The sequence below is a fragment of the Streptomyces sp. NPDC028419 genome (genome assembly GCF_055565515.1).
This window is the reverse complement of record NZ_JBVHUE010000033.1, coordinates 1-55,017: the sequence shown is the minus strand read 5'-3', so window position 1 is coordinate 55,017 and position 55,017 is coordinate 1. Positions and strand designations below refer to the sequence as shown.

54 protein-coding genes, 1 pseudogene and 1 riboswitch (1 of these 56 only partly in view) are annotated in these 55,017 nt (G+C 73.5%); of the genes and pseudogenes, 29 read left to right on the top strand and 26 right to left on the bottom strand.

What is annotated here, in order from left to right; all coding sequences use genetic code 11:
- Positions 1-445, bottom strand: partial view of a CapA family protein gene (locus ACZ4UB_RS31205; RefSeq protein WP_468075327.1) — the 5' end (the start) only. The gene continues 776 nt to the left of window position 1, outside the view; the window shows 445 of its 1,221 coding nt (coding positions 1-445); it begins with the start codon at positions 443-445; its stop codon lies beyond the left edge, outside the window.
- A 132-nt stretch (positions 446-577) separates the two neighbouring features.
- The gene (gene cobC, locus ACZ4UB_RS31200) at positions 578-2,038 is read right to left on the bottom strand and encodes an Rv2231c family pyridoxal phosphate-dependent protein CobC (RefSeq protein ID WP_468075325.1); all 1,461 of its coding nucleotides are present in this window, start codon (positions 2,036-2,038) and stop codon (positions 578-580) included.
- Positions 2,039-2,118: 80 nt separating this feature from the next.
- On the opposite strand from cobC, the gene ACZ4UB_RS31195 reads away from it, so the two are divergent.
- Positions 2,119-2,877, top strand: coding sequence for a ZIP family metal transporter (locus ACZ4UB_RS31195; protein WP_468075323.1), 759 nt, complete (start codon positions 2,119-2,121; stop codon positions 2,875-2,877).
- A 2-nt stretch (positions 2,878-2,879) separates the two neighbouring features.
- On the opposite strand, the gene ACZ4UB_RS31190 is transcribed toward ACZ4UB_RS31195, so the two are convergent.
- From ACZ4UB_RS31190 to ACZ4UB_RS31160, 7 genes and pseudogenes are all read right to left on the bottom strand, one after another.
- Positions 2,880-4,289, bottom strand: a complete 1,410-nt coding sequence (locus tag ACZ4UB_RS31190; protein WP_354382242.1) for a cobyrinate a,c-diamide synthase — start codon at positions 4,287-4,289, stop codon at positions 2,880-2,882.
- The gene (gene cobO, locus ACZ4UB_RS31185; RefSeq protein ID WP_468075321.1) at positions 4,289-4,888 is read right to left on the bottom strand and encodes a cob(I)yrinic acid a,c-diamide adenosyltransferase; all 600 of its coding nucleotides are present in this window, start codon (positions 4,886-4,888) and stop codon (positions 4,289-4,291) included. Before cobO ends, ACZ4UB_RS31190 begins: the two co-directional genes overlap by 1 nt.
- Positions 4,888-7,071 (bottom strand): putative cobaltochelatase, encoded by a 2,184-nt coding sequence (locus ACZ4UB_RS31180; protein WP_468075319.1) that lies wholly within the window; start codon positions 7,069-7,071, stop codon positions 4,888-4,890. Before ACZ4UB_RS31180 ends, cobO begins: the two co-directional genes overlap by 1 nt.
- Before the next feature lie 126 nt (positions 7,072-7,197).
- Positions 7,198-8,797, bottom strand: a pseudogene (locus tag ACZ4UB_RS31175) (cobyric acid synthase).
- Positions 8,794-9,786 carry a cobalamin biosynthesis protein gene (locus tag ACZ4UB_RS31170; protein ID WP_354382246.1) on the bottom strand — a complete coding sequence of 331 codons (993 nt, stop codon included), beginning with the start codon at positions 9,784-9,786 and terminating at the stop codon, positions 8,794-8,796. The pseudogene ACZ4UB_RS31175 and the gene ACZ4UB_RS31170 overlap by 4 nt, the downstream one beginning before the upstream one ends.
- A gap of 36 nt (positions 9,787-9,822) precedes the next feature.
- A riboswitch (cobalamin riboswitch) is annotated at positions 9,823-9,967 on the bottom strand.
- A 104-nt stretch (positions 9,968-10,071) separates the two neighbouring features.
- Positions 10,072-10,293, bottom strand: a complete 222-nt coding sequence (locus ACZ4UB_RS31165; RefSeq protein WP_468075316.1) for a hypothetical protein — start codon at positions 10,291-10,293, stop codon at positions 10,072-10,074.
- A 20-nt stretch (positions 10,294-10,313) separates the two neighbouring features.
- Positions 10,314-11,594: an inorganic phosphate transporter gene (locus ACZ4UB_RS31160; protein ID WP_468075314.1), complete on the bottom strand. Its 1,281-nt coding sequence runs from the start codon at positions 11,592-11,594 to the stop codon at positions 10,314-10,316.
- A gap of 354 nt (positions 11,595-11,948) precedes the next feature.
- Here ACZ4UB_RS31160 and ACZ4UB_RS31155 point away from each other — a divergent pair, with 354 nt between their 5' ends.
- Both ACZ4UB_RS31155 and ACZ4UB_RS31150 read left to right on the top strand, forming a co-directional pair.
- Positions 11,949-13,100, top strand: a complete 1,152-nt coding sequence (locus tag ACZ4UB_RS31155) for an alpha/beta hydrolase (protein ID WP_468075312.1) — start codon at positions 11,949-11,951, stop codon at positions 13,098-13,100.
- A gap of 124 nt (positions 13,101-13,224) precedes the next feature.
- Positions 13,225-14,640 carry a hypothetical protein gene (locus ACZ4UB_RS31150; RefSeq protein WP_468075310.1) on the top strand — a complete coding sequence of 472 codons (1,416 nt, stop codon included), beginning with the start codon at positions 13,225-13,227 and terminating at the stop codon, positions 14,638-14,640.
- 26 nt (positions 14,641-14,666) lie between these two features.
- Here ACZ4UB_RS31150 and ACZ4UB_RS31145 read toward each other — a convergent pair whose 3' ends face one another.
- A complete protein-coding gene (locus tag ACZ4UB_RS31145) occupies positions 14,667-15,062 on the bottom strand; it encodes a VOC family protein (RefSeq protein WP_468075308.1) in 396 nt (131 codons plus the stop codon).
- Between the two features lie 61 nt (positions 15,063-15,123).
- Positions 15,124-16,014 (bottom strand): KPN_02809 family neutral zinc metallopeptidase, encoded by an 891-nt coding sequence (ypfJ, locus tag ACZ4UB_RS31140; protein WP_354382251.1) that lies wholly within the window; start codon positions 16,012-16,014, stop codon positions 15,124-15,126.
- Between the two features lie 278 nt (positions 16,015-16,292).
- Between ypfJ and ACZ4UB_RS31135 the strand changes: the two genes are divergently transcribed.
- From ACZ4UB_RS31135 to ACZ4UB_RS31125, 3 genes are all read left to right on the top strand, one after another.
- Entirely contained in the window at positions 16,293-17,891 is a 1,599-nt protein-coding gene (locus tag ACZ4UB_RS31135; RefSeq protein WP_468075305.1) for an ABC-F family ATP-binding cassette domain-containing protein, read from the top strand.
- Between the two features lie 356 nt (positions 17,892-18,247).
- On the top strand, positions 18,248-18,472 hold the full coding sequence (locus ACZ4UB_RS31130) for a helix-turn-helix domain-containing protein (protein WP_354382253.1): 225 nt from the start codon (positions 18,248-18,250) through the stop codon (positions 18,470-18,472).
- Positions 18,473-18,609: 137 nt separating this feature from the next.
- Positions 18,610-19,389: an enoyl-CoA hydratase/isomerase family protein gene (locus tag ACZ4UB_RS31125; protein WP_468075303.1), complete on the top strand. Its 780-nt coding sequence runs from the start codon at positions 18,610-18,612 to the stop codon at positions 19,387-19,389.
- A 437-nt stretch (positions 19,390-19,826) separates the two neighbouring features.
- Here ACZ4UB_RS31125 and ACZ4UB_RS31120 read toward each other — a convergent pair whose 3' ends face one another.
- Positions 19,827-20,780 carry a zinc-binding dehydrogenase gene (locus ACZ4UB_RS31120; RefSeq protein WP_468075301.1) on the bottom strand — a complete coding sequence of 318 codons (954 nt, stop codon included), beginning with the start codon at positions 20,778-20,780 and terminating at the stop codon, positions 19,827-19,829.
- A gap of 172 nt (positions 20,781-20,952) precedes the next feature.
- Here ACZ4UB_RS31120 and ACZ4UB_RS31115 point away from each other — a divergent pair, with 172 nt between their 5' ends.
- Genes ACZ4UB_RS31115 through amaP form a run of 5 tightly spaced genes read left to right on the top strand, consistent with a single transcriptional unit; the run spans position 20,953 to position 23,209 of the window.
- Positions 20,953-21,408 (top strand): Asp23/Gls24 family envelope stress response protein, encoded by a 456-nt coding sequence (locus tag ACZ4UB_RS31115; RefSeq protein WP_468075299.1) that lies wholly within the window; start codon positions 20,953-20,955, stop codon positions 21,406-21,408.
- A gap of 17 nt (positions 21,409-21,425) precedes the next feature.
- A complete protein-coding gene (locus ACZ4UB_RS31110) occupies positions 21,426-21,656 on the top strand; it encodes a hypothetical protein (RefSeq protein WP_354382257.1) in 231 nt (76 codons plus the stop codon).
- 7 nt (positions 21,657-21,663) lie between these two features.
- Positions 21,664-22,074: a hypothetical protein gene (locus ACZ4UB_RS31105; protein WP_468075297.1), complete on the top strand. Its 411-nt coding sequence runs from the start codon at positions 21,664-21,666 to the stop codon at positions 22,072-22,074.
- Complete coding sequence (locus tag ACZ4UB_RS31100) at positions 21,981-22,646, top strand: DUF6286 domain-containing protein (protein ID WP_468075401.1); 666 nt, start codon at positions 21,981-21,983, stop codon at positions 22,644-22,646. The genes ACZ4UB_RS31105 and ACZ4UB_RS31100 overlap by 94 nt, the downstream gene beginning before the upstream one ends.
- A gap of 8 nt (positions 22,647-22,654) precedes the next feature.
- Positions 22,655-23,209: an alkaline shock response membrane anchor protein AmaP gene (amaP, locus tag ACZ4UB_RS31095; RefSeq protein WP_468075399.1), complete on the top strand. Its 555-nt coding sequence runs from the start codon at positions 22,655-22,657 to the stop codon at positions 23,207-23,209.
- A gap of 40 nt (positions 23,210-23,249) precedes the next feature.
- On the opposite strand, the gene ACZ4UB_RS31090 is transcribed toward amaP, so the two are convergent.
- From ACZ4UB_RS31090 to ACZ4UB_RS31065, 6 genes are all read right to left on the bottom strand, one after another.
- A complete protein-coding gene (locus ACZ4UB_RS31090) occupies positions 23,250-24,005 on the bottom strand; it encodes an SDR family oxidoreductase (RefSeq protein ID WP_468075295.1) in 756 nt (251 codons plus the stop codon).
- Positions 24,006-24,014: 9 nt separating this feature from the next.
- Positions 24,015-24,815, bottom strand: a complete 801-nt coding sequence (locus ACZ4UB_RS31085; protein WP_468075293.1) for an SURF1 family cytochrome oxidase biogenesis protein — start codon at positions 24,813-24,815, stop codon at positions 24,015-24,017.
- Between the two features lie 84 nt (positions 24,816-24,899).
- The gene (locus ACZ4UB_RS31080) at positions 24,900-25,133 is read right to left on the bottom strand and encodes a hypothetical protein (RefSeq protein WP_385776540.1); all 234 of its coding nucleotides are present in this window, start codon (positions 25,131-25,133) and stop codon (positions 24,900-24,902) included.
- A gap of 64 nt (positions 25,134-25,197) precedes the next feature.
- Entirely contained in the window at positions 25,198-26,178 is a 981-nt protein-coding gene (locus ACZ4UB_RS31075) for a DEDDh family exonuclease (protein WP_354382263.1), read from the bottom strand.
- 47 nt (positions 26,179-26,225) lie between these two features.
- Positions 26,226-28,850 (bottom strand): MXAN_6230/SCO0854 family RING domain-containing protein, encoded by a 2,625-nt coding sequence (locus ACZ4UB_RS31070; protein ID WP_468075397.1) that lies wholly within the window; start codon positions 28,848-28,850, stop codon positions 26,226-26,228.
- A 141-nt stretch (positions 28,851-28,991) separates the two neighbouring features.
- Positions 28,992-29,645, bottom strand: coding sequence for a TetR/AcrR family transcriptional regulator (locus ACZ4UB_RS31065; RefSeq protein ID WP_468075291.1), 654 nt, complete (start codon positions 29,643-29,645; stop codon positions 28,992-28,994).
- 159 nt (positions 29,646-29,804) lie between these two features.
- On the opposite strand from ACZ4UB_RS31065, the gene ACZ4UB_RS31060 reads away from it, so the two are divergent.
- The 4 genes from ACZ4UB_RS31060 to ACZ4UB_RS31045 are packed head-to-tail and all read left to right on the top strand — an operon-like array spanning position 29,805 to position 34,018.
- Positions 29,805-30,602, top strand: coding sequence for an acetoacetate decarboxylase family protein (locus tag ACZ4UB_RS31060; RefSeq protein ID WP_468075289.1), 798 nt, complete (start codon positions 29,805-29,807; stop codon positions 30,600-30,602).
- Between the two features lies 1 nt (position 30,603).
- Positions 30,604-31,488 (top strand): SDR family NAD(P)-dependent oxidoreductase, encoded by an 885-nt coding sequence (locus ACZ4UB_RS31055; protein ID WP_468075287.1) that lies wholly within the window; start codon positions 30,604-30,606, stop codon positions 31,486-31,488.
- Positions 31,489-31,499: 11 nt separating this feature from the next.
- The gene (locus tag ACZ4UB_RS31050; RefSeq protein ID WP_354382267.1) at positions 31,500-32,786 is read left to right on the top strand and encodes an amidohydrolase family protein; all 1,287 of its coding nucleotides are present in this window, start codon (positions 31,500-31,502) and stop codon (positions 32,784-32,786) included.
- A complete protein-coding gene (locus ACZ4UB_RS31045; RefSeq protein WP_468075284.1) occupies positions 32,783-34,018 on the top strand; it encodes an amidohydrolase family protein in 1,236 nt (411 codons plus the stop codon). The genes ACZ4UB_RS31050 and ACZ4UB_RS31045 overlap by 4 nt, the downstream gene beginning before the upstream one ends.
- Before the next feature lie 31 nt (positions 34,019-34,049).
- On the opposite strand, the gene ACZ4UB_RS31040 is transcribed toward ACZ4UB_RS31045, so the two are convergent.
- The gene (locus ACZ4UB_RS31040; protein ID WP_468075282.1) at positions 34,050-34,955 is read right to left on the bottom strand and encodes a hypothetical protein; all 906 of its coding nucleotides are present in this window, start codon (positions 34,953-34,955) and stop codon (positions 34,050-34,052) included.
- 833 nt (positions 34,956-35,788) lie between these two features.
- On the opposite strand from ACZ4UB_RS31040, the gene ACZ4UB_RS31035 reads away from it, so the two are divergent.
- The 3 genes from ACZ4UB_RS31035 to ACZ4UB_RS31025 are packed head-to-tail and all read left to right on the top strand — an operon-like array spanning position 35,789 to position 38,485.
- Positions 35,789-36,694: a sterol desaturase family protein gene (locus ACZ4UB_RS31035; RefSeq protein ID WP_468075280.1), complete on the top strand. Its 906-nt coding sequence runs from the start codon at positions 35,789-35,791 to the stop codon at positions 36,692-36,694.
- On the top strand, positions 36,691-37,395 hold the full coding sequence (locus ACZ4UB_RS31030) for a lysoplasmalogenase (RefSeq protein WP_468075278.1): 705 nt from the start codon (positions 36,691-36,693) through the stop codon (positions 37,393-37,395). Before ACZ4UB_RS31035 ends, ACZ4UB_RS31030 begins: the two co-directional genes overlap by 4 nt.
- A 46-nt stretch (positions 37,396-37,441) precedes the next feature.
- On the top strand, positions 37,442-38,485 hold the full coding sequence (locus ACZ4UB_RS31025) for a zinc-dependent alcohol dehydrogenase family protein (RefSeq protein WP_354382272.1): 1,044 nt from the start codon (positions 37,442-37,444) through the stop codon (positions 38,483-38,485).
- Positions 38,486-38,560: 75 nt separating this feature from the next.
- On the opposite strand, the gene ACZ4UB_RS31020 is transcribed toward ACZ4UB_RS31025, so the two are convergent.
- Complete coding sequence (locus ACZ4UB_RS31020; protein WP_468075276.1) at positions 38,561-40,096, bottom strand: S8 family peptidase; 1,536 nt, start codon at positions 40,094-40,096, stop codon at positions 38,561-38,563.
- Positions 40,097-40,383: 287 nt separating this feature from the next.
- Between ACZ4UB_RS31020 and ACZ4UB_RS31015 the strand changes: the two genes are divergently transcribed.
- From ACZ4UB_RS31015 to moaA, 3 genes are all read left to right on the top strand, one after another.
- A complete protein-coding gene (locus ACZ4UB_RS31015) occupies positions 40,384-40,755 on the top strand; it encodes a DUF485 domain-containing protein (protein WP_354382274.1) in 372 nt (123 codons plus the stop codon).
- On the top strand, positions 40,752-42,380 hold the full coding sequence (locus ACZ4UB_RS31010; protein WP_468075274.1) for a solute symporter family protein: 1,629 nt from the start codon (positions 40,752-40,754) through the stop codon (positions 42,378-42,380). Before ACZ4UB_RS31015 ends, ACZ4UB_RS31010 begins: the two co-directional genes overlap by 4 nt.
- Before the next feature lie 164 nt (positions 42,381-42,544).
- A complete protein-coding gene (gene moaA, locus ACZ4UB_RS31005) occupies positions 42,545-43,534 on the top strand; it encodes a GTP 3',8-cyclase MoaA (RefSeq protein WP_468075272.1) in 990 nt (329 codons plus the stop codon).
- A gap of 51 nt (positions 43,535-43,585) precedes the next feature.
- Here moaA and ACZ4UB_RS31000 read toward each other — a convergent pair whose 3' ends face one another.
- Positions 43,586-43,828: a hypothetical protein gene (locus ACZ4UB_RS31000; protein WP_468075270.1), complete on the bottom strand. Its 243-nt coding sequence runs from the start codon at positions 43,826-43,828 to the stop codon at positions 43,586-43,588.
- Between the two features lie 147 nt (positions 43,829-43,975).
- A complete protein-coding gene (locus ACZ4UB_RS30995; protein ID WP_354382278.1) occupies positions 43,976-44,308 on the bottom strand; it encodes a DUF3099 domain-containing protein in 333 nt (110 codons plus the stop codon).
- 177 nt (positions 44,309-44,485) lie between these two features.
- Between ACZ4UB_RS30995 and ACZ4UB_RS30990 the strand changes: the two genes are divergently transcribed.
- Positions 44,486-44,764 (top strand): GlsB/YeaQ/YmgE family stress response membrane protein, encoded by a 279-nt coding sequence (locus tag ACZ4UB_RS30990; protein WP_354382279.1) that lies wholly within the window; start codon positions 44,486-44,488, stop codon positions 44,762-44,764.
- 99 nt (positions 44,765-44,863) lie between these two features.
- Here ACZ4UB_RS30990 and tyrS read toward each other — a convergent pair whose 3' ends face one another.
- The 3 genes from tyrS to ACZ4UB_RS30975 are packed head-to-tail and all read right to left on the bottom strand — an operon-like array spanning position 44,864 to position 49,146.
- Complete coding sequence (tyrS, locus tag ACZ4UB_RS30985; protein ID WP_468075268.1) at positions 44,864-46,129, bottom strand: tyrosine--tRNA ligase; 1,266 nt, start codon at positions 46,127-46,129, stop codon at positions 44,864-44,866.
- 51 nt (positions 46,130-46,180) lie between these two features.
- A complete protein-coding gene (locus tag ACZ4UB_RS30980) occupies positions 46,181-47,584 on the bottom strand; it encodes a metallopeptidase TldD-related protein (RefSeq protein WP_354382281.1) in 1,404 nt (467 codons plus the stop codon).
- A complete protein-coding gene (locus tag ACZ4UB_RS30975) occupies positions 47,584-49,146 on the bottom strand; it encodes a TldD/PmbA family protein (RefSeq protein WP_468075265.1) in 1,563 nt (520 codons plus the stop codon). Before ACZ4UB_RS30975 ends, ACZ4UB_RS30980 begins: the two co-directional genes overlap by 1 nt.
- Before the next feature lie 146 nt (positions 49,147-49,292).
- Here ACZ4UB_RS30975 and fabG point away from each other — a divergent pair, with 146 nt between their 5' ends.
- From fabG to ACZ4UB_RS30960, 3 genes are all read left to right on the top strand, one after another.
- Positions 49,293-50,012 carry a 3-oxoacyl-[acyl-carrier-protein] reductase gene (fabG, locus tag ACZ4UB_RS30970; protein WP_354382283.1) on the top strand — a complete coding sequence of 240 codons (720 nt, stop codon included), beginning with the start codon at positions 49,293-49,295 and terminating at the stop codon, positions 50,010-50,012.
- A gap of 5 nt (positions 50,013-50,017) precedes the next feature.
- Positions 50,018-50,797, top strand: a complete 780-nt coding sequence (fabI, locus tag ACZ4UB_RS30965) for an enoyl-ACP reductase FabI (protein ID WP_354382284.1) — start codon at positions 50,018-50,020, stop codon at positions 50,795-50,797.
- A gap of 236 nt (positions 50,798-51,033) precedes the next feature.
- Positions 51,034-51,612: a hypothetical protein gene (locus ACZ4UB_RS30960; RefSeq protein ID WP_468075262.1), complete on the top strand. Its 579-nt coding sequence runs from the start codon at positions 51,034-51,036 to the stop codon at positions 51,610-51,612.
- A 38-nt stretch (positions 51,613-51,650) separates the two neighbouring features.
- On the opposite strand, the gene ACZ4UB_RS30955 is transcribed toward ACZ4UB_RS30960, so the two are convergent.
- Positions 51,651-52,322 carry a FadR/GntR family transcriptional regulator gene (locus ACZ4UB_RS30955; protein WP_467960916.1) on the bottom strand — a complete coding sequence of 224 codons (672 nt, stop codon included), beginning with the start codon at positions 52,320-52,322 and terminating at the stop codon, positions 51,651-51,653.
- Between the two features lie 98 nt (positions 52,323-52,420).
- Between ACZ4UB_RS30955 and ACZ4UB_RS30950 the strand changes: the two genes are divergently transcribed.
- The 4 genes from ACZ4UB_RS30950 (at position 52,421) to ACZ4UB_RS30935 (ending at position 54,901) form a co-directional block, all read left to right on the top strand.
- A complete protein-coding gene (locus ACZ4UB_RS30950) occupies positions 52,421-53,743 on the top strand; it encodes a CynX/NimT family MFS transporter (protein WP_468075260.1) in 1,323 nt (440 codons plus the stop codon).
- A gap of 5 nt (positions 53,744-53,748) precedes the next feature.
- On the top strand, positions 53,749-53,865 hold the full coding sequence (locus ACZ4UB_RS30945) for an SGM_5486 family transporter-associated protein (protein ID WP_283451924.1): 117 nt from the start codon (positions 53,749-53,751) through the stop codon (positions 53,863-53,865).
- Between the two features lie 174 nt (positions 53,866-54,039).
- Complete coding sequence (locus tag ACZ4UB_RS30940; protein ID WP_354382288.1) at positions 54,040-54,258, top strand: hypothetical protein; 219 nt, start codon at positions 54,040-54,042, stop codon at positions 54,256-54,258.
- 121 nt (positions 54,259-54,379) lie between these two features.
- Positions 54,380-54,901, top strand: coding sequence for a SixA phosphatase family protein (locus ACZ4UB_RS30935; RefSeq protein ID WP_468075257.1), 522 nt, complete (start codon positions 54,380-54,382; stop codon positions 54,899-54,901).
- The last annotated feature ends 116 nt before the right edge of the window (positions 54,902-55,017 follow it).

Sequence of the window (55,017 nt, the reverse complement as noted above, 5' to 3'; positions counted from 1 at the left end):
CCGTCGAGCAGCTGTCGTACCCGGTGTCCTTGAGGGCGTCGGCCAGCTCGTGCGGGGCCTTGAAGGTCGGGTAGCCGGTGAAGGGGCCGCCGGGCTCGCCGTACGGTATCTCGTGGTGGCACACCGCCATGTCCGCGGCGCTCACGACGGCCTTGACGCCCCCGAGTATCTTGCGGAAGTCGTGCCCGTCGCCGCCCGCGTCCAGGGCCGAGCGCTCGATGATCGACGGGTACGGGATGATGTCGCCCGTGGCGACGAGCGTGAAGGGCCGGGCCCCGGGCGGCGTGGTCGCGCCGCTCCCGCCGGGCTCGGGCGCGCGGCCGCCCAGCCGCTGCGCGGCCGCCGGGCCACCGCCGTCGTCGAGCAGCCGCGGCACGGCGTAGACGCCCCCGGCGACGAGCGCCAGTCCCGCCACCCCCGTCGTGATCCTCGCGGACGTCCTCATCGTGGTCTTCCCCCGAAACCTCCGGGCCGGCCGGATCCGGCCACCGTGCGTGTCGGCACACTCTCGCACGGTCGTTCGTGCCCGGCGAGGTGGGGCGGGGCCGGCCCGGGGCGCGCGTGCCCCGGGACCGGGTCAGGGCGACGTGAGCGTCAGCGCGTGGTCCAGCGCCTGGAGCAGCCGGCCCGTCGTCGCCCGGTCGCGCACCGCCAGCCGCAGCCAGGACCGGTCCAACCCGGGGAAGGTGTCCCCGCGCCGGACGGCGAAGCCGAGGGCCCGCAGCCGGGCCCGCACCTCCTGCGCCCGCTCCACCCGGATCAGTACGAAGGGCCCGGCCGCCACCCCGGCCACCGTGACCTCGTCGAACTCGGCCAGCCCGGCCAACAGGTGGGCCCGGTCCACCTCGATCTGCCGCGCGGCGGCCTCCGCCTCGGCCAGCGCCGCCGGGGCCACGCACGCCTCGGCCGCCGCGAGCGCCGGGCTGGACACCGGCCACAGCGGCTGCGCCGCCGACAGCGCGGCGATCACGGCGGGCTCGGCCAGCACGTAGCCGATCCGCAGCCCCGCCAGCCCCCACGTCTTGGTCAGGCTCCGCAGCACCACCAGCCCGGGCACGTCCGTCCGCCCGGCCAGCGCCTCGCGTTCGCCCGGCACCGCGTCCATGAACGCCTCGTCGACCACCAGGATCCGCCCCGGCCGGGCCAGCGCGGCCAACCCCGCCGCCGGGTGCAGCACCGAGGTCGGATTGGTCGGATTGCCGATGACCACGAGGTCCGCGTCCTCGGGTATCGCCGCCGGGTCCAGCCGGAAACCGTCCTGCGGCCGCAGCAGCACCCGCTCCACCCGGTGTCCGGCGTCCCGCAGGGCCGCCTCCGGCTCGGTGAACTGCGGGTGCACCACCACCGGCCGTACGGCGCCCAGCGCCCGCGCGATCAGCACGAAGGCCTCCGCCGCCCCGGCCGTCAGCAGCACCCGCTCCACCGGCAGCCCGTGGCGCGCGGCCACCGCGGCCCGCGCCACCCGCCCGTCCGGATAGGCCGAAAGGGTGTCCAGCGAGGCGGCGATCCGCTCCTTGAGCCACGCCGGGGGAGTGTCCGACCGGACGTTGACGGCCAGGTCGACCAGCCGCCCCGGCGCGTCCACCAGCTCCGCGTCCCCGTGGTGGCGCAGGTCGTGCGCCTCCGCCCGGGCCACGGCGCAGGTGGCCGCCGCCGACTTCCGCTTGGGCACGAGCAGCTCACCACCGCCCGCCAGCGCCGCCGCCTCGGCCACCGAGGGGGTCGCCGCCGCCGCCCGGACGGCCTCGCTCGGATGCGGGACCGCGATCCGCTCCAGCTCCTGGGGCCCGTACGTCAGCAGCGGTACGCCGAAGCGTTCCGCCGCGCCGGAGATCCCCGCCTCGGCGGCCTTCGACTCGACCGTGGCCAGCGCGCTCATCGCGGCCACCGCCAGCCCGGCGTCCCGCAGGGTCGCCTCGACCAGGGAGCAGACCTCCTCGGCCGTGACCCCCGAGCGCCCGCCGACTCCGACGACCACCCGTTCGTATCCGCTGTAACCGCCCTGCTCGCCCACCCGGGGTCCTCGCTCCCTCGACATCGTCAGCCGTCAACAACGCATCGTCCGCCACCCCGCGCGTGAAGGTGCGCGCGGGCCCGGCAGTCGGTATTCAGGGGCCTATGGCCGTGATCGTGGCGTTGGGCGCGTTCCTGATGACGCTGGCGGGCGGGTGGACGGCGCAACGCGTCACCGACCGCCGCCACCTCGTGCTGGGCCTCGCCGGGGGACTGATGCTCGGCGTGGTGGGCCTGGACCTGCTGCCCGAGGCGATGCGGGCGGCCGGGCACGAGGTGTTCGGCGTCCCGCTGGCCCTGCTGCTCTTCGTGGCCGGGTTCCTCGTCGCGCACGTGGTGGAGCGGGTCCTGGCGGTCCGCCAGGCCGCGCACGGCGGCGAGAACGGCTCCGGACACGGCTCCGGCCACGGGGAACGGAGCGCCCGGGTCCCCCAGGTCGGCCTGACGGCCGCGGGCGCCATGGTCGGCCACAGCCTCGCCGACGGGGTGGCGCTGGGGGCGGCCTTCCAGGTCGGCGGCGGGATGGGGGTGGCCGTCGCGCTGGCCGTGATCACCCACGACTTCGCCGACGGGTTCAACACCTACACCCTGACGAGCCTGTACGGGAACGCCCGCCGCAAGGCCCTGATGATGCTCTTCGCGGACGCCGTGGCCCCGGTCGTCGGCGCCGCCTCCACCCTGCTGTTCACCCTTCCGGAGGAACCGCTCGGGGGATACCTCGGCTTCTTCGCCGGCATCCTGCTCTACCTCGCGTCGGCCGAGATCCTGCCCGAGGCGCACCACCGCCACCCCGCCCTGTCGACACTGATGTGCACGGTGGGCGGCGTGGCGGGCATCTGGCTGGTCGTCGGCCTCGCGGACTGATCTCACGGGGCGTCCGTCGCCCCGGCGTCCGCCGCGCGCGCGGCGGCCACGAAGCGCCACGCCACCGACGGCTGGGCGGCCCAGTGCGTGTGCAGGTAACTGGCGTGCACACCGCCCCGGACGAAGCCCTCGACCCGGCGCTCGGGGTGGGTGAACCCCCACGCGGGCGCGGCCCCCGCGCCCGGCTCGATCACCGTGCGGTGGAACTCGTGCCCGCGCAGCCGGGTCCCGGCCGGCGCCAGCGGGCTGTCCGAGATCGCGACCGCCTCGCGGTAGCCGAGGGTCAGCCGGTCCGACATCCGGGCGTCGGCGTCCAGCACCCCGCACATCGGCTTCCCGTCCAGCGAACCGGCCAGGTAGAGCAGCCCGGCGCACTCGGCGGCCACCGGGGCCCCCGACGCGGCGAACGCGGCCACCGCGGCGCGCAGCGGCGCGTTGGCCGACAGCTCCGGCGCGTACATCTCGGGGAATCCGCCGCCGATGACCAGCCCGGCCGTGCCCGCCGGCAGGGCCTCGTCCCGCAGCGGGTCGAAGGTGACGACCCGCGCACCGGCCGCGGTCAGCAGCTCCGTGTGCTCGGCGTAGGAGAAGGTGAAGGCGGGGCCGCCCGCGACGGCGACCACCGGGCGCCTCCCGGCGTCGTCCGCGGCGGGGACGTGCCACGCCTCGCCGCCGGGCACCCGTGCGGGGTCCCACGCCTCGCAGTCCAGCGGCGGCGCGGTCCGCGCCAGCGCCATCAGGGCCTCCAGGTCGCACCCCGCCCGCACCTGCTCGGCCAACGCGGCCACCGAGGCCAGCGCGTCCGCCCGGCGCTCGGCGACCGGCACCAGACCCAGGTGCCGCGAGGGCGCCGCGACCTGCGGCACCCGGCGCAGCACGCCGAGCACCGGCATCCCGGCCTCCTCCAGCGCCTCCCGCAGCATCACCTCGTGCCGGTCGGAGCCGACCTTGTTGAGGATCACGCCCCCGATCCGCACCTGCGGGTCGAAGGACGCGAAGCCGTGCGCGAGGGCCGCCACCGAGCGGGACTGCGAGGACGCGTCCACCACGAGCACCACCGGCGCCCGCAGCAGCTTGGCGACCTGCGCGGTCGAGGCCAACTCACCGCGCCCGGCCGCCCCGTCGTAGAGGCCCATCACCCCTTCGACCACGGCGAGGTCGCACCCCGCCGAGCCGTGCGCGAACAGCGGAGCGATCAGCTCCGGCCCGGACATGAAGGAGTCCAGGTTGCGGCCCGGGCGGCCGGTGGCCAGCGCGTGGTAGCCCGGGTCTATGTAGTCGGGCCCGGCCTTGTGCGGGGACACGGCGAGGCCGCGCTCCGTGAAGGCCGCCATCAGGCCCGTCGCGACGGTGGTCTTGCCGCTGCCGGACGACGGAGCCGCGATCACCAGGCGCGGGACGGTCACGGACATCACCACTCGATGCCTCTCTGGCCCTTCTGGCCGGTGTCCATGGGGTGCTTGACCTTGGTCATCTCGGTGACCAGGTCGGCGAACTCCACGAGCTTCTCGGGGGCGTTGCGGCCGGTGATGACCACGTGCTGGGTTCCGGGACGATCCCGCAGCACCTCGATCACCTCGTCCACGTCGATCCATCCCCAGTGCAGCGCGTACGTGAACTCGTCCAGGACGTACAGGGAGTGCGTCTCGGCGGCCAGGTCGCGCTTGACCTGCTCCCAACCCTCCTTGGCCGCCTGCTCGTTGTCGAGCTGCGCGTCGCGCTGGACCCAGGACCAGCCCTCGCCCATCTTGTGCCAGACGACCGGGCCGCCCTTGCCCGTCTCGCCGAGTGCCTTGAGCGCGTTCTCCTCGCCGACCTTCCACTTCGCCGACTTGACGAACTGGAACACCCCGACGGGCCAGCCCTGGTTCCAGGCGCGCAGCGCCAGGCCGAAGGCGGCCGTCGACTTCCCCTTGCCGGGGCCGGTGTGGACGAAGACCAGCGGGCGGTTGCGGCGCTGACGCGTGGTGAGTCCGTCGTCGGGGACGACGGTGGGCTGTCCCTGGGGCATTAGGCGGCCTTCCTCTGGGTGCGGTTCCGGGTCTGGTGCGCGTGCTGGTTGTGCTTCTGGTTCTGGTGCTGCGCCGACGCGGCCGTGCGCACGTCCTTCACGAGCCCGGCCAGCGAATCGGCCCGCAGCCCGTCGAGGGTCACGGCGGGACCGCCCAGATCGGCGGCCAGTACCCCGGCCAGACCGAGCCGGACCGGGCCCGACTCGCAGTCCACGACCACCGAGGCGACGTGCTGGCCCTGGAGCAGCAGCGCCGCCCGGCGCGCGAGCGCCCGGGCGTCACCGCCCGCCGCTCCCGCCGAGGTGGCGCGGCCGTCGGTGACGACGACCAGCAGCGGGCGGCGCGAGGGATCGCGGAGCCGCTCGACGCGCAGCACCTCGTGGGCCTTGAGGAGACCCGCCGCCAGCGGGGTGCGCCCGCCGGTCGGCAGCTGCTCCAGCCGGGCCGCCGCCGCGTCCACCGACGAGGTGGGCGGCAGCGCCAGCTCGGCGCCGGTCCCGCGGAAGGTGATCAGGCCGACCTTGTCGCGCCGCTGGTAGGCGTCCAGCAGCAGGGACAGGACCGCGCCCTTGACCGCGCCCATCCGCTTGCGGGCCGCCATGGATCCCGAGGCGTCGACGACGAAGAGGACGAGGTTGCCCTCGCGTCCCTCCCGGGTCGCCTGGCGCAGGTCGTCCTTGCGGACGACCAGGCCGCGCCCGCTGCGCCCGCGGGCGAGCTGGTGCGGGGCGGCCGCCTGGACGGTCGCCGCGAGGTGCAGCTTGGTCAGCTGGCCCCGGGGGCGCTGGGCGCCGGTGGTGCGCCCGTGCGCGGTACGGGCCCGCGAGCGCCGTCCGGACGCGCCCTCGCCGAGCCCCGGGACGCTGAGCATCTTGGTCCGGAAGGGCTCCGCGGCCCCCACGGCGGCCTGGGTGGGGCCGTCGGCCGCGTCGGCGCGGGCCGGAGCGGGCTCGGAGTCCCCCTCCCGATCCCCTTCCGGAGCGGATTCCGGTTCGGACTCCGGCGCCGGATCGCGGCCGTGGTCCTGCGGCGGCACCCCGCCGTCGGGGCCGCCGTCGGGTCCGCCCTCGGGGCCGTCACCCGGCCCGCCGTCCGGTCCGCCTTCCGGTCCGCCGTCGTCCGGGCCCTCCGGCTCGGGCTCCGGGTCGGGTTCCGGTTCCGGCTCCTCGTCCGGGAAGGAGTCGAGGATCTCGTCGAGCTTGTCCTCGTCCAGCCCCGGCGCGTCGAAGGGGTTGCGCCGCCGCCGGTGCGGCAGCGCCAGCAGCGCGGCCTGCCGCACGTCCTCCTTGCGCACGTCGGTCCGCCCCGCCCAGGCGGCCAGCGCGGTGGCGGTGCGCGCCATCACGATGTCGGCCCGCATCCCGTCCACCTCGAAGGCGGCGCAGGTCGCGGCGATCCGCATCAGCGCGCCGTCGCCCAGGACCACGCGGCCCAGCAGGGCCCGTGCCGCGACGACCCGGCGCCGTACGTCCGCCTCGTCATCGGCCCAGCGACCGGCGAAGGCCGCGGGGTCGTCCTCGTACGCGAGCCGGCGGCGCACCACCTCGACGCGCTGCGCGGGCTCGCGGGAGGCGGCGACCTCGACGGTCAGTCCGAAGCGGTCCAGCAGCTGCGGTCGCAGCTCGCCCTCCTCCGGGTTCATCGTGCCGACGAGCAGGAAGCGGGCGGCGTGCTGGACGGAGACGCCCTCGCGCTCCACGTAGGAGGCGCCCATCGCCGCCGCGTCGAGGAGCAGGTCGATGAGGTGGTCGTGCAGCAGGTTGACCTCGTCGACGTAGAGGATCCCGCGGTGCGCGTCGGCCAGCAGGCCCGGCTCGAAGGCCTTCACGCCTTCGGACAGGGCGCGTTCGATGTCGAGGGCGCCCACCAGCCGGTCCTCGGAGGCGCCGACCGGCAGCTCCACCATCCGCGCGGGCCGCGCCGTGCCCGGACCGCTCTCGTGCGGGCCGTCGGGGCAGGCCGGGTCGGGCGCGGCGGGCGCGCAGCTGAACCGGCAGCCCGCGACGACGTCGACCTGCGGCAGCAGCGCGGACAGCGCGCGGACGGCCGTGGACTTGGCCGTCCCCTTCTCGCCGCGCACGAGCACGCCGCCGACCGCCGGGCTCACGGCATTGAGCAGGAGCGCCAGGCGCAGGTCGTCCTGGCCGACTACGGCCGAGAAGGGGAAACGGGGGCTGCTCATGAGACGGTCGCTCCTTCGAGTGGTGCGTGCAGATGCACGAGCCGACGTGCTCCGATCGTGCAAGGGTCGCCGAGTGCTCCCAGCCTGCGCAGGGATGACCCCGGGTACGGCGTGCTCATGCGGTGCTCACTGCTGATGCTCCCCGCGCATGCGGGGATCGAAGGGGACGGGGTAGGGGACAGCCCCCGCAGGGCCCGGGCCGCCCTCACGGCGCACCCGGGGGGAGGAAGGGGAGCCCGGCCGGAGCCCCGCCCTCGATCAGCCGCAGCAGCGCGGCGGTATCCGCGTGCTCCTCGATCAGATCGCCGAGCAGATCCAACTGCTCCTCCCGCAGGGAGCCGAACGACGTGTCCGGCGCCGGCACGAACCGCCGCCCGGCCGCGCGCGCGACCTCCCGCAGGAAAGCCCGCCGGAAGCCGTCGCTCTCCAGCGACCCGTGCCAGTGGGTGCCCCACACCTCGCCGACCCGGCACCCGTCCAGGAAGGGGGTCCCGCCCCGCACGTCGGCCACCCCGTGGTGGATCTCGTATCCCTGGACGCTCTCGCCGAGCGCGTGCCCGCTCGGTCGGGCGAGGGTCTTCTCCCGCGCGAAGCGCACGCGCACCGGCAGCAGCCCGAGCCCGTCGACGACCCCGGCCCGGGATTCGACCTCGTCGTCGATGGACTCGCCCAACGCCTGGAAGCCGCCGCAGATGCCCAGCACCGGGCGCCCCTCGGCGGCCCGCCGGGCCAGCGCGTCGGCGAGCCCGCGCTCGCGCAGCCAGGCCAGCGCCTTCACGGTGCCGCGGGTGCCCGGTACGACGACCAGGTCGGCGTCGGCCAGTTCCTCGGCCCGGTCCACGAACCGCACCACGACGCCCGGTTCGGCGGCCAGCGCGTCGACGTCGGTGAAGTTCGACATCAGGGGCACCGCGCAGACGGCGACCCGCAGCACGTCCTCGCCGACCGGCGGGGCGACCACGGATTCCCGTACCGCGCCGCGCAGGGAGACGCGCAGGCCGTCCTCCTCGTCGATGCCGAGGCCGTGCTGGAAGGGGAGCACGCCGTACGTCGCCCGCCCGGTCAGGCCCCGCAGCATCTCCATGCCCGGCTCCAGCAGGGAGACGTCACCGCGGAACTTGTTGACGAGGTAGCCCGCGATCAGCGACTGGTCCTCGGGGGACAGCAGCGCCGTCGTGCCGAAGAACGAGGCGAAGACCCCGCCGCGGTCGATGTCGCCGACCACGACCACCGGGAAGCGCGCGGCCCGCGCGATCCCCATGTTCACGATGTCCGTGCGCCGCAGGTTGATCTCGGCCGGACTGCCCGCCCCCTCGCAGATCACGGCGTCATACGTGCCCCGCAGCTGCTCCAGGCAGTCCGTGACGATCCCGAGCAACTGCTCCTGGCGGCCCCCGTGGTAGCCCCGCGCGCTCATCTCGCCCACCGGCTTGCCCAGCAGCACCACCTGGCTGCTGCTGTCGCCGCCGGGCTTGAGCAGCACCGGGTTCATCAGCGCGGTCGGTTCGACCCGGGCCGCCTGCGCCTGCATCGCCTGGGCGCGGCCGATCTCGGCGCCCTCCAGGGTGACGAAGGAGTTCAGCGACATGTTCTGGGCCTTGAAGGGGGCCACCTTCACGCCCTGGCGGGCCAGCCAGCGGCAGATGCCCGCCGTGACCACGCTCTTGCCCGCGTCGGAGGTGGTCCCGGCGACCAGGAGCCCCCCGCCGCGCCGTGCGCCGCTCATGCGCGTCCCTTCGCCTTCGTCGTACGGGCCGGACCGCTGCGGCCCGACGTGCAATGTGCCACCAACACCCGCAAGGACACGCAGGCCCCGAGGGAGATCCAGGTCACCCGGCGCGACAGCCGCACGGCCCGCTCGATGTCCGCGACCTCGACCGGGCGGCCCGCCGCCCCGTTCAGCACCGCCCGGTGCTCCACGCGCCCGGCGTACGCCAGGGTCCCGCCGAGGCGGACCCCGAGCGCCCCGGCGAAGGAGGCCTCCACCGGTCCGGCGTTCGGGCTGGGGTGGGCCGAGGCGTCCGCGCGCCAGGCCCGTACGGCGCCCCGCCGGTCCGGTCCGGCCAGTACGGCGGCCAGCGCGGTCAGCCGCGCGCCCGGCCAGCCCGCGACGTCGTCGAGCCGGGCCGAGGCCCAGCCGTATCGCAGGTAGCGGGGGGACTTGTGGCCGACCATCGCGTCGAGGGTGTTCACGGCGCGGAAGCCCAGCAGCCCGGGCACTCCCGCCAGGGCGCCCCAGACCAGGGCGCCGACGACGGCGTCGGAGGTGTTCTCGGCGACCGACTCCACGACGGCGCGGGCGATCTGCTGGTCGTCCAGGGCCTGCGGGTCGCGCCCGCACAGGTGCGGCAGCCGCTCGCGGGCCACCTCGGTGTCCCCGGCGGCGAGCGCGCCCCCGATGGCACGGGCCTCGCGGCCCAGCGAGGTGCCGCCGACCACCGCCCAGGTCGCGGCGGCGGTCAGGGCGATGCGGGCGGCGGCGGGTCGGGAGCGCACGGCGCGGGCGCCGAGCGCGCCGACGGCGGCCGCGCCCCCGGCGCACACCAGGGCGTGGACCGCGCCCCGGGCGCGGCTCTTGCCCCACAGGGCTCGTTCGACGGTGGCGGCGGCCCGCCCGAAGGCGGCGACGGGATGCCCGCGGCGCGGATCACCGAGGATCCGGTCGCCGATCAGGCCGGCCGTCGCGCCGTACGCGAAAACGCGATCGGCACGCATGTGGCAGCTAGGTCCTCACTCAGGGTCCGCGCCCTGGTTCGACGTGTCCGGCGGCGAGAGTTCCTGGCTTCCGGGAGCCTTCGGCTCCTCGGTGACAGTGGCGGGACCGCGCCGGATTCGCACCGGACTTCCTCTCCATGCCGCCGTATTGGCTCGGGCAGTCCACCACGCACCGCGAACGCCCGTCAACTTGCCGTTGACCTGCGAAAGCTCCCCCCGGCCGCGGGCCGGGGGGAGCTTTGGGACGTGCTGGTGCGCGAGGGGCGCCCGGGGGTGTCCGGGGTGTCAGCTGACGATCAGGTAGATCGCGTAGCCGACGGCCACCGCGCACAGTGCGAAGCAGGCGTACGCGCCGGAGTGCGCCAGGTGGGCGGTGCCGCCCTGGCCGGTCGCGGTCTCGTGCTTCGACAGGCCCACGATGCCCAGGGTGAAGAGGGTCACGAGGGCGACGGTCGCGGAGAGGCTGACGCCGAACACGGAGCCGAGTGCTGCCCAGTCGATCTTCATACTGCCGATTCCTCTGTGGGTCAGACCGCGGCGGCGGGAGCCGCCGGTGCCGGGGGAGCGGCCGGGGCCGGGGTCGGGATGGTCGCCTTGAAGGCCTCGTCCGTGACCGCGGCGGTGGTGCCCGCGACCGGCGGGACGGCCACGGCGGCGATCGCGGTGGTGACCACGCCCGGCGCCTCGACCGTGATGTCGGTGGGGTCGGCGGCCTCGTTCACGTTGGTGTGGTCGACGACCTGGCGGCGCGAGATCAGCCAGATGGCGACGCAGGAGCCGACGAGGAAGAGGGTGACGGCGGCCACGCCGACGTCACCGGTGCGCATGACCAGTTCGGCGCCCGCGGCCACCAGGGCGGCGGCCGGCAGGGTCAGGCCCCAGGCGATGAACATCCGGCTGGCGGTGGACCAGCGGACCACGCCGCCCTTGCGGCCGAGACCCGCACCCATGACCGCGCCGGAGCAGGCGTGGGTGGTGGAGAGGGAGAAGCCGATGCTGGAGGAGGCCAGGATGACGCTCGCGGCCGAGGTCTGGGCCGCGAAGCCCTGCTGCGGCTGGAGGTCGGTCAGGCCGCTGCCCATGGTGCGGATGATGCGCCAGCCGCCGAGGTAGGTGCCCATCGCGATCGCCATGCCGGCGGAGACGATGACCCAGACCGGCGGGTTGGAGCCGGGCGCGAGCGCCCCGCCCGCGACCAGCGCGAGGGTGATGATGCCCATGGTCTTCTGCGCGTCGTTGGTGCCGTGCGCGAGGGAGACGAGACCGGCCGAGGCGATCTGACCGGCCTTGTAGCCCTTGGCGGAGGTCTTCGCGTCGACGTTGCCGCCCAGCTTGTAGGTCAGCTTGGAGGCCAGCATCGCGGCCACACCGGCGACGATCGGCGCGGCGACCGCGGGGAGCAGCACCTTGGTGACGAGCGTGCCGCCGTTGACGGCGCCGAGGCCGGCGGAGGCGACGGCCGCGCCGACCAGGCCGCCCATCAGGGCGTGGGAGGAGCTGGACGGGAGGCCGACCAGCCAGGTCACGAGGTTCCAGAGGATCGCGCCGACGAGCGCGGCGAAGATCACTTCCGGCTGGATGCCTTCTTCGTTGACCAGGCCCTTGGAGATCGTCTTGGCGACCTCCACGGACATGAAAGCGCCGACGAGGTTCAGCACGGCGGACATGGCCACCGCCGTCTTGGGCTTGAGCGCGCCGGTCGAGATGGTGGTAGCCATCGCGTTGGCCGTGTCGTGAAAACCGTTCGTGAAGTCGAACACGAGAGCGGTGATGATCACGATCCCGAGGAGAAGCGTTATGTGCTCCATTTACCCAGGCTTCTGTTTGACGTCAGTGGCTAGCCGACCGTAGGCAACCTGGGTGAACGGAAGATGAACTGGAACGGGCGGAGCGGTGTACCGACCGAGGGTCGGTTTGGGCCCCTCGCCCCGGTTGATCAGTCGATACATCGATTTACGCACGTCAGGCCGGGGTTGACTACCGGCCGGACGGGGGCATTCCGGCCGCCTCGGCCGCTCGCCCGGACCTGCGGACGAGATCCAGATCACCCCCGGAGCGGCACCGGAGCGGAACCTGAGCGGAGGCGGGGTTCCGCGGGGCCCCGCTGGCCGGAACCATCCGCTCCACTGGCCGGGTCGGGCGTGCCGGTCGACACTGGAGCGGTGCGCTCCGCAACGACGACGGCAGCGGCCGTCACCGCCACCCTCACCGCCGCCGCAGGCCTGGCCGCGGCGGCCACGGTCGCCGCGGTCGCGGTCGGCCGGCACGCGGCCGACGCGGCCCTGCGCAACGAGCCCGGCCGGCCGCTGCCCGGCGGGCCCCTGCTCACCGTTCACTCCACCGCGGCGGACCGGGTCGCGCTGACCCTCTCGATCGCCTCCCTGCGGCCCGGTACGTACGCGCTGTCCGCGCCCGGGGTGCACGCGGTCGTCGGGGCCGTCCTGCCCGACGCCCCGCACGACCCGGACACCGTCGTGCGCCGGCTGGTGGGGGTCACCCACGGCACGCTGGCCCCCGGCACCCGGGTCCGCCTGACGCCCCAGATCCACGTGGGCAACCCGCGCACCGCGCTCGGGCTCGACCACGCCGACGTGGACGTGCCGGGGGAGTTGGGCGCCCTGCCCGCGTGGTTCGTGCCCGCCGCCCGCGACACCTGGGTGATCACCGTCCACGGACTCGGCGGCACCCGGGAACACCCGATGGTGGTCATGCCCTTCCTGAACCACCACCGCCTCCCGGTCCTCGACCTCGCCTACCGCGGCGACCTCGGCGCCCCCCTCCCGCCGGACGGCCTCGGGCACCTCGGCGCCTCGGAGTGGCGCGACCTGGACGCCGCCATCCGCTACGCCCTCCGCTTCGGCGCCCGCCGGGTCGTCCTGCACGGCTGGTCCACCGGCGCCACCATGGCCCTGCTCGCCGCGGAGCGCTCCGCCCTCGCCGGCAAGATCTCCGGCCTGGTCCTCGACTCCCCGGTGCTGGACCGGCGCACCACCCTGGAGCGGCTCGCCGCCGCCCGGGGCACCCCGGCCGCGCTGCTCCCGCTCGCGGTGCGGGCCGCCGAGGGCCGCCCCGGGCTCCGGGTCGACCGGCAGCCCCCGGGGGCCGATCCGGCGGCGCTGCGGATGCCCGTACTGATCTTCCACGGGCCGGACGACGCCCTCGCGCCCTGGGAGCCCGCGCGCCGCCTCGCCGCGGCCCGGCCCGACCTCGTCACCCTGCGGACCGTGGCCGGCGCCCCGCACGGGGCGATGTGGAACGCGGACCCCGCGGGCTACGAGGAGGCCCTGCGCAGGTTCCTCACCCCTCTTATGTAGCCACCGTGTCTTATGTAGCCACCGTGGCGGGAAGGGTGGTTTGTCCTGATATAGGCCATCACCCTCCAGTGGTAACCGACGGTTCCGTTTGGGCTTTCGGGCGGTGACGGGCGAGACTGCTTCCGTGACGTCCCGAAAGCCTGATGAGCAGTTGGCTCGCGACTCCAGACTCCGACTCGTCTCTCCGCGCTCCGTCGCCACGGCCCGCAAGGCAGTGACGGACCGGAGCACCCGGCCGACGCCCCGGCCGCCGGCGGGTACCCCCGCCGCGCCCGACCTCGCGAACCGGGCCCGTGCCTCACTGGCGGACGCCGTGCGCCTGGCCCGTTGGGCCGAACACCACCTCGGCGCCGCGGACGGCTCCCGGCCCACCGCCGCGGGCGCGCTGCCCGCCGCCGACGTCGAACGGGCCGCCCACCACCTGGGCCTGACGCACGGCCAGATCCAGGTCGGCTGGGACCGCGCCCGCCTCGCCGGCCTCGTCGAGGTGCACGGCGGCCACGCCCGCCCCGGCTGGCGGCTGCGCGCCTGGGACCGCGACGACACGGCGGTCCTGCGCGGCTGGGTCGCGCTCTTCGACGCCTGGTCGCTCGTCCACCCGGCCCCCGCCGACATCGCCCCCTCGGCCGTCGCCGACGTGGTCGAGTCGATGCCCCAGGTCCTCTCCCTGCTCCAGCTCTCCGCGGGCCCGGTGACCGTCCCCGCGCTGCTGGACCTGCTCGGCCAGCGCGTCGTCGAACTGCGCGACGAGCGCTGCGAAGTCCCTTACGACGCCCCCGCGTCCGACCTCCAGGCGCCCGGCGCCGCCGACCGTCCCGTCCCGCTGGCCCGCCTGCTGCGCTGGGCCCTGGGCGGCCTGGCCGCCGTGGACGCCGTCACCCTGGGCCCCGCCATGGCCGCGCTCACCCCACTCGGCAGCTGGGCGGTCTGGGTCAAGCTGGAGCAGATCTGCGTCGCCGCGCAGAGCCCCGCCGGGAACATCGAGCAGTCGGCCGCGGCCATGCTGCACGGCTGCGCCCGGCTCACCCCCGGCCCGGCCCGCGCCGAGTACCAGGCCTGGCTCGCCGCCCGCCCCGTCGGCCACGCCGTCAGCGAGCTGCTGCACGCCGCCCGCGGGGAGGACGCCCTGCTGCGCGGCCTGGCCTTCGAGGCGCTGCGCGTGGTCGGCGCCCGGGCCGAGCCCGAGGTCCGGGCCGCGTCGCGCGAGGCCGCGCTGCGCCCCTACGCCCTGCTCTGGCTCGCCGAGCACGACGGGGTGGACCCCGACGAGGCCCAGGAGGTGCTCACCCGCGAGGAATCGACCTGGCTGTGGGTCGACACCGCCGCGGCCATCGCCGACCACGGCGAGGCGGAACTGCTGGCCCGCCACCTCGACTCGGCCGTGCGCACCACCGTGCCCCGGCTGCTGGACGAGGTCCGCGCGGTCGGTCACCCGCGCACCGTCCAGGTGCTCGTGGCGCTCGCGGCCGCGCACCCCGACCCGGCCCTGGCCAAGGCGATGCGCCGCGCCGCCTTCCAGGTGCACACCGGCGGGGTCTGAGCCGATGTCGACGTGCGCGCCGCGGGTCAGAGCTGCGGCGCGTACGTCCCGAAGCTCCAGATGTTGCCCTCGCCGTCGCGGGCCATGTAGTCCCGGGACCCGTAGTCCTGGTCGGTCGGCGGCATGAGGATCTCCACCCCGTGCTCCGCGGCCCGACGGTGGTGCGCGTCCACGTCCTCGACCACGATGTACACCCCGGTCGGGCCGGCGTCGGCCATGGCCGCGTCGAAGACCCCGCCCCGACCCTTGCTGCCGAGCATCACCATGCCGTTGCCGTAGGCCAGCTCGGCGTGCATGACCGCGCCGTCCTCACCCTCGTACACGGCGGCCTGGGTGAAGCCGAAGGCCTCGGTCAGTTGCTTGATGGCGGCCTGGGCGTCACGGTAGAGCAGCGTCGGAAAGATGGTCGGAACACCTGCCAAAGCGATCACTCCCTCTCGTCGATGTGAGCCGGGTCACCAGTCTCGCAGGAGGGTGGGACAGTCAGCGGAAGGTGTTGCACTGGGCCATGTCACCCGTCCGGTAGCCCTGGTAGAACCACTGCTGGCGCTGCTCGGCGCTGCCGTGCGTCCAGGACTCCGGGGTCACCCGGCCCTGGAACTTCTCCTGGATCCGGTCGTCGCCGACCGCCGCCGCCGCGTCGAGGCCGTCCTTGATGTCCTGCTCGGTCAGGCTGGTGATCAGCGGCCGCCCGGTGGCCTTGTCCGGGGTCTTGGTGGCGTTGTGCGCCCACACCCCCGCGTAGCAGTCGGCCTGGAGCTCGACCTTGACCGCGTTGCTGTTCGCGCCCTGCCGTCCGTCCTGGGCCTTCTGCAGGGTGCCGGTCAGGTTCTGGATGTGGTGCCCGTACTCGTGGGCGATCACGTAGGCCTGGGCGAAGGGGCCGCCGCTCGCGCCGAACTTGGTCCGCAGCTCGTTGAAGAACCCCAGGTCGAGGTAGACCTTCTGGTCGCCGGGGCAGTAGAACGGGCCCACCGCCGAGGTGGCCGTGCCGCAGGCGGTGCCGACCTTCCCGGTGAAGAAGACCGTCTGCGCCGGGGTGTAGCGCCCGCCCCGCTTGGTGAACTCCTGCTGCCAGAAGTCCTGCGTGCTGTTGACCACGGCGACCAGCCGGCAGTCCTCCCGCGCGTTCGCGTCCCGGCCCGTCTTGCAGGTCTGCTGCACCTGGGCGGCCGAGGAGGAGGTGGCGGCGGGCTCCGGGCTGCCGTCGGAGAGCCCGAGCTGCTCGGGCCCCACCCCGAAGAGCAGCCCCATGACCAGCGCGATGAGGCCCACGATGCCGCCACCGATGGTGGCCCTACCTCCGGGGATGCGGCTGTTCCGGACATCCTGGACCTCGGATGTGTCCAGATTGGCGTCGTCGTCGAACTGCATCCCGCACGCCCTCTCATCGTGAAGTGGGGGAGGTCACGTGTCCGCCCCTGCGGCGAGTACCGATCCCTTCATCCTGGTACGCCGGGACCCGCTGCGGCGCCGTACGGGGGCCGAACGGGGGACGCGGGTCGGCGCCCGCCCGCCGCCGGGCGCCCCGCAAACTAGTTGCGCGCCCCCGGTAGAATGACTTCCATGGCAAATCTCCTCGCGGATTAGCGGCGTCGAAGACTCGCGTCCCTGCCCCCCTTCCGCCGTCCCCACCGCCCTGGAGTATTTCCGTGATCACCGCCACCGGCGTCGAGCTGCGCGCCGGCGCCCGCGTCCTCATCGAGTCCGCCTCCTTCCGCATCGCCAAGGGCGACCGCATCGGCCTGGTCGGCCGCAACGGAGCGGGCAAGACCACGCTGACCAAGTGCCTCGCGGGGGAGGGGACGCCCGCCGCGGGCTCCATCACCCGCTCCGGCGAGGTCGGCTACCTCCCGCAGGACCCGCGCACCGGTGACCTCGACGTCCTGGCCAGCGACCGGATCCTCTCCGCGCGCGGCCTCGACGTCCTGCTCAAGAAGATGCGCATGAACGAGGAGCGCATCTCCTCCGGCTCCGGCGCCACCCGCGAGAAGGCGATGCGGCAGTACGAGCGCCAGGAGACGGAGTTCCTCACCAAGGGCGGGTACGCCGCCGAGTCCGAGGCCGCGACGATCTCCGCCGCCCTCGGCCTGCCCGACCGCGTGCTCGGCCAGCCCCTGCACACCCTCTCCGGTGGTCAGCGCCGCCGCGTCGAGCTGGCCCGGATCCTCTTCTCGGACGCCGACACCCTGCTCCTCGACGAGCCGACCAACCACCTCGACGCCGACTCGATCGTCTGGCTGCGGGACTACCTCAAGAACTACCGCGGCGGCTTCGTCGTCATCTCCCACGACGTCGACCTGGTCGAGACCGTCGTCAACAAGGTCTTCTACCTGGACGCCAACCGCGCCCAGATCGACGTCTACAACATGGGCTGGAAGCTCTACCAGCAGCAGCGCGAGGCCGACGAGAAGCGCCGCAAGCGCGAGCGCCAGAACGCGGAGAAGAAGGCCGCGGCCCTCAACTCCCAGGCCGACAAGATGCGGGCCAAGGCGACCAAGACCGTCGCCGCGCAGAACATGGCCAAGCGCGCCGACCGACTGCTCGCCGGCCTGGAGGCCGTCCGCGTCTCCGACAAGGTCGCCAAGCTGCGCTTCCCGGACCCCGCGCCCTGCGGCAAGACCCCGCTGACCGCCGAGGGCCTGTCCAAGTCGTACGGCTCGCTGGAGATCTTCACCGACGTCGACCTGGCCATCGACAAGGGTTCGCGCGTGGTCATCCTCGGCCTCAACGGCGCGGGCAAGACCACCCTGCTGCGCCTGCTGTCGGGCACCGAGAAGCCCGACACCGGCACGGTCGTCCCCGGCCACGGCCTCAAGCTCGGCTACTACGCCCAGGAGCACGAGACCCTGGACCCGGAGCGCTCGGTCCTGGAGAACATGCGCTCCTCCGCGCCCGACCTGGACCTGGTCGCCGTCCGCAAGACGCTCGGCTCCTTCCTCTTCTCCGGCGACGACGTCGACAAGCCCGCCGGGGTCCTCTCCGGCGGCGAGAAGACCCGTCTCGCCCTGGCCACCCTGGTCGTGTCCTCGGCGAACGTGCTGCTCCTCGACGAGCCCACCAACAACCTCGACCCGGCCAGCCGCGAGGAGATCCTCGGCGCGCTGCGCACCTACAAGGGCGCCGTCATCCTCGTGACGCACGACGAGGGCGCGGTCGAGGCGCTGGAGCCGGAGCGGATCATCCTGCTCCCCGACGGCGTCGAGGACCTGTGGGGCCCGGACTACCGGGACCTGGTGGCCCTGGCCTGACGCGCCTCGCCGGGGCCGTTGATCCAGTTCCTTATGGATCATTCGGCCCACCAGTGATCCATCATCTGAGTGAGAACGTCTCGTATTCCCGCACCCTGTACAACGGCCCCGGCCGCGCACTCACCGTCGCGCGGCCGGGGCTCGCTGTTTTTCCCGCGCGGCTCCTGACCTGGAGATTCCTACCCTGGGTGGCCGAGCGTGACGGAGGGCAAGAGGTGGAAGAGAAGATTCCGTTCTGCTCGCGTGTCCACTCCTCGGGAAAAGCGCTCGCGCCGACCTTGCTGAATGGGTGGCCAGGAAGCCCGGGAGGGGTGATCATGAGAAGTCCAGAGCGCACTTCCCATGAGGAGGCACGGGTGGCCGAGACTCTGAAGAAGGGCAGCCGGGTAACCGGCGCCGCGCGCGACAAGCTCGCGGCAGACCTGAAGAAGAAGTACGACTCCGGTGCGAGCATCCGGGCGCTGGCCGAAGAAACCGGCCGGTCCTACGGGTTCGTCCACCGGATGCTCAGCGAATCCGGAGTCACGCTGCGTGGTCGCGGTGGCGCGACGCGCGGAAAGAAGGCGACTTCGGCTGCCTGAGGCGCAGGCCGCAGGCCGCAGGCTTCGCTCCTAGAGTTCCTTCGGTGACCCCCGGTCGGCCGCGCGGCCGGCTGGGTGGTTACTGTGCAGTCACTTAAGGCCGAGTCCGCGGCCGACTGCACACCGGAGGCACACAGATGGCTCTGCTCGACAAGGACGGCGTACGGCTCACCGTCGACGACACGGTCGCCTCGGTGACACTGACCAATCCGGCCAAGCGAAACGCTCAGTCCCCCGCGCTCTGGCGGGCGTTGGCAGAGGCCGGTCGGTCGTTGCCGGGCACCGTCCGGGTCGTCGTGCTGCGCGGCGAAGGCAAGTCCTTCTCCGCCGGACTCGACCGACAGGCGTTCACGCCTGAAGGCTTCGAGGGCGAGCCGTCCTTCCTGGACCTGGCGCGTGGTTCCGACGAACTGTTGGACGCCACCATCGCCGAGTACCAGGAGGCCTTCACCTGGTGGAGGCGCAACGACATCGTTTCCGTCGCCGCGGTGCAAGGTCATGCCATCGGTGCCGGCTTCCAGCTCGCGCTCGGTTGTGACCTGCGCGTCGTCGCGGATGACGTGCAGTTCGCCATGCGCGAGACCAGCCTGGGGCTGGTTCCCGACCTGGCCGGCACGCGGCCGCTGATCGACCTGATCGGCTACGCCCGTGCCCTGGAGATCTGCGCCACCGGGCGCTCCGTCCACGCGGAGGAGGCCGAGCGGATCGGCCTGGCCAACCTCGTGGTGCCCGGGGCCGAGCTGGATGCCGCCGTGCAGGACCTGGTGGCGGCGCTGGTGGCGCCGCCGCGGGATGCGGTGATCGAGACGAAGGCGCTGCTGCGGGGGGCGTCGGGGCGTACGTACGACGACCAGCGTGCCGCCGAGCGCGCCGCCCAGGCCCGTCGCCTGCGCGACCTCGCCGGTCTCTCGGACTGACCCCGGCCGCCGGTGCCGCCCCTCCGGCGGTCCCTCGCGCCCACTCCCGACTGCGGGCTGGCGCCCCTCCGCGCCTCCGGCGACCCCTCCCGACCGCTGGCCGGCGCACATCCAGCCCGCCCACGCCTCCGGCGGTCACTCCCGGCTGCTGGCTGGCGCACATCCGCGCCTCTGGCGGTCATTCTCGGCTGCCCGCTGGCGCACATCCGCGCCTCTGGCGGTCATTCTCGGCTGCCCGCTGGCGCACATCCGCGCCTCCGGCGGTCACTCTCGGCTGCTGGCTGGCGCACAATCAGCCTGCCCGGCGTTTGAGGGCCCGCCGGAGGCACGAACGAGCGCGATGCCGCCGTCCGTCCGCCGACTACGCCTCCGGCGGGCCCTCAAACGCCGGGCAGGCTGGATGTGGCTCGGGTCGGCTGGGATTGGCTCGGGGTGGGTTACGGGATCAGGAGGGCCTTGCCCGGGAGGGAGCGGGATTCCATGGCGCGGTGGGCTTCGGCGGCCTCGGACAGGGGGAAGGTGCGGGCGATCACCGGCCGCAGGCGGCCCGCCGCGGCCTCCGCCAGCGCCCCCGAGGCCAACCGCACGAGCTCCGCCGCCCCGAACTGCACCTCGGCGATCCCCCGCAGCGCGATCCCCCGCGCCGCCACCTCCGCCGGGTCCAGCTCGGTGAAGCCCCCGCTCGGCGCCCCGTGCGCGGACACCCGGCCGCCGTCCTTGACCAGGGCGAAGCCCGCCAGGCCCAGCTCGCCCCCGACCCCGTCGAGCAGCACGTCCACCGGCCCCCCGACCCGCTCGGTCCACCCCGGTTCCGTGTAGTCGACCACCACGTCCGCGCCCAGTTCCCGGACCAGGGCCAGCTTCGCCCCGCCCCGGGCCGCGCCCACCACGTGCGCCCCGGCGGCCTTCGCGAGCTGGACCAGCAGGGTCCCCATGCCGCCCGCCGCGCCCAGGATCAGCACCCGCTCGCCCGGCCCGACGGCGACCCCCTCGGCGATCCCCGTCCCCGTCACCCCGTCGTGCGCCAGCGCCGCGGCCTCCCGCAGGCCCAGCCCGTCCGGGACCGGGACCAGGAGCTCCACCGGCACGCGGACCAGCTCCGCGTACGTGCCCTTCGTGCCGGGGGCGGCGACCACCCGGCGGCCCAGCCAGCCCGGGTCCACCCCCTCGCCCACCGCGCCGACCCGCCCGGCGGCCGCGCCACCCGGAACGTACGGCGGGTGCACCCCGAAGGCCTCGCCCCAGCCGCCCCGGATCTGGGTCTCGACGTAGATGGTGTCGACGGCCTCGGCCCGCACCACCACCTCGCCCGCGCCCGGCACCGGGTCCGGCGCCTCGACCTCGACCAGGACCTCCGGGCCTCCGTAGCCGTCCACCCGTATCGCACGCATGACATCCCCCTCGTTCGACGACCCTTTCGCCGTTCAGTCTCGAACCTCGACCGCGCTTGAGGTCAAGCATGATCAACAAATCTCTTCCCGGCCGACCGGCGTAGTGCCGGCGCATCGGCGGGGGAGCGCGCATACCGTGGAAGCAAGTCCGTACGCGCGAAAGGACACGGGGATGAGCGAATCAGGATCCGGATCCGCATCCGCATCCGCATCGGGAGGCCCCGGCAGGCCGCCGGCCGAGCGGGGCCGCACCACCATCGCCGACGGCGTGGTCGAGAAGATCGCGGGGTTGGCCGCCCGCGAGGTGATCGGCGTCCACGCGATGGGCAGCGGCAGCGGCCTCTCCCGCACCTTCGGCGCGGTCCGCGACCGCGTCCCGGGCGGGGCGAAGGCCTCGGTCAGCCGGGGCGTCAAGGCCGAGGTCGGCGAGGTGCAGACCGCCCTCGACGTGGAGATCGTCGTGGACTACGGCGTGTCGATCCGCGAGGTGGCCCGGGCGGTGCGGGAGAACGTGATCTCGGCGGTGGAGCGGATGACCGGCCTGGAGGTCGTCGAGGTCAACGTCGCGGTGAGCGACGTCAAACTGCCCGACGACGAGGACGAGGAGCCGGAATCCCGGCTCCAGTAGCGCCGAGAGGAACCAGCATGAGCATGGCGGTGGTCGGCCTGATGGCCGGCATGGCACTGGGGTTCGCCGGGTACTTCGGCGGCTTCGGGGCCTTCTTGCTGGTGGCGGCGCTCGGCGCCGTCGGATTCTTCGCGGGCCGGTTCCTGGACGGTGACCTGGACCCCGGGGACTTCTTCCGGCCCCGCGACCGGGGCTCCGCGCGCGACGGCGACCACGGTGGCGGTCGCCGCGACGACCGGCGCCGGTGAGGCCGCGATGAGCGTCCCCCGCGACGACGGCGTCCCGCGCACGTCCGCCGCCCCGCGGAGCACCCCGCGCAAGGTGGCCGCCGCCGACCGCGGTGCCACCCGGATCGCGGACCGGGTCGTCGCCAAGATCGCGGCGCAAGCGGCCCGGGAGGCCCTGGCGGCGCTGCCCGCCGCACCGCCGCCCGAAGCCGCGCCCCCGCACGCCACGGTCACCGTGCACCACGACATCGCGCGCGTGCGGATCAGCCTGGAACTCGGCTACCCCGCCGATCTCGCCACCGAGTGCTCCGCCGTGCGCCGCCGGGTCGCCCAGCGGGTCGAGGACTGCGCCGGGATGTCGGTGCCGGAAGTGGACATCGACGTGGAGCGGCTGCACCCCGCCCAGGTCGGCCCCGCCCGGCGGGACCGCTTGCGGTGAGCGCCCCCGCCGGACCGGACGAGCGGCGCGCCGCCCCGCGCTTCCGCTCGGCCCGCCGGGTCCCCGCCGCGCTGACCGCGCTCGTGGTGCTCGGCGGCGCCGGGCTCCTCCTCTACGACCTCGCCGCCGTGCGCGCGCGGCGCCCCGGCATGCGCTGGCGCCGTGAGCTGGCCCGGCTGCTGGAGCGGCACGCCCCCGCGGACACCGGGGTGGTCATCGCCGGCGCGGTGCTGGTGCTGGCCGGGGCGGCGCTGCTGTTCCTCGCCGTGGCCCCCGGGCTGCGCTCCATCCTGCCGCTGCGTTCCCCCGGGCCCGCCGAGGTGCGCGCCGGCATCGGGCGCAAGGCCGCCGCGCTGGTGCTGCGCGACCGTGCCATGGAGGTGTCCGGGGTCCGCTCGGCCCGGGTCAGGGTGGCCCGCTCGCACGTGACCGTGCGCGCGGTCTCCCACTTCCGCGAACTGGACGACGTACGGGCGGACCTGGAGGCGGTCCTCGCCGTCGGGCTCGCCGAACTGGGCCTGGCCCACGAGCCGCAGCCGCGGGTCCGGGTCGCCCCGGCCGGAAAGGGGTGAGGGTGCACCTGCTCGGGAGGGTCAACCGGATCCTGCTCGCCCTGGTGGCCCTGGTGCTGCTGGCGGGCGGCGCCGTCCTGCTCACCGGGCGCCAGCCGTTGGAGGGCCGCCGCGCGCCGCTGCTGAGCGCCGCCCGGCGGCGGCACTGGCACGCGGAGGGCTGGTGGTGGTGGGCGGTGGTCGCGGTCCTCGCCCTGTGCGTGCTCCTCGCCCTGTGGTGGCTGACGGCCCAGCTGCGCCGCTCCCGGCTCCCGGCGGTCCTGGTCGACACCGGGGACGGCGCCTTCGCCCTGCTGCGCGGCCGGGCGCTGGAGGAGGCGGTGGCGGTCGAGGCGGGCGCGCTGGACGGGGTCGCCCACTGCCGGGTCGCCCTGCGCGGCCGTCGCACGGCCCCCGTGCTGCGGCTCGACCTGCGACTGGAGCCGCACGCCGTGCCCGCGGACGTCCTCGCCTCGCTGGCCGGCCCGGTCCTGGACCACGCCCGCGCCTCGGCGGGCCTGGCCGAACTCCCCACCGAGATCCGCTTCCAGGTCGCCGACCACCGGGCCCAGCGCGTCAGCTGAGCCCGGGAGCGCCGGGACGCGGGAGGTCGGACGCGGGCGGTCAGAAACCGTGGCGGGCGCCGCCGTCGACGGGGAGCATGATGCCCGTCAGGTACGAGGCCGCCGGCGAGAGCAGGAAGGCGGCCGCACGGCCGAACTCCCGGTCCGTGCCGTAACGGCGCAGCGGGATGCGGGATTCGTTGGCGGCCCGGGAGGCCGCCGCGTCCCCGGAGAGGGCGTCCAGCTCCCGCACCCGGTCGGTGTCGATCCGCGCGGGCAGCAGGCCGACCACCCGGATCCCGCGCGGGCCGAGGTCGTCCGCGAGGGACTTGGCGAAGCCCGCCAGCCCGGGGCGCAGCCCGTTGGAGATGGTGAGTCCGGAGATCGGTTCGTGCACCGAGCCGGAGAGCACGAAGCCGATGACCCCGCCCTCGCCCAGCTCGGCGGCGGCCGTGCGGGCCAGGCGGACCGCGCCCAGGAAGACCGACTCGAAGGCCGAGCGCCACTGCTCGTCGGTGTTGTCCGCGCCCGCGCCCGGGGCGGGTCCGCCGACGCTGACGAGGATGCCGTCGAAGCGGCCGAACCGCTCGCGGGCGGTGGCGACGAGGCGGGCGGCGGCCTCCGGGTCGGCGTTGTCGGCGACGACGCCGAGCGCGTTCGGGCCGAGGGCGGCGGCGGCGTCCGCGACCCGCTGCTCGTCCCGGCCGGTGATGACGACCCGTGCGCCGTCCGCGGTCAGTTCGCGGGCGCTCGCGAAGCCCAGGCCGCGGGTGGCCCCGGTGACGACGTAGACGCGGTCCTTCAGTCCAAGATCCATACCGGTACGCTACGCCGTCGCGGGCTCGGCCTCGGCGCCTTCCGCGGCGGCGGCCTTGGCGGCCGCCTCCTCGCGGTCGCGCTTCTCGCGCCGGACCAGGATCACCCAGCCCACCGGCACGGCCGCGGTGAAGAGCCACCACTGCACGGCGTAGGCCATGTGTGGGCCGATCGAGTCGTGGTCGGGCTCGGCGACCGGCTCGGGGCTGCCGCCGGGCGGGACCGGAGCGGTCAGCTCCAGGTAGCCGCCGAGCACCGGCCTGCCCAGGTACTTCGCCTGCTGGGCGCTGTTGATGAGCATCACCTGGCGCTCCGGCAGGCCCTTGCGGTCCCGGATGCCGCCGTCGCCGTTGACCTCGTCGGCCTTGAGCCGGCCGGTCACCGTGACCTCGCCCGAGGGCGCGGCGGGCACCGGCGGGAAGGCGGTCGGATCGCCGCCGCCCGGTACCCAGCCGCGGTTGACCAGGACCACCCGGCCGTCGCCCAGCACCAGCGGGGTGACCACCTGGAAGCCGACCTTGTCGCCGTTGGAGGTCCGCATCCGCACGACGACCTCGTGCGCGGTGTCGTAGGTGCCGGTGGCGGAGACCGCGCGCCAGAAGTCGGCGCGCGGGACCTCGTGCCCGGGCGAGGTCAGCTCGGTCATCGGAGCCGGCTTCGCGGCCAGGTTCCGCGCGATCAGCTCGTTCTGGGCGACCCGGTGCTCATGGCGGTGGAACTGCCAGAACCCCAGCTGGATCATCGAGGGGATCAGGACGAGGGCCAGGAGGTGCAGGCCCAGCCACTGCCGGGTCAGTACGAAGCGGTACACGCCCAAGACGGTACCCCTCGGTGCGCGGGGGCCGGCGGCCGGGTGGACCCGCCCGCCCGGTCGGGGCCGCCCCGGTGCGGTCGCTCAGGTGCGGTCGACGACGCCCACCTTCCCCTCCGCACGGGCGCAGTGCGCCCCGCAGAACCACTGCTGGTCGACCTCGACGCCCTGGCCGATGATCTGGACCCGGCAGTGCTCGCAGATGGGCGCCATGCGGTGGATGGCGCAGGAGAAGCAGTCGAAGACGTGCACCGCGCCCTGCGCGTGCACCTCGAAGGACATGCCGTAGTCGTTTCCGCAAACCTCACAACGTGCCATGCGCCACAGAGTGGGACCGGACGGGCCGACCGGGAAAGCGGTCACCGGGCGAGTCGCCCGATGCTCACCCGTCTGCCGCAGCCACGTCCCGCAGCAGCTGGGTGAAGGCGGCCTCGTCGACGACCGGGGTCCCGAAGGACTTCGCCTTGACCGTCTTCGAGGTCGCCGAGTCGGGGTCGTTGGTCACCAGCAGGCTGGTGAGCCGCGACACGCTGGTCGCGACGTGCAGCCCCGCCTCGACCGCGCGGTCCTCCAGCAGCTCCCGGTCCACCGAGGTGTCGCCCGAGAAGGCGATGCGCATGCCCTGCTTGAGCGTGCCGCCGTCCTCGTAACGGCCCGGGTTCGGGTGCGGGCACGGCGGCCGCTTGCGCGACTGGCGCCAGCTGCCCGCGCCCGCGCTCCGGTAGGAGGCCTGGTGACCGATGCGCGGCGTCGCCGGGGTGTCGGACCACTCGGTCAGCGGGCGGCACTCCAACAGCGGCAGCCGCACCCCGTCGCGCGCCGCCGCGTGCAGCGAGGGCCGGAAGGCCTCGGCCAGCACCCGGGCGTCGTCGAGCGCGTGGTGGGCGCGCTGCTGGACCACGCCGAAGTGCGCGGCGAGCGACTCCAGCTTGTGGTTGGGCAGCGGGAGGTTCAGTTCCTTCGACAGGGCGATGGTGCACAGCCGCTGACGGACCGGCGCCGTCGCCGCGGCCCGCGCGTACTCGCGGGCGATCATCTGCCAGTCGAAGATGGCGTTGTGCGCGACGAGCACCCGGTCCGCGAGCCGCGCGGCGAACTCCTCGGCGATCTCGCCGAAGAGCGGCGCGTCCTCCAGCACGTCACTGGTCAGCCCGTGGATCCAGACCGGCCCGGGGTCGCGCTGCGGATTGACCAGGGTGTACCAGTGGTCCTCCACATTGCCCCGCGCGTCCAGCCGGTAGACGGCCGCGGAGATTATCCGGTCGTCGCGCGCGAGCCCGGTGGTCTCCACGTCGACGACCGCGTACCCCTGTGGGTATGCGGTCGGCCAGGTCGTCTCTGCGGTCGTACGGTCGTCGAGCATGGTCACAGAGGATATCGGCCCGGACCGACAGCCGTGGCCCGTCCGGCTCAGCCCAGCTCGGCGACGAGGTCGCCGGCGCTCACCCGGGCGAAGCCCGCGGGCACTTCGGCGGGGCCGGGGAAGAGCCGGTACGCCGTCCCCGAGCCCCCTTGCGGGGCCACGCTCGCGCGGGTGAGCGCGAGGAACGCGTGCTTCCCGGCCGCCAGTTCGGCGGCCGCGCCGTCGGCGTCCGCGTGGGGACGGCGCTCCTGCGGCGCGTCCAGGGCGGCGATCCGGGCGGCGAAGGCGGCCGGTTCCTCGCCGGCGGCGGCCCGGTAGAGCCACAGCTCGTCGAGCGCCCCGGGCAGCGGCGCCCGCCGGAGCACGGCCACCTCCCGGGTGCGGGCGGCGGAGCGCCACACCGCGAGGTCCCACAGCGTGGTGCGGGTGCCGGAGCCGAAGTACGCGCGCAGGTCGCGGGCCGCCGCTCCCAGCTGCTCGCCGCCCGAGGCGTCGACGCTCTGGAACGACGTGGAGGGCGGCAGGTGGACGTCCGCCCACAGCGCCTCGCGCGCGCCCAGGTCCACCACCATCGGCAGGTACGCCCGGGAGCGGCCCGCGAGGTCGAAGCGCTGGCGCACGGTCCGCGGGTCGTAGCGGGCGTCGCGCGGTCCGTCCGCCGCCAGGGTCATGAACCCCGCGAAGGCGTCGGGCAACTCGTCGAAGGGCACGTTGTTGTAGCTGAAGACCAGGGCGACGGCGTACGCGTCCCCGTGCGCGGCGAGCTTCGTCAGGTCCAGGTCGACGTACTCGGTCGCCCCGTCCGGGGCGGGGGCCGAGGTGAGGTCGCCGGAGTGGACGGCGGCGCCGGCGGGCCCGTGCGCGAGGCGGGTGTAGTCGCACTGACCGGTGAACCGCCAGTCGGCGTCGAAGAAGGCCACCGACAGGTCGAGGTCGGTGCGGTGGCCCAGCGGCTCCGTCCAGTGCAGGAACAGCCGCAGCACCTCGCCGGGCGGCAGGGCCACCGTGCTGCCCCGCGGCACCGCGACCAGGGACCGGGCCGAGTCGCGCTCCGCGAAGGGGACGGCGAGGTCGCCGAGCCCGGAGTCGATGACGGCCACGTCGTACGGGCGCTCCTCGGGCCGGGCGAACCGGCGCAGCACCTCGTCCTCCAGCAGCCCGACGACGTCGCGCACCAGCGGTTCGGGCAGCGGCGGGCGCGCCTCCGCCACCGACAGGGCGCGGGTGACCTCGCCGCGGGGGAAGAAGACCCGGCGGGTGCCGAGCCGGTCCTCGGCGCGCACGCGCAGCGCTCCGAGCGCCGACAGCAGGGGGCCGGGGCCCACCGCGGGCAGCCCGTGCTCCAGCGCCCGGGCGAGTTCCGGCACCGGGTGGTCCCCGTCGTGCAGGCGCATCAGGTGGTCGAGCCGGCGCACCAGTTCGCCGGGGCGCTGCCCGGCCACCGCGGCGGCTGCCCCGGGGGCGCCCTGGGCCAGGGTCCCCTCCATCCGGTGGCCCCAGGTCGCGGGCCGGATCCGGGAACCGTCGGGGTCGATCCGCACGGCGTCCGGGTGCGCGGCGGCGCTCTCCCGCAGGCTCGCGCCCAGGGGCCCGGTCAGCGGGGTGCCGCGCAGGGCGGCGAAGGCGAGGGCGGCGCGCGGGTGCCGGGCGTGCTGCTCGAAGGGGTGCAGGACCTCGGCCGCGCGCTTCCACGCGGTGGGGTGCCGCAGCAGGTCCTCGACGACGTAGGGGGTCGGCAGGGCGTCCAGTACGGCCAGCAGGGCGCGCCGCAGCGGCCGCCCGACGGAGACGAACCGGGTCGGCAGCGGCAGCAGCCCCGGGTCCCCCGAGGACAGCACGGCCAGCAGCCGCAGCACGTCGGTGGCGGTGGTCAGCCGCTCGGCGAGCAGTGCTCGCGCGGCCTCCCGCGTTGCGGATCCGGCGAGGAGCGTGCCCAGGACCAGCGCCTTGGTCTCCCGTACGGGGATCTCCGCGGGCAGGTCGCCGCGGGCGGCCGGGCTCAGCGGCAGCAGGACGAGCAGGTCCTCGCGGTCCTGCGGGGAGAGCGGGGTGCGCCGGGTGAGCAGGGTCAGCACGATGCGGCCCGCGTCGGCGGCCCGGTCGGTGCCGAGCCCCAGCAGGCGCAGCGGGCCCCGTCGGACGGGCTCGGCGCCGGCGGTGGGGCGCACGGGACGCAGGAAGGGGTCGGCGGGGTCGATCCGTCGGTGGCACAGGGGGCAGCCGGAGTAGTCGGCGCCGTCCCAGCACAGCCGGCACACGAGGTGGGCGCAGGGGGACACGGGGAAGACGGTGCGCTGCTCGCCGCACAGCACGCAGGGGTGGTCCGCCTGCTGGAGGAGGTGGGCGAAGACCCGGTCCACGTAGAGCCGGTCGGTGTCGCGCACCACGCCCCGCACGATCGAGGGGAAGCGCCGCAGCAGCGGGGTGTGGGTCCGGTCCGCGCCGAGCAGGTCGTCGATCAGGGCGACGAGGTCGCGCCGGACGTCGGCCAGTGCCTCGGCCGGCAGCGCGGCCAGGGCCGCGTACAGCTCCGGGCGCAGGACGTGGCCGCGCTCCAGGAGCGCGGCTTCGAGCCGGCGCAGGGCGGGCCTGCCGTCGGGGGCCCACCCGGGCACCGGGTCGACGTAGACGGTCTGGGTCCGGCGCAGCAGTACGGACTCGACGGTGGTGATGGGTGCCCCTCCTGGACGTGCGGAACGGGGGCGGAGAGTGGGCGCGCGGGATCTTTGCAGGAAGGTGAGAAGGATGCGCGCCGGGGAGCCGCCCCCGTGTCCAGGGATCCCATCACGGAACGGGCGCGCGGCGCAAAGCGATTAGCGAGGCGATCGTACGTCCCCCACCTCCGGTCCGTCCGGTGCCAGCAGGGCCGCCACCAGGGTCCTGACCGACAGCAGGAAGAGCCGCTCGGGGTCGGCCGGGCGGGCCAGGGCGCGGGAGAGGGCCGGATCGTCGGGGGCCGCGGCGGGGTCCCAGAGCTCCCCCTCGGCGGGGGACTGGGCGGGGGAGCGTTCGCGGTTGCGCTCGATGAGGACGAAGCCGACGATCTGGAACTGGACCACGCGCACGGCGTCGGCCGCGCGGGCCCCGCGCAGGCCCGCCGCGTGCACCTCGTGCACGAGGGCCTGTTGCGCGGGCAGGAACATCCGCTCGGTCAGCCCGCGCTCGTGCACCATCGCGATCAGGTGCGGGCGCCCGCGCAGCTCGCGGCGCAGGGTCCGGGCCACCGAGACGATCCGGTCGACCGGGGTGCGGCCGGTGGGGCGCACCGCGCCCATGTCCCGGACGGTCCGTTCGACGAGCGCGTCGAGCAGCGATTCGCGGTTGCCGACGTGCCAGTAGATCGAGGTCACCGCGGTGCCGAGTTCGGCGGCCAGCTTGCGCATGGTGAGGGCGGCCGGACCGTGCTGTTTGACCAGGGACGCGGCCGTCTCCAGCACCTCCTCGCGGGTGAGCGCACTTCTGGCCATCGAGACCCCCAACTCTGTCCGGTGGAGCAACAACTGATCTGGCGGTCCGTCAGTTCTCGTGTGTGCAGACCTCTTTACCCTTCATCGCGGGCGGTGTAACTGTGTTACAGAACCTCCCCGGCCGCCGCTGGGGGGACCCCGCGAAGGGTGGTGCTTCCCATGGCACGCGTACGGTACGGCGCGCGGACCGAAGCCGAGATCTCGGCCTCGCGCGAGAAGAGCTCCAAGCTTCCCGACATCTGGTCCACCGGTGTGGTGGCCGTCTGGGAGAGCGATCCGGACGTGGTGGCCGCCGTCCTCCCGCCGCCGCTCAAGCCCGCTGAACGGCCGCTCGTACGGGCCAACATCAGCCAGGTCGACCTGCCCGGCTACCCGCTCGGCGCGGGCTCCGTGGCCGTCGCCGCCCGGCACGGCGCGGTCGAGGGCTGGTACCCGCTCGTCATGCCGATGACCCACGAGCGCGCCCTGGTCGGCGGCCGCGAGGTGTTCGGCGAGCCGAAGAAGCTGGGCGAGGTCGCCGTCGAGCGCGACGGCCTCGTCGTACGGGCCCGTCTCGCCCGGCACGGGATCGCCTTCGTCGAGGTGCGGGGCGCGGTGGACCGCGAGCTGCCGCTGCCCGAGCCCACCACGAAGACCGACTTCTACTTCAAGTTCCTGCCCGCCGTGGACGGCGACGGCTTCGACGCCGACCCCGTCCTCGTGCACTGCACCCGCAACGAGAAGGTCCGCAAGCTGGAGCACATCACGGGCGACGTCGTCCTGCGGGAGTCGATGTTCGACCCGATCGCGGACCTGCCGGTGCGCCGGGTCGTCGAGATCACCATCGGCGAGAAGACCACCGACCAGAAGGGCAAGGTGGTCGAACGGGTCAGCGCCCGGGCGCTCCTGCCCTACATCCACCAGCGCTACGACGACCCGATGCAGATCCTGGACGGTCCGCCCGAAGGGAGCGTCTGAGATGCGGCTCGAACCGGGACAGGTGGCCGTCGTCACGGGCGCGGCCAGCGGCATCGGGCTCGCCATGGCCCGTCGTTTCGCCGCGGAGGGACTGAAGGTGGTCCTCGCCGACGTCGAGCCGGGCGCCCTGCGCAAGGCCGCCGAGGAACTCGCCGCCGCCGGGGCCGAAGTGCTCGCCCGCACCGTCGACGTCAGCGACCGCGACTCGGTGCGCTCCCTCGCCGACGCGGCCTACGACACCTTCGGCGCGGTCCACGTGCTCTGCAACAACGCGGGCGTCGGATCGGGCGCCGAGGGCCGCATGTGGGAGCACGAGCCCAACGATTGGAAGTGGGCCTTCTCCGTCAACGTCTGGGGCGTCTTCCACGGCATCCAGGCCTTCGTCCCGCGCATGATCGCGAGCGGTGTCCCCGGCCACGTCGTCAACACCTCCTCCGGCGACGGCGGCATCGCCCCGCTGCCCACCGCCTCCGTCTACGCCGTCACCAAGGCGGCCGTGGTCACCATGACCGAGTCGCTCTACGCCCACCTGAAGGCCGAGGGCGCGCAGGTCGGCGCCTCCGTCCTCTTCCCCGGGCCGCACATGCTGCGCACCGGACTGTGGGAGTCCCACCGCAACCGGCCCGACCGCTACGCCAAGCAGCGCCCGCGCAAGGCGCCGTACCGCACCCTCGACCAGTACGAGGCGGCGATGAAGCGGGCCGGGCACGAGGTGAACTTCACGCCGGTCGAGGAGGTCGCCGAGCACGTGGTCGACGCCATCCGGGCCGACCGCTTCTGGATGCTCCCGGCGAGCGAGCACAGCGACCGGCAGATCCGCGCCCGGTCGCAGTCGATGCTCGACCGGGCCAACCCCGCCTACCTGGAAAGCTTCATCCTCGACTGAGGGGCCTCGCAGTGAACGCGTACGAAGACCCGTACCTGATCATCTCCTCCGACTGTCACGCCGGGCTGCCGACCGAGCGGTACCGCCCCTACCTGGACCGGCGCTTCCACCCCCAGTTCGACGAGTTCCTCGGCCAGCGCGACGCCCGCCGCGAGGAGGCCACCCGACTCGGCGTGCGCAACGAAGCCTTCGCCGAGAAGTGGTTCCACGACCACGAAGAGGGCCTCAAGGGCGGGTGGGACGCCACCCAGCGCCTCAAGGAGCTCGACGGCGACGGCGTGGCCGCCGAAGTCGTCTTCCCCGACGCCGACGCGGTCGACAGCCAGACCGCCGCGCCCTTCGGCGTCGGCCTCGGCCTCTCCGGCGACCAGGACCCCGAGCTGGGCATGGCGGGCGCGCAGGCGCACAACCGCTGGCTCGCCGAGTTCGTGTCGCAGAACCCGGAGCGGCACTGCGGGGTGGCCCTGCTCCCCATCACGGGCGAGCCGGACCGGGTCGTCGCCGAGATCCACCGGGCCAAGGAGTCCGGGCTCGGCGCCCTGATGATCCCGTCCATGTGGGTGGACAAGGCGCCCTACCACGACCGCCGTTACGACCCCGTGTGGGCGGCCGCCGCCGAGACCGCGATGCCGATCGTCACCCACTCGGGGGCCGCGCCGCGCCACGAGTACGGCGACCACCTCGGGATCTACGTCTCCGAGGTCACCTGGTGGCCCGCCCGGCCCCTGTGGTTCCTGCTGTGGTCGGGGGTCTTCGAGCGCCACCCCGGCCTGAAGTTCGGCGTCGCCGAGTCCGGCTGCTGGTGGCTGCCCAACCAACTGTGGTTCATGGACCGGCTCTACCTCGGCGCGCACGGCGGCAAGAAGCTCTCGCCCTTCGCGGAGCTGAAGCGCCCGCCCAGCGAGTACCTCGACCGGCAGGTCTTCGTCTGCGCGACCAACACCAAGCGCCGGGAGCTGGCGCAGCGCTACGAGATCGGCGTGGACAACATCCTGTGGGGCTCGGACTTCCCGCACCCCGAGGGCACCTGGCCGAACACCCGCGGCTGGTTGAAGAAGACCTTCCACGACATCCCGGTCGACGAGACCCGTCGCATGCTGGGGCTGGCCGCCGCCGAGGTCTTCGGCTTCGACACCGCCGCGCTCGCCCCGCTGGCCCGCCGGATCGGACCGACCCCGGCCGAGCTCGGCCAGTCGGCCGACCAGGCGGCCGTGACGGCCTCCTGGTCCCGCTCCCGCGAGGTGGGCCGGCACTGGCTGACCGACCACGACTTCCCGGTGCTGGGGGTGAACGGATGACCGGCGGGGAGGACCGCTACACGGTCATCTCGGCGGACTGCCACGCGGGCGCCGACCTCCTGGACTACAAGCCGTACCTGGAGAAGCGTCACCACGACGAGTTCGACGCCTGGGCGGCCACCTACGTCAACCCCTACGAGGACCTCCTCGCCGACACCGCCGACCGCAACTGGAACTCCGCGCGCCGCCTGGCCGAACTGGAGGCGGACGGCATCGTGGCGGAGGTGCTCTTCCCCAACACGATCCCGCCCTTCTTCCCCAAGGCCTCGCTGATGGCGCAGCCGCCCACCGCCGCCGAGTACGCGCTGCGCTGGGCCGGGCTCCAGGCCCACAACCGCTGGCTGGCCGACTTCTGCGCGGACGCGCCGGGGCGGCGGGCCGGGGTGGTCCAGATCCTGCTCAACGACGTGGACGCGGCGGTCGCGGAGATCCGGCGGACCAAGGCGGCGGGGCTGACCGGTGGGATCCTGCTGCCGGGCGTCCCGCCGGGCTCGCCCGTCCCGGAGCTGTACTCGGCGACGTACGACCCGATCTGGGCGGTCTGCGACGAGCTGGACGTCCCGGTCAACCACCACGGCGGCTCGGCCTCGCCCCCGCTCGGCGACGAACCGGCGGCCCGCGCCGTCTTCATGGTGGAGACCACCTGGTTCTCGCACCGCGCCCTGTGGCACCTCATGTTCGGCGGCGCCTTCCGGCGTCACCCGGGCCTGAAGCTGGTCCTGACCGAGCAGGGGTCCGGCTGGATCCCGGGCGTGCTGGAGATGCTCGACTACTACCACGGCCGACTGGTCAACGCGGCGGCGAGGGCCGCCACCGCGGAGTCCAAGTTCGGTGCGGGCCTGGCGGAATCGATGGGCAAGGGCCCCACCGAGGTCTGGCGGGACAACTGCTTCGTGGGCGCGAGCTTCATGCGCCCCCACGAGGTGCCGCTGCGGGACCGGATCGGCCTCGACAAGATCATGTGGGGCAGCGACTACCCCCACGACGAGGGCACCACCCCCTTCTCCCGCGAAGGTCTCCGCATCGCCTACGCGGGCCTGCCGCGCGCGGAGGTCGCCGCCATGGTCGGCGGCAACGCGGCCCGCGTGTACGGCTTCGACCTGCCGCTCCTGGACGCGCTGGCCGCCGAGCACGGCCCGCTCGTCTCGGAGGTCGCCGAGCCCTTGATCGAGGTCCCGCCGCAGGCCACCAGCCCGGCCTTCGCCCGCGGCGCCTCGGTCCGGGTCTGGTAGCGCCCTGGCCCGAACCCTCCCGCCGGGCGGCTCAGTTGAACAGGTACGTGAGCCGCCCGGGCGGGAACCGCCGCGTCCCGGTGACCGCGGTCCGCCGGTCCAGCACGACGCACAGCCGCTCCAGCTCCGCGAGCGGGGCGAGGTCCACCGGCCCGGAGCACTCGGTCAGCACCAGCCGCCGCAGCGCCGGCAGCTCGGCGACCGACGCCGGCGACCCCACGATCGCGCAGCGGCGCAGCACCAGCTCGGTCAGCCCCCGGTACCCCGCGAAGGCGTCGAGGGGGACCGGAGCGGTGTGCCGGACCTCCAGGCTCCGCAGCCCGTCGAGCGGCGGCCGGGCCACCAGCTCCGCGAACTGCCGCGGCCCGGCGACCGCCAGCTCCACCAGCCCCGGCCACCGCTCCAGCCCGTCCAGGGACAGCCCCCGCGCGCCCTGCCACAGCGACAGCGAGGCCAAGGTGGCGTCGGCCGGTACGTCCTCGATCCGGCGCTCCCGGGGCTCGTAGCCGATGGTCAGCGCACGCAGCCCGCGCACCCCGGCCAGCGGCGCGAGCGAGAGGCCGTCGCGCAGGTAGCCGAAGGCGAGCCGGTCCGCGGCCAGTTCCCCGACGCCCTCGATGCCGGTGAGCCGCGGGCAGTCGTAGATCCCGAGGTGCCGTAGCGCCCGCAGGTCCGCCAGCCGCGACAGGTCGGTCAGTCCCGGGTCGCGGAAGAGGACCAGCCACTCCAGGTCCCGCCGCCCGGACACGGCGGGCGGCACCCCGGTGTCCCAGGTGAGGTGGAGCCGACGCAGGTGCGCGAGGCGCTGCCGGGCCGCCAGTTGCGCCGCGGTGCGGAGGTACACGTGCGCCGTGCGCAGGGGGGAGTCGGTGAGCACCGCGTCCGCGAACTCGTCGGTGGGGAACAGGCTCCACGCCTCGGCGATCGCGTGCCCCACCTCGAAGCGGTCGTCGCGCCGGAAGCGCGATCACCTGGAGCGCCCGGTCCCCGCCGACCAGGGCCGCCGTGCGGACCGTGGCGGCCGCCTCGGCCTCGGTGAGGTCGTCCGGCTCCGGCAGCGGCTCCAGCACCAGCTCGCCCGTCTTGGCCAACTCCTCCGCCTGGCGCACCGAATGCGGCGGCAGCAGGGGAGCGGTCCGGTCGCGGACCTCCCGCCAGACCCGCGGGTCCAGCTCCGGGGCGTGTTCCAGGCAGGCGGCCGCGAGCAGCACCAGTCGGTCGGCGTCCCCGGCGGACCGGTCGGCCCGGCTCAGCAACCGGCGCAGCAGTCGGGCGCGTTCGTCCGGCCGGGCGTGGCCCACCGCCATCCGGACGACGTCGTACCACTCGTCCTCGTGCGCGCTGGCGACCAGGACGCCGAAGTCCCGCGCCTCGACGGCCGCCTTGGCGCCCAGGTAGTCGCGGAAGGTGCGGTGGACGAAGTGCACCGCCCCCGGCACCGCCTCGCGCAGCAGGGGGCGCGCAGGCGCTCCGCGAGGGTGGCGGTCAGCTGCGCCAGCTCGGCCTCGCCCAGCTCCGTCGGGCGCCGCCAGCGCGGGGCCGGGCGCGCCGGGCCGGCGGTCGTCCCGGCCCCCGGCGCCTGGGCGAGGACCGCTTACACCACCGCGCCGACCGCCGTGCCCGCGACCTTGAGCAAAGCCGTCTCCAACCCGCTCACATGGCCTCCCCGCCCCGGTCGGACAGTATCGCCGGTACCGTCGGTAACACCGATGGATACCGATCGGTAACAACATCTAGCGGGCCGGTGGAACGCGCCTCTATGGTGCGGGCATGCCGAACCTGCCCGATGTCGTGCTGTGGTCCATACCTGCCTTCGTGCTGCTCACCGTGGTGGAGCTGGTGAGCTACCGCTTCCATCCCGACGAGGACGCCGCCGGGTACGAGACCAAGGACGCCGTCACCAGCCTCGGCATGGGGATCGGCAGCCTCGCCTTCGACTTCGTCTGGAAGATCCCGATCGCCCTGATCTACGCGGCGGTCTACGAGCTGACCCCGCTGCGCGTGCCCGTCCTGTGGTGGACCGTGCCGCTCATGCTGCTCGTCCAGGACTTCCTCTACTACTGGCAGCACCGCGGCCACCACGTCATCCGCGTCCTGTGGGCCTGCCACGTGGTGCACCACAGCAGCCGCAAGTTCAACCTCACCACCGCGCTGCGCCAGCCCTGGACCAGCTGGACCTCCTGGCCGTTCTACCTGCCGATGATCGCGCTCGGCGTGCACCCGGCCGCCGTCGCCTTCTGCTACTCGATCAACCTCGTCTACCAGTTCTGGATCCACACCGAGCGCATCGACAAGCTGCCCCGACCGATCGAGTACGTCTTCAACACCCCCTCCCACCACCGCGTCCACCACGCCTCCCAGGGCGGCTACCTGGACCGCAACTTCGCCGGCATCCTGATCGTCTGGGACCGGATCTTCGGCTCGTGGGTGGCGGAGACCGAGCGACCCGCATTCGGCCTGACCAAGAACATCGCGACCTACAACCCGCTGCGCGTGGCCACGCACGAGTACGCCGCCATCGCCCGGGACGTACGGGCCGCCACCAGCTGGCGCGAGCGCGCGGGACGGGTCCTGCGCGGCCCGGGCTGGCAGCCCGCGCCGGCGACCCCCGCCGTCGCCGCCACGGTCTCCCCGAACCCCGCACCGGCCCCCGCTCCCGCCGAGCCCGCCGCGTGAGCGCCCCCCGCACCGGAGCCCCCGCCTCCGGGCCCGCCGACCCGCGGCCCGCCGACTCCCGGCCCGCCGCGCTCGGATCCGCCGCGCTCTTCGGCTTCGCCGTCGCCACCGCCGCCGACCTCGGATCCCTGCTCGCGGGCTGGGACACCGGGCACCTGGTCTTCAAGCCCCTGCTGATGCCCCTGCTCATCGGCTACGCGCTCACCCGCGGCGCGCCCCGGGCACTGGTCGCCGCGCTGTTCTTCGGGTGGGGCGGGGACCTCGCCCTGCTCTTCGACGCGGACCCCGCCTTCCTCGTCGGCATGGGCTCCTTCGCCGTCGGGCACCTGTGCTACCTGGCGCTCTTCGGGCGGCGCCCGGCCTCCCCGCTCGCCGGGGCCGCGTACGCGGGCGCGCTCCTGGGGACCGTGACCCTGCTCTGGGGGGACCTCCCGGCCGACCTGCGGATCCCGGTCGCCGGATACAGCCTGCTGCTGACCGCGATGGCCTGGCGGTCCGGGGCGCTGGGGTGGCGGGCCGGGCTCGGCGGGGCGCTGTTCCTGCTCTCCGACACGCTCATCGCCACCGGGGTCGCCCACTGGCCGCAGCTGCCCCGGCCCGACTTCTGGGTCATGGCGACCTACGCGGCGGCCCAGTACCTGCTGGCCGCGGGCGCCCTCGCGGATGACCGGGCGTACCGTAGGGAAGTCGTACCAGTCTGACCACCTCGGCCACTCTGATCCCCTGAAGTCACCGAAGGACCGCACCATGCGCGCCACCGTCATCCATGCCCCGCACGACATCCGCGTGGAGGAGGTGCCCGACGCCGCGGTCCAGCGACCCGAAGACGCCGTCGTGCGCGTGCTGCGCGCCTGCATCTGCGGCAGCGACCTGTGGGCCTACCGCGGCGAGGCCAAGCGCCAGCCGGGCCAGCGCATCGGGCACGAGTTCCTCGGCATCGTCGAGGAGACCGGCTCGGCGGTCTCCGGGCTGCGCGCGGGCGACCTGGTCGTGGCCCCCTTCATGTGGTCCGACGGCACCTGTGACTACTGCGTCGAGGGCCTGCACACCTCCTGCGTGCACGGCGGCTTCTGGGGCTCGGTCGGCTTCGACGGCGGTCAGGGCGAGGCCGTCCGCGTTCCGCACGCCGACGGCACCCTGGTGAAGCTGCCCGCCGAGGCGGCCTCCGACGAGCACCTCCTGACCGGGCTGCTCGCCCTCTCCGACGTCATGGGCACCGGACACCACGCCGCCCTCGGCGCCGGCGTCCGCAAGGGCTCCACGGTCGCCGTCGTCGGCGACGGCGCGGTGGGCCTGTGCGGCGTGCTGGCCGCCAAGCGCCTCGGCGCCGAGCGGATCATCGCCCTGGGCCGCCACACCGCCCGCACCGACATCGCGAAGCTCTTCGGGGCCACCGACGTGGTGGCCGAGCGCGGCGAGGCCGCCGAGGCGGCCGTGCGCGAGCTCACTGGCGGCCAGGGCGCGCACGCGGTCATCGAGGCCGTCGGCACCGAGCAGTCCATGCGCACCGCCGTGAACATCACCCGCGACGGCGGGGCCATCGGCTACGTCGGCGTGCCGCACGGCAGCGGGACGGGCCTGGACCTCGGGGTCATGTTCGACCGGAACATCACCCTGCGCGGCGGCGTGGCCCCGGTCCGCGCCTACATCCCGGAGCTGCTCACCGACGTGCTGAACGGCACGATCGACCCGGCGCCCGTCTTCGACCGGACCGTGGCCCTGGACGAGGTGCCGGACGGCTACCGCGCGATGGACGACCGCAGCGCCCTCAAGGTCATGATCAAGGCCTGACGGCCGCTGCGCGGTGCGGGGGCCGGGCGGGAACTTCCCCGCCCGGCCCCCGCGTCGTACCCGGCTCCCGCGCGGCTACTTCACCGCGGCGAGCGCGTTGACCTGGCCCGCGCCGTAGTAGCTCGTCTGGCCCCACTTGCTGGTGCAGGTGGTCGCGTCCACGAGGGCGCCGGTCGCGTCGTAGATCTTGTCCGGGCAGGCCTTCTTGTCGGCCTGCAGCTTCAACAGCGACTGGAGCTGCGCGGGCGCGGCCCACGGGTGCGTGCTCTTGAGCAGCGCCAGGACGCCCACGACGTGCGGGGCGGCCATCGAGGTGCCCTGCTTGTAGCCGTAGCCGCCGCCCGGCAGGGTCGACAGGACCCGCCCGTTGGCGTCCGGGGTGGCCGGGAGCTGCCACTTGTCGCCGCCCGGCGCGCTCACGTCGGCCACGCCCAGCCCGTAGCTGGAGTAGTACGAGCGCAGGCCCTGGTCACCGGTGGCCGTCACCGTGACCACGCCCGGCAGCTGCGCGGGCAGGGACGGGCAGACCTTGGGGTCGACGGTGCGCGGCACGGGGGTCGCGTCGTCGGGGCTGGTGTCGTCGAGGATCGAGGGCGCGGCCAGGTCCCAGTTCTCGTTGCCCGCCGCGGCCACCGTCAGGGTGCCCTTGCGCTCGGCGTAGCGGCTCGCCCGGGTGAGGGACTCGACGAGGGCCTTCTGGTCGTCGTCGGTCTTGCAGTTGAAGTACCAGGGGTCCATGTAATAGCTGTTGTTCGTCACCGCGATGTGGTGTTCGGCGGCGAAGACGAAGCCGCAGACCACCGCCTCGGCGAAGAAGAGGTTGGTGCCGGGCTCGGCCACCTTGATCGCGGCGACCTTCACGCCGGGCGCCACCCCGCTGATGCCGATGCCGTTGCGCGCGGCCGCGATCGTCCCGGCCACGTGGGTGCCGTGGTCGCTGCCGTCGACGTACGGGCGCCAGGCGCCGTCGGTGGTGTCGGCGGTCCCGCCCACGCAGTTGGCCGACTGCGACTTGGAGAAGTTGGCCGCCAGATCGGGGTGGGTGTCGTCGACACCCGTGTCGATGACGCCCACGGTCACGTCCGGGCTGCCATCGTTGATCTTGTGAGCCTGGTCGGCCTTGATAGCCCGCAGGTCCCACTGGTTGGGCTCCAGCGGCTCCTCGCCCGGCGCCGCCTGCGCCGCCGCCTTGGCGGCGTCCGCCGCGCTGAGCTTCTGGGTGGTGCCCTCCTCGTCCGTCTGGACCGCCTTGAGCGGAGCCGTACGGGTGGCGCCCACCGAGACGACGAGCCCGCGCTGCGTCCGCAGCGTCTTGGCGAAGTCGGGGTTCGAGGAGTGCGCGATGACCACCCCGATCTGCTCATAGGCCGTCACCACCGTGCCGCCGGCCCGCTCGACGGCCTTCTTCGCCTCCTTGGCCGAGGCGTAGGTGGTCAGGTTCACCACGTACGACAGCTCCGGTCCCGTGGCGGTCGCGGAGCCGGCCACCGACACCGGTTGCAGCGGCGCGGCGGAGGCCGCGACCGACGGGAGGAAGGCGAGCGAGGCCGTGAGCAGCAGGCCGACCGGCACGGCGAGCGCACGCCTGCGGGCGGATCCCAGATGAGCCATGGGTTCTCCACATCATCCGTGAAAAAGCCGTCGTGACGCGGGTCGCGTCACGACGGGTTCATGACAGGTGAAGCTAGCGCCGGTGTTCGTGTCCGCGCCATGAGTTCGAGAAATCAGTCCCCCGGGAATCCGATCCGGAAGCCCACTCTCCGAAGATTCAGCGGGTGTTGAACCGTCCCGACGCGCCGACCGTGCCGTTGACAGGGGGGCTCGGCACCACCGCTCCCCTCATGGAGGTCGTCTTGTCCATCGTCCCCACCGTGCCCACGTCGCAAGGAGAGCCGCCCGTGACCTCGAAAGCAGCGCCGCCCCCCGACGCCGTGGACCCCGGGGCGCTCTCCCCGGGGCCCACGGCCGAAGCGTTCGTCCAGGTGCAGCAGAGCGCCGAGTTCGCGGCCCTGCGCCGCTCGCACCATTCCTTCGCGTTCCCGCTCACCATCGCCTTCGTCACCTGGTACCTGCTGTTCGTGTTCCTCTCGAACTACGCGGGCGGCTTCATGGGGACCAAGCTCTTCGGCAACATCAACGTCGCCCTGGTCTTCGGCCTCCTCCAGTTCGTCAGCACCTTCCTCATCGCCTGGCTCTACTCCCGGCACGCCTCGGCGAAGCTCGACCCCAAGGCCGAGGCCATCAAGTCCCGCATGGAGGCCGACGCGTGAGCAGCTCCGCCGTGATCCAGCTCGCCGCCGGCTCGACCACCGAGCACCGGCCGCTGATCATCACCCTCTTCGCGGTCTTCGTCGCCGCGACCCTGGGCATCACCGTCTGGGCCGGACGGCAGACCAAGAGCGCCTCCGACTTCTACGCGGGCGGCCGCCAGTTCACCGCCTTCCAGAACGGCCTCGCCGTCTCCGGCGACTACATGTCCGCCGCGTCCTTCCTCGGCATCGCCGGAGCCATCGCGCTCTTCGGCTACGACGGCTTCCTCTACTCCATCGGCTTCCTGGTCGCCTGGCTGGTGGCCCTGCTCCTGGTCGCCGAGCCGCTGCGCAACGCGGGCCGCTACACGATGGGCGACGTGCTCGCCTTCCGGATGCGCCAGCGCCCGGTGCGCACCGCCGCGGGCGCCTCCACCATCGTCGTCTCGATCTTCTACCTGCTCGCGCAGATGGCGGGCGCGGGCGTCCTGGTCTCGCTGCTGCTCGGCATCACCAGTGACGCGGGCAAGATCCTCATCGTCGCGCTGGTGGGCGTCCTGATGATCGTGTACGTCACGATCGGCGGGATGAAGGGCACCACCTGGGTGCAGATGATCAAGGCCGTGCTGCTCATCGCGGGCGCGCTGCTGATGACCTTCCTGGTGCTGTGGAAGTTCCACTTCAACATCTCGGACCTGCTGGGCACGGCCGCCGAGAAGAGCGGCAAGGGGGACAAGTTCCTGGAGCCCGGTCTGAAGTACGGGGCGACCGGCACCTCCAAGCTGGACTTCATCTCGCTCGGCCTCGCCCTGGTCCTCGGCACCGCCGGCCTGCCGCACATCCTGATCCGCTTCTACACCGTGCCCACCGCCAAGGCCGCCCGCAAGTCCGTGAACTGGGCCATCGGCATCATCGGCGCCTTCTACCTGATGACGATCGCCCTCGGCTTCGGCGCCGCGGCCCTCATCGGGCCGAAAGAGATCAAGGCGGCGCACCCGCAGGGCAACGCGGCCGCCCCGCAGCTCGCCGAATACCTGGGCGGCGTCGGCACCACCGGCGGCGCGGTCCTGCTCGCCGTGATCTCGGCGGTCGCCTTCGCCACCATCCTCGCCGTGGTCGCGGGCCTCACCCTCGCCTCGTCCTCCTCCTTCGCGCACGACATCTACGCCAACGTGATCCGCAAGGGGAAGGCCACCGAGAAGGAGGAGATGCGGGCCGCGCGCTGGTCCACCGTCTTCATCGGAGCGGCCGCCATCCTGCTCGGCGCCCTCGCCCGCGACATGAACGTCGCCGGTCTGGTCGCCCTCGCCTTCGCGGTCGCCGCCTCCGCGAACCTCCCGACGATCCTCTACAGCCTCTTCTGGAAGCGCTTCACCACCCAGGGCGCGCTGTGGTCCATCTACGGTGGCCTGATCTCGTCGGTCGTCCTGGTGCTGTTCTCCCCGGTCGTGTCCGGAAACCCCAAGACCTCGATGTTCAAGGGCGTGGACTTCCACTGGTTCCCGCTGGAGAACCCGGGCCTCATCTCCATCCCGCTCGGCTTCCTGCTGGGCTGGCTCGGCACCCTGCTGTCCAAGGAGCCCGCCGACCCGCGGAAGTTCGCGGAGCTGGAGGTGCGGTCCCTCACCGGCACCGGCGCGCACTGACGCGAACCGGCCGTGTCGTAGTTCCCTACGACACGGCCGGGCCACGTCTCGTTCCTTTGGGCACCCCTACGGGGCACACAGGTCGCGTAGGCTCGAATAAGACGCCCGCACCATCGGAATCGGCGTGAACCTCTACTAGTACCGGACAGGGGAGGGGGCCCACAGTGCTCATCGACACCTTCGGCCGCGTGGCCACTGACCTGCGCGTCTCGCTCACCGACCGGTGCAACTTGCGCTGCACGTACTGCATGCCCGAAGAGGGGCTGCAGTGGCTGGGCAAGCCGGACCTGCTCACCGACGACGAGATCGTCCGCCTGGTCCGCATAGCCGTCACCAGCCTCGGCATCACCGAGGTCCGCTTCACCGGCGGCGAACCGCTGCTGCGCCCCGGCCTCGTCGGGATCGTCGAGCAGTGCGCGGCCCTGGAGCCGCGCCCCAGGATGTCCCTCACCACCAACGGCATCGGCCTCAAGCGCACGGCCGCCGCCCTCAAGGCCGCCGGCCTGGACCGGGTGAACGTCTCCCTGGACACCCTGCGGCCCGAGGTCTTCAAGACCCTCACCCGCCGCGACCGGCACAAGGACGTCATCGAGGGCATGGCCGCGGCCCGCGAGGCCGGCCTCACCCCGGTGAAGGTCAACGCCGTCCTGATGCCCGGGCTCAATGACGACGAGGCTCCCGACCTGCTGGCCTGGGCCGTGGAGAACGCGTACGAGCTGCGCTTCATCGAGCAGATGCCGCTGGATGCCCAGCACGGCTGGAAGCGCGACGGAATGATCACCGCCGGTGACATCCTCCAGTCCCTGCGCACCCGCTTCACGCTCACCGAGGAGGGCGCCGACGAACGCGGCTCCGCCCCGGCCGAGCGCTGGGTGGTCGACGGCGGCCCGGCCACCGTCGGCGTCATCGCCTCCGTGACCCGACCGTTCTGCGGCGCCTGCGACCGCACCCGGCTCACCGCCGACGGCCAGATCCGTACGTGCCTGTTCGCCACCGAGGAGTCGGACCTGCGCGCCGCCCTGCGCTCGGGCGCCCCGGACGAGGAGATCGCCCGGCTCTGGAAGGTCGCGATGTGGGGCAAGAAGGCCGGATCCGGCCTGGACGACCCGACCTTCCTCCAGCCCGACCGCCCCATGTCGGCGATCGGCGGCTGACCGGAGCGGGAGCGGGCGGGAAGATCGATGCCAGGGCTCGGAGCGAGGTCGTCAGGACAGCCGCTCCGAGCCCTCCGGCTGTACCCACTCCTCGAACTTCACGACGTCCTTGAGGAAACCGCGGACACCCAGGAACTGGCTCAGATGTTCTCGGTGCGCCTCGCAGGAGAGCCAGGTCTTGAGCCGCTCGGGCGCGTGCAGCTTCGGGTTGTTCCACGCCAGGACCCACACGGCGGCGTCGCGGCAGCCCTTGCCGGAACAGGTGGGGATTTCGTTCGCATCAGGGGAGTTCACAGCCTCAACCCTACAAACCACACGAACGGAAGGGCGACGCCGAGCAGCCACGGGGGGAGCTGCCCGGCGTCGGTCCGTCGCTCCGACGGGGGATGCGGAGCGCGTAGGCAGTATGTCACGCAGGACCCGGTGCGGTGCACCGGAACTTCATGATTGATCTGAGCTTTTATTGAGGTTTCCCGCCTCCAGTGCGGGGCGCACAGGCGCGGGCAGGAAGTGCGAGGGCAGCGAGGGCGTCGACTCGCGCCCCGCGTTGGCGATGACCACGGCGACGTACGGCAGCAGCGCGCCCAGGACCAGCGTCACGATCGCCACAGGCCGTTCCACGTCCCACAGGAGCACGGTCAGGATCACCGACAGCGTCCGGATCCCCATCGAAATCACGTACCGGCGCTGACGCCCCCGCACGTCCTCCGCGAGGCCCTTGCGCGCCCCGGTGATCCGGAAGACCTCGGCTCCGTTCCGCTTCTTCCGCTGCACGTTCCACCACCCGATCCGCCCGCCGGACGCTCCCCGGTCCGGACCCTTCCACGGTACGCGGCCCCCTTCGCGCGGGGGAGGGCGGGTATCGCCCGAATGGAGTCACCCGACATGCGGACCCCGCGGACCGGCCCGAGACTGGGCTGACATGCGCACATCGCGCCACGAGGAGGCGACATGCATTGGTTGTGGGCGATCATCGTCGGGTTCGTACTGGGCCTCCTAGCTCGGGCGATCCTGCCCGGCAAGCAGCACCAGCCCCTCTGGCTGACCACCATCTTCGGCATCGTCGGCGCCATCCTGGGCAACGCCGTCGCCAGCTGGATCGGTGTGCACGACACCCGGGGCATCGACTGGATCCGCCACCTGCTCCAGCTGGCCGGAGCGGTCGTGGTCGTCGGCCTCGGCGACATGATCTACCTGGCGGTCCGGGGCAACAAGCGGCAGGTGACCTGAGCGGCGCGGCCATCGGGACGCGTCACCCGGACATGACGCGGGGGCCGGTCGGACGATGGCGTCCGTACCGGCCCCCGCGCCGTGCCGTCTACCGGCGCCCTAGCCCGTGACCTCGATCGCGGCCAGGTTCTTCTTGCCGCGGCGCAGTACGAGCCAGCGCCCGTGCAGCAGGTCCGACGCGGCGGGCACCGCGTCCTCGGCGGTGACCTTGACGTTGTTCACGTAGGCCCCGCCCTCCTTGATCGTGCGCCGGCCGGCCGACTTGCTCGCGACCAGACCGCTCTCCACGAGCAGGTCGACGACCTGCGGGAGCTCGGTCACCCGGGCGTGCGGCAGCTCGGACAGGGCCGCGGCCAGCGTGGCCCCGTCCAGGTCCGTCAGCTCGCCCTGGCCGAACAGCGCCTTCGACGCCGCGATCACGCCGGCGCACTGGTCCGCGCCGTGCACCAGGGTCGTCAGCTCCTCGGCCAGCGCCCGCTGAGCGGCGCGCGCCTGCGGCCGCTCGGCGGTCTGTGCCTCCAGCTCCTCCAGCTCCGCACGGGTCTTGAAGGAGAGGATCCGCATGTAGGTGGAGATGTCGCGGTCGTCCACGTTCAGCCAGAACTGGTAGAACGCGTACGGCGTGGTCATCTCCGGGTCGAGCCAGACGGCGCCGCTCTCGGACTTGCCGAACTTGGTCCCGTCCGCCTTCACCATCAGCGGCGTGGCCAGCGCGTGGACGTGCGCCTGCGGCTCCAGCCGGTGGATCAGGTCGAGCCCGGCCGTCAGGTTGCCCCACTGGTCGGAGCCGCCCTGCTGGAGGGTGCAGCCGTAGCGCCGGTACAGCTCCAGGAAGTCCATGCCCTGGAGCAGCTGGTAGCTGAACTCGGTGTAGCTGATGCCCTGGTCGGACTCCAGCCGCCGGGCGACCGAGTCCTTCGTCAGCATCTTGTTGACACGGAAGTGCTTGCCGATGTCGCGCAGGAACTCGATGGCGGACAGGCCCGCCGTCCAGTCCAGGTTGTTGACCATGACCGCGGCGTTCTCGCCCTCGAAGGACAGGAACGGCTCGATCTGCGTCCGCAGCCGGTTCACCCAGTTCGCGACCGTCTCCGGGTCGTTCAGGGTGCGCTCGGCCGTGGGCCGCGGGTCACCGATCTGCCCGGTCGCCCCGCCGACCAGCGCCAGCGGCCGGTGCCCGGCCTGCTGGAGCCGGCGTACGGTCAGCACCTGCACCAGGTGTCCCACGTGCAGGGAGGCCGCGGTCGGGTCGAAACCGCAATAGAAGGTGACGGGACCGTCCGCGAACGCCTTGCGCAGCGCTTCTTCGTCGGTGGACTGGGCGAAGAGCCCGCGCCACTTCAGTTCGTCGACGATGTCCGTCACGGTCTCTCGACTCCTTCTGTGTCCGAAAATTCCTCGGTCAGTCTAGGTGGGTCAGACGCCCTGGCTGACCGAGCTCATGTTGAAGTCCGGGATCCGCAGCGCGGGCATCGCGGTCCGGGTGAAGTAGTCGTTCCATTCGCGCGGCAGGGTCTTCTCGGTCCGCCCGGCCTCGCTGGCCCGCGAGAGCAGGTCCACCGGCGACTCGTTGAAGCGGAAGTTGTTGACCTCGCCCACGACCTGGCCGTTCTCCACCAGGTAGACCCCGTCCCGGGTCAGCCCGGTGAGCAGCAGCGTCGCCGGGTCCACCTCGCGGATGTACCAGAGGCAGGTCAGGAGCAGGCCCCGCTCGGTGCCCGCCACCATCTCCTCCAGGGACTTCTCGCCGCCCGCGTCCAGGATCAGGTTCCCGAAGCCCGGGGCCGTCGGCTGCCCGGTCAGGGCCGCGCTGTGCCGGGTCGTGGTCAGCCGCGCCAGCTCGCCGCCGCTGATCCACTCGGTGGGCGGCACCGGGAGGCCGTTGTCGAAGACCGAGGCGTCGTCGCCCGAGCTGTGCGCGATCACGAACGGCGCGGACTCCAGGCCCGGGGCGTTCGGGTCGCTGCGCAGCGTCAGCGGCAGCCCGGAGAGCCGCTCGCCGACCCGGGTGCCGCCGCCGGGCTTGGAGAAGACGGTCCGGCCCTCCGCCGCGTCCCGGGCCGCCGCCGACCACATCTGGTAGATCAGCAGGTCGGCCACGGCGGTCGGCGGGAGCAGGGTCTCGTACCGCCCCGCCGGCAGGTCGATCTTCCGCTCGGCCCAGCCGAGGCGTACGGCGAGCTCCGCGTCCAGCGCGGTCGGGTCGACGTCCTTGAAGTCCCGGGTGTAGCGGCCGGCCCAGGCCGAACGCGAACGGCCACCGGCGGCCGCGGCGGACTTCGCGTTCACCTCCAGGGTGCCGTTGGGCTGGTCGTGCCGCAGCCGCAGCCCCGTCGAGGTGCCCACGTAGGTGGAGACCATCGTGTGGTGGGCGAAGCCGTACAGGGCGCGGCCGCCCGCGCGGGCCCGCGCGAAGGCCTCGCCCAGCGCCGGCGCGAAGTCCGCGAAGACCGCCGAGGAGGTCTCGGCCGGCCCGTCGGTGAAGTCCGGGGAGGCCGGGGTGCCGCTCACCAGGGGTTGGGCGTCCTCGGCCGGACCCGCGCCCCGGGCCGCCGCCTCGGCCGCCCGCACCAGCGGTTCCAGCTCGTCGGCGGTGACGGCGGAGCGCGAGACGACCCCCGAGGCCGTGCCCTCCTTGCCGTCGACCGTGGCGATGACCGTGAGGGTGCGGCCCCGGGTGACGCCGTTCGTGGTCAGGGCATTGCCCGCCCAGCGCAGGTTCGCGCTCGATTCCTCGTCGGCGATGACGACGCAGCCGTCGGCGGTGGACAGCTCCAGCGCGCGCTCGACGATCTCGTGGGGCTTGGTACGGATCGACATCAGCGTCCGGCCTCCTGCGTGGTGTTGAGGATGTTCACGTCGCGGAACAGCGCGGAGGGGCAGCCGTGCGAGACGGACGCGGCCTGGCCCGGCTGGGCCTTGCCGCAGTTGAAGGCGCCGCCCAGGACGTAGGTCTGCGGGCCGCCGACCTTCTCCATGGAGCCCCAGAAGTCGGTGGTCGTGGCCTGGTAGGCGACGTCGCGCAGCTGACCGGCCAGCTTGCCGTTCTCGATCCGGAAGAACCGCTGTCCGGTGAACTGGAAGTTGTACCGCTGCATGTCGATCGACCAGGACCGGTCGCCGACCACGTAGATCCCGCGCTCCACCCCGCCGATCAGGTCCTCGGTGGAGAGCCCGCCCGGATCCGGCTGGAGCGAGACGTTCGCCATCCGCTGCACCGGCACGTGCCCGGGGGAGTCCGCGTAGGCGCAGCCGTTGGAGCGGCCGAGTCCGGTCAGCTTCGCGATCCGCCGGTCCAGCTGGTAGCCGACCAGGGTGCCGCCCTTGACCAGGTCCCAGCTCTGCGCCGCGACGCCCTCGTCGTCGTAGCCGATCGTGGCCAGCCCGTGCGGTGCGGTGCGGTCGCCCGTCACGTTCATGATCGAGGAGCCGTAGGTCAGCTTGTTCAGCTGGTCGAAGGTGGCGAAGGAGGTGCCCGCGTACGCCGCCTCGTAGCCCAGCGCCCGGTCCAGCTCGGTGGCGTGCCCGATGGACTCGTGGATGGTGAGCCACAGGTTCGACGGGTCGACCACCAGGTCGTAGCGTCCGGCCCGCACGCTCGGCGCCCGCATCTTCTCGGCCAGCAGCTCCGGGATCTGCTCCAGCTCGGAGTTCCAGTCCCAGCCGGTGCCCGTCAGGTACTCCCAGCCGCGCCCGACCGGCGGGGCGATGGTCCGCATGGAGTCGAACTCGCCGGTGTCGCCGTCCACGGCCACCGCCGTGAGCTCCGGGTGGATCCGGACCCGCTGCTGCGTGGTGACCGTCCCGGACGTATCGGCGTAGAACTTGTTCTCGTGCACCGCGAGCAGCGAGGCGTCCACGTGCGCCACGCCCTTGGCGCGCAGCAGCCGGGCGCTGAAGTCGGCGAGCAGCGCCGCCTTCTCCTCGTCGGGGACCTCGAAGGGGTTCACCTCGTAGGCCGAGATCCAGGTGCGGTCCGCGTGCACCGGCTCGTCCGCGAGTTCCACCCGCTCGTCGGAGCCGGCCGCCTTGATCACCTTGGCCGACAGCTGCGCCATGGCCACGGCTTGCGAGGCCACCTTGGCGGCGCCGTCCATCGTGAGGTCCACCCCGGAGGCGAAGCCCCAGCTGCCCCCGTGCACGACCCGGACCGCGTAGCCGAGGTCCGTGGTGTCGGATCCGCCCGATGGTTTGGCGTCCCGCTGGCGCCAGGAGGCGCTGCGGATCCGCTCCAGCCGGAAGTCGGCGTGGTCCGAGCCCAGCGCGCGGGCCCGGGCGAGGGCCGCGTCGGCCAGCGCCCGCAAGGGCAGCGCGGCGAATGCCGCGTCGATGGAATGGGGCACGGATGTCCTCCCGTGGTGTGGATCGGTTCCCTCGATCATGTCGCGCCGGGGGCCCCGGTGCCTACCGCTTTCTGTAGGGACTCGACAGAGCGTGTCCCAAGGCCCTGTCGGAGCCCGATTCTTTGGAAACCCTCTGCGAGCGATAGGTTTTCAGGTATCCAGACTGCTAGCGAAAGGGTGATCCGTTGAGCCGCTCGGTTCTCGTCACCGGAGGAAACCGGGGCATCGGCCTCGCCATCGCCCGAGCCTTCGCCGAAGCCGGCGACAAGGTCGCGATCACGTACCGCTCCGGCGAGCCGCCGGAGGTCCTGGCCGAGCTGGGCGTGTTGGCGGTCCGCTGCGACATCACCGACTCGGAGCAGGTGGAGCAGGCCTACAAGGAGATCGAGGAGAAGCACGGCGCCGTCGAGGTGCTCGTCGCCAACGCGGGCATCACCAAGGACACGCTGCTGATGCGCATGTCCGAGGAGGACTTCGCCTCGGTCGTGGACACCAACCTCACCGGCACCTTCCGCGTGGTGAAGCGGTCCAACCGCGGCATGCTGCGCGCCAAGAAGGGCCGCGTCGTCCTGATCTCCTCGGTCGTGGGCCTGCTGGGCTCCGCGGGCCAGGCCAACTACGCCGCCTCCAAGGCGGCCCTGGTCGGCTTCGCCCGCTCCCTCGCCCGCGAGCTGGGCTCCCGCAACATCACCTTCAACGTGGTGGCCCCCGGCTTCGTGGACACCGACATGACGAAGGTGCTCACCGACGAGCAGCGCGCGGGCATCGTCGGGCAGGTCCCCCTGGGCCGCTACGCGCAGCCCGAGGAGGTCGCGGCCGCCGTGAGCTTCCTGGCGTCCGACGCCGCCGCGTACATCACTGGAGCCGTCATTCCCGTTGACGGCGGATTGGGCATGGGTCACTGATCACCATGAGTGGAATTCTCGACGGCAAGCGCATTCTGATCACGGGTGTGCTGATGGAGTCGTCCATCGCCTTCCACACCGCGAAGCTCGCGCAGGAGCAGGGCGCCGAGGTCATCCTCACCGCCTTCCCGCGGCCGACGCTGACCGAGCGCATCGCCCGCAAGCTGCCCAAGCCCGCCAAGGTGATCGAGCTGGACGTCACCAACGAGGAGCACCTGGCCCGTCTCGCGGACCTGGTCCGCGAGGAGCTCGGCGGCCTCGACGGGGTCGTGCACTCCATCGGCTTCGCGCCCCAGGACGCCCTCGGCGGCAACTTCCTGAACACCCCCTTCGAGTCGGTCGCGACCGCCATGCACGTCTCGGCGTTCTCGCTGAAGTCGCTGACCATGGCCTGCCTGCCGCTCTTCCCGGAGGGCGAGAACGGCGGCGGCGCCGTCGTGGGCCTGACCTTCGACGCGCAGTACGCCTGGCCGCAGTACGACTGGATGGGCCCGGCCAAGGCCGCGCTGGAGGCCACCAGCCGCTACATGGCCCGCGACCTGGGCAAGCGGAACATCCGCTGCAACCTGGTCTCGGCCGGCCCGATCGGCTCGATGGCCGCGAAGTCCATCCCGGGCTTCTCGGAGCTGGCCGACGTCTGGAACCACCGCTCCCCGATGGAGTGGAACATGGCGGACCCGGAGCCCGCGGGCAAGGGCGTCGTGGCCCTGCTCTCGGACTGGTTCCCGAAGACCACCGGCGAGATCGTCCACGTGGACGGCGGCCTGCACGCGATGGGTGCCTGACCCTCCCGGTCCCACCCGCACCGCGTCCGTACGGCGGCGGCCGCGCTTCCCCCTTCCGGGGAGCGCGGCCGTCGCCGTTTTCCGTGCGGGCGCCGGGTCCGAAGGCGGTTCCCGAGCGGTCTTCGATCACATTTACGCCGCCCGACCGGATCTTCCCGAGTCGAAAAGGCGGACATATGCCTGCAAACTGTCCCAGCCGGGATCTTCCCGGAGCGCGTCGGGGAGGAGGTGCGGGAGTGCGTACCAGGCGCAGCCGGGCGGTGTCGCTACTGGTCACCTCGATCGTCGTGACCGGCGTCCTGCTCCCGGCCACGGCCGGCTCGCGCTCCGGTGCGGCCGACCCGGTCACGGCCGCGGGCGTCGGCATGGGCGCGGACACGGTCCCGGGCGCGGGTGTCGGTACGGGCTCCGGCGCGGGTTCCGGGGCCGCGGGCTCCGGCGCCGGGGGACGGGGCGTCCCCGTGGGCCCGGCGGCTCCGGTGGGCCCGGTGGCCCGTGCGGCGGCGCCGGACACGGCCACCGTCAGCGTCGCGGACCTGCCCGTGGAACCCCTGGCGCGTCCCGTGCGCGGCGCGCCCCAGGAGCTGTTCGGCGCCGACTGCGCCACCCGCATCGAGGGGTCCCAGGTCAAGGCCTACTGCCACAACCGCTTCACGGAGACCGACCTGGTCCGGCTGCACGTCGAGTGCGACCGCTGGTGGGACGTGGACGGGGACGGCGCCCCGCTCGCCCTCGGCCCGGCCGGCCGGGCCGAGCTGAGCGGCCGGTGCTGGAAGGAAGTCCGCTCGGCCTGGGTCAGCCACCAGCGGCCGTAGGCGTCAGCGGCCCCGCCGGGCGGCCCGCCCCGGCCGGCTCAGCGGCGGCCCAGGCAGACGAACGGGTAGCCGGCCGCCTCCGACGCCGCCGTGTCCGCGTCCCCGCGCCGGATCGCCTCGATCAGCCGCGCGTGGTCCACGTGCAGCTCGGGCGACAGTACGGCGCCCACGTCCCCGCGCAGCCAGTCCGCCACCAGGTCGCCCAGGTCGGCGTACAGCTCGATCAGCACCTCGTTGTGCGAGGCCGTCACCACCGCCATGTGCAGGCTCACGTCCGCCGCCACGAAGAGCTCCGTGTCCCCGCTCGCCCAGGCCTGCTCCCGCCGCGCCAGCAGCGCGTCGAGCTGGACCAGGTCGCGCTCGGTGCGCCGCTCCGCCGCCAGCCGGGCCGCCGAGGACTCCAGGGTCGAGCGCAGCTCCGCGATGTCCCGCGGGTCGGCCCCCGCGAAGCGCCGGTGCATCACCCCGGCCAGCTCGCTCGTCGCGATGACGTACGTCCCCGAGCCCTGGCGGATGTCGAGCAGCCCGTTGTGCGCGAGCGCCCGTACGGCCTCGCGCACCGTGTTGCGCGCCACCCCCATCAGCTCGACCAGCTCCGGCTCGGTGGGGATGCGGGACCCCACCGGCCACTCGCCGGAGGTGATCTGGTTGCGCAGTTGGGCGATCACCTGGTCGACGAGCGCCGAGCGGCGGGGGGACGTCAGCGGCATGGAGCCCTCTTCGGAGATGTGCGAGCCGGCGGCCGGAAGACTACGGGCTGGGCTCTGGGGGTGGACAACCAATCATCCCATGATTCTATGATGGTTCAATGTCCGACGAAGAAATCCAGACCCTGAACCGGCCCACGGCCGCGCGAACGGCACCCCCGAAGCTCCACCCGACGGCCGCGGAACCCGCCATCGCGCCCACCCCCACCTGGCTCGGCCCGGTGCTCCTCGTCGGAATCGTGCTGGCCGCCCTCAACCTGCGGCCCGCCATCACCAGCCTCGGCGCCCTCTTCGAGGAGACCCGCACCGGCCTCGGCATGAGCGGCACGGTCGCCGGACTCATCACCTCCGTCCCCGCCCTCTGCTTCGCCGTCTTCGGCGTCACCGCACCCCGGCTCTCCCGCCGCTTCGGCCCGGCCGCCGTCGTCTGCGCGGGCATGGTCGCCGTGGCGACCGGCCTGCTGATCCGGCCCTTCGCCGACAGCGCCGCCGGCTTCCTCGCCGCCAGCGCGCTCTCCCTCGCGGGCATCGCGCTCACCAACGTCCTGTTGCCCGTCATCGTGAAGCGGTACTTCCCCGACCGGGTCGGCACCATGACCGGCCTGTACTCCATGGCCCTGGCCGCCGGCACCTCGCTGGCCGCCGCCGCGACCGTCCCGATGACCGAAGCGCTCGGCGGCAGTTGGCGCAGCGGGCTGATGGTCTGGGCCCTGCTCGCGGTCCTCGCCGTAGTGCCCTGGCTGGGCATCGCCCTGGCCGCCCGCCGGGAGAAGCGGGCGCTCCGGGCCGCCGCGGCGAGCGCCACCACCCCGGCGCCCCGGCACGACGCCGGCCCGGGCGTCCTGCGCAGCCGCACCGCATGGGCGCTGGGCTGCTACTTCGGCCTCCAGGCCACCAGCGCCTACGTCACCATGGGCTGGCTCCCGCAGATCTTCCGCGACGCCGGGGTCTCCGCCGCCACCTCGGGCGTCCTGCTCGCCGTCACCATGGCCCTCGGCGTACCGCTCGCCTTCGTCATCCCGCGCGTGGCCGGCCGGATGAAGAACCAGGGGCCCATCGCCGTCACCCTCTGCCTCTTCGGCATCGCCGGATACCTCGGGCTCTACCTCGCCCCCGCCGCCGGAGCCTGGGCCTGGGCCCTCCTGCTCGGCGTCTCCAACTGCGCGTTCCCGCTCGTCATCACGATGATCGGGCTGCGCGCCAAGTCCCCGGCCGGAGTCGTCAAGCTCTCCGCCTTCGCCCAGAGCACCGGCTACCTCATCTCCATCCCCGGACCGCTCCTCATCGGCACCCTCTACCAGCACAGCGGCGGCTGGGACCTGCCCCTCGCGCTGATGGCCTGCCTCACCGTGCCGCAGCTCGTGCTCGGCATCCTCGCGGGCCGGGACCGGACGATCGAGGACGAATGCGGCGTGCGAGACTGATCGGCATGCCAGTCCTCGAACCGAACCCCCAGAACGGTCACAAGAAGCTCGGCGTCGTGCTCGGCGCGATGCTCGGCGTGACCGTGATCATCGCCATCATCGCGAGCATCGCCTCCCGCTGAGGCCCCACCGGGCCCGGACCCCGACGGGTGGTGGGGTTATCCCCACCACCCCCTAGGGGGTCAGGGTCAGGGTGAAGTGGGGTGTGCCCCGGATGGGCCGCGCACCGTCGGATCCATAGATTCGAAGGCAGCGAGCCACTCCCGGCCGAACACCCCAGCACCCCGGAGGCGGTCATGTCGGCCCCCCTGCACACCCGTCCCGTCCGACCCGTCCGACCCCGCACCGGCGGGGTCGCGGACGCACGGCTGCACTGGTGGGTGTTGGCCCTGCCCGCGCTCGCCTTCGGGCTGCTCCTGCTGCTGCTCGCCGGATCCGGCGAGGCCCAGGCCGCTCCGGTGCACACCTCGCCGCTCGCCCAGGTCACCCAGCAGATCCTGCGCGTCGTCGGCTGACGGCCCGTACCCGGCCCGCCACCGCCCGCCGCCGGCCCGCCCGGCGAGGGCGTCCACCCCGCAGGAGTGAAGCGCCCAACACCCTGCGCCCCGTGGCTGATTTCATGCGAAGCTGGGAGCCATGAGCGCCGAATCACCCCGCAGGATCGTCCTCCTCCGGCACGCCAAGGCCGAGTGGTCGGACGGGAGCGACCACGACCGTCCGCTGGCCGAGCGCGGCCGCGTCGACGCACCCGCCGTCGGCCTGAAGCTGGCCGAGACCGGCATCGCCTTCGACCTGGCCCTCTGTTCCACCGCGGCCCGGACCCGCGAGACCTGGAAGCTCGCCGTCCACGCCCTGCCACACCGGCCGAAGACCCTCTACGAGGACCGGCTGTACGAGGCTTCCCTCGGCGAGCTCATCGCCCTGCTCAACGAGACCCCCGACGAGGTGGCCGACCTCCTCGTCATCGGGCACAACCCCGGCATGCACGCCCTCGCCGACGGCCTCGCCGGCCGTGCCGAAGGCGACACCCGCACCCGGATGACCCGGAGCGGCTACCCGACCTCCGCCCTGGCCGTGGTCTCCTTCACCGGCCCCTGGAAGTCCCTGGAACTGGGCGTCGGCACACTGCTGGACTTCTGGACCCCCAAGGACCACTGACCCGGCCTCCCCTACGACGGCGGGGGGGGGGGGGGGGGGGGGGGGGGGGGGGGGGGGGGGGGGGGGGGGGGGGGGGGGGGGGGGGGGGGGGGGGGGGGGGGGGGGGGGGGGGGGGG

Coding starts and splice junctions, on each gene's coding strand:
- cobC (WP_468075325.1), bottom strand. CDS start 2,038: ATGTCGAGGGAGCGAGGACCCCGGGTGGGCGAGCAGGGCGGTTACAGC.
- ACZ4UB_RS31195 (WP_468075323.1), top strand. CDS start 2,119: ATGGCCGTGATCGTGGCGTTGGGCGCGTTCCTGATGACGCTGGCGGGC.
- ACZ4UB_RS31190 (WP_354382242.1), bottom strand. CDS start 4,289: ATGTCCGTGACCGTCCCGCGCCTGGTGATCGCGGCTCCGTCGTCCGGC.
- cobO (WP_468075321.1), bottom strand. CDS start 4,888: ATGCCCCAGGGACAGCCCACCGTCGTCCCCGACGACGGACTCACCACG.
- ACZ4UB_RS31180 (WP_468075319.1), bottom strand. CDS start 7,071: ATGAGCAGCCCCCGTTTCCCCTTCTCGGCCGTAGTCGGCCAGGACGAC.
- ACZ4UB_RS31170 (WP_354382246.1), bottom strand. CDS start 9,786: ATGCGTGCCGATCGCGTTTTCGCGTACGGCGCGACGGCCGGCCTGATC.
- ACZ4UB_RS31165 (WP_468075316.1), bottom strand. CDS start 10,293: ATGAAGATCGACTGGGCAGCACTCGGCTCCGTGTTCGGCGTCAGCCTC.
- ACZ4UB_RS31160 (WP_468075314.1), bottom strand. CDS start 11,594: ATGGAGCACATAACGCTTCTCCTCGGGATCGTGATCATCACCGCTCTC.
- ypfJ (WP_354382251.1), bottom strand. CDS start 16,014: ATGCAGTTCGACGACGACGCCAATCTGGACACATCCGAGGTCCAGGAT.
- ACZ4UB_RS31125 (WP_468075303.1), top strand. CDS start 18,610: ATGGCTCTGCTCGACAAGGACGGCGTACGGCTCACCGTCGACGACACG.
- ACZ4UB_RS31120 (WP_468075301.1), bottom strand. CDS start 20,780: ATGCGTGCGATACGGGTGGACGGCTACGGAGGCCCGGAGGTCCTGGTC.
- ACZ4UB_RS31115 (WP_468075299.1), top strand. CDS start 20,953: ATGAGCGAATCAGGATCCGGATCCGCATCCGCATCCGCATCGGGAGGC.
- ACZ4UB_RS31110 (WP_354382257.1), top strand. CDS start 21,426: ATGAGCATGGCGGTGGTCGGCCTGATGGCCGGCATGGCACTGGGGTTC.
- ACZ4UB_RS31105 (WP_468075297.1), top strand. CDS start 21,664: ATGAGCGTCCCCCGCGACGACGGCGTCCCGCGCACGTCCGCCGCCCCG.
- ACZ4UB_RS31090 (WP_468075295.1), bottom strand. CDS start 24,005: ATGGATCTTGGACTGAAGGACCGCGTCTACGTCGTCACCGGGGCCACC.
- ACZ4UB_RS31080 (WP_385776540.1), bottom strand. CDS start 25,133: ATGGCACGTTGTGAGGTTTGCGGAAACGACTACGGCATGTCCTTCGAG.
- ACZ4UB_RS31075 (WP_354382263.1), bottom strand. CDS start 26,178: ATGCTCGACGACCGTACGACCGCAGAGACGACCTGGCCGACCGCATAC.
- ACZ4UB_RS31065 (WP_468075291.1), bottom strand. CDS start 29,645: ATGGCCAGAAGTGCGCTCACCCGCGAGGAGGTGCTGGAGACGGCCGCG.
- ACZ4UB_RS31060 (WP_468075289.1), top strand. CDS start 29,805: ATGGCACGCGTACGGTACGGCGCGCGGACCGAAGCCGAGATCTCGGCC.
- ACZ4UB_RS31055 (WP_468075287.1), top strand. CDS start 30,604: ATGCGGCTCGAACCGGGACAGGTGGCCGTCGTCACGGGCGCGGCCAGC.
- ACZ4UB_RS31045 (WP_468075284.1), top strand. CDS start 32,783: ATGACCGGCGGGGAGGACCGCTACACGGTCATCTCGGCGGACTGCCAC.
- ACZ4UB_RS31035 (WP_468075280.1), top strand. CDS start 35,789: ATGCCGAACCTGCCCGATGTCGTGCTGTGGTCCATACCTGCCTTCGTG.
- ACZ4UB_RS31025 (WP_354382272.1), top strand. CDS start 37,442: ATGCGCGCCACCGTCATCCATGCCCCGCACGACATCCGCGTGGAGGAG.
- ACZ4UB_RS31020 (WP_468075276.1), bottom strand. CDS start 40,096: ATGGCTCATCTGGGATCCGCCCGCAGGCGTGCGCTCGCCGTGCCGGTC.
- ACZ4UB_RS30990 (WP_354382279.1), top strand. CDS start 44,486: ATGCATTGGTTGTGGGCGATCATCGTCGGGTTCGTACTGGGCCTCCTA.
- ACZ4UB_RS30980 (WP_354382281.1), bottom strand. CDS start 47,584: ATGTCGATCCGTACCAAGCCCCACGAGATCGTCGAGCGCGCGCTGGAG.
- ACZ4UB_RS30975 (WP_468075265.1), bottom strand. CDS start 49,146: ATGATCGAGGGAACCGATCCACACCACGGGAGGACATCCGTGCCCCAT.
- fabI (WP_354382284.1), top strand. CDS start 50,018: ATGAGTGGAATTCTCGACGGCAAGCGCATTCTGATCACGGGTGTGCTG.
- ACZ4UB_RS30955 (WP_467960916.1), bottom strand. CDS start 52,322: ATGCCGCTGACGTCCCCCCGCCGCTCGGCGCTCGTCGACCAGGTGATC.
- ACZ4UB_RS30950 (WP_468075260.1), top strand. CDS start 52,421: ATGTCCGACGAAGAAATCCAGACCCTGAACCGGCCCACGGCCGCGCGA.
- ACZ4UB_RS30945 (WP_283451924.1), top strand. CDS start 53,749: ATGCCAGTCCTCGAACCGAACCCCCAGAACGGTCACAAGAAGCTCGGC.
- ACZ4UB_RS30940 (WP_354382288.1), top strand. CDS start 54,040: ATGTCGGCCCCCCTGCACACCCGTCCCGTCCGACCCGTCCGACCCCGC.
- ACZ4UB_RS30935 (WP_468075257.1), top strand. CDS start 54,380: ATGAGCGCCGAATCACCCCGCAGGATCGTCCTCCTCCGGCACGCCAAG.